Below are 57,671 nucleotides of genomic sequence, written 5' to 3'. Positions count from 1 at the left end.
CATCACATGTTAAAAATTAGTATTGAAATCAACGGGAAAGAACAAGAATTTGTACAAAATAAAAGGTTATACAAAGCAATAAGAAAAATTGCAGAAATGAGAGATAAAGTACAAGAAGCAGAAAAAGGGAAAATTGAAATGTCAAATGTTGAAGCGGTTGATGAAATGTATATGATTGTCGTGGAAATTTTCAATAATCAATTTACATTTGATGAATTAATAAGTGGTTCAGATTATGAAGAAGTAGTAAAAATTGTGGAAACTTTTGAAACAATGGGAAAGACGAAGACGCCAGCGAAACGACAAACAAAACAACCAAGCAAATAGTCGATGATATATACATGGTTTACCAAGATTTAATGAAAAATCATGGATATAAATATGAAGATGTTGAAAATCTTGATATAGACGGTTTTCTTAAAGTCTGGAACGCAAATAACACTAAAGGCAAAATTAAGAAAGCTAAATCTGGTGAATTATCTCCAGAACAAATGCTTGCAATGTTTTAAAAAGATTGTGAGGTGAGAAAATGGCTAATAATATAGCAAATTTAGGCGTACAGGTATCAATGGACTTAGACCCATTAAAACAGAGTACAGCTACGCTTAAAAGTATGCTAACAAGTAACAATAAAGCGTTAAAAAACCATGAACGAGCGTTTAAAGATAGTTCTATGGGCGCTAAAGATTTAGCTGATAGAGAAAAAGTATTAAGTAAGCAAATTGAAACATCATCACAGTATGTAGAAAAGAAGAAAAAAGAATTAGATAACCTAAAATCTTCAATTGGCGATGTGAATAATGCTACTGATAAACAGAAAAAACAATTACTTAATGCTAACAGCGCATTATCTACTGCTCAACATGAATTAAGTGGTTATCGTAACCAATTATCTAGTGTGCAAGCGAAACAAGCTAATATGTCACGTAGCACTACTGATTTACAGAGTGAATTGCGTGATTTACAGCTTGCTACTAAGATGACTGCATCTGAACAACGTAAATCTGGAGATGCAGCAGGTGCGTTAGAAACTGAATACAAAGGTTTAGGACGTCAAACACAACTTTATAACACGATCATAGCAAAAGAGAAAGACAAACTAGCAGAATTACGTAAAACTAAAGGTGATGATGCTAGGGAAACACAAAATCAAGAGCGTAACGTGTCTAAGTTGATGAAAGAACAAGGTAGCTTAATCACACAACAAGATAAAGTGGCTAACAGTCTTGAAGATATGAACAATAAATCTAAACAGACTGGTAAAGGCTTTAATGATATGTGGGCAGTGTTCAAAGGTTCATTCTTAGCACAAGGTGTTATGAGAATACTTGATAGCGTAATCGGTAAGTTTAAAGAGTTATTCAGTGGCGCTATTTTACGTGTAGACAAAATTGATAGTGCAACAAAAGCCTTAACTACGCTTACAGGTTCATCTGATGGTGCTGCTAAAGCTATGAAGGCAGTAGAACGTGTAATCGAAGGTACACCGATTGCAATGGACGCTATGACTAATAGTGTTAAAGGTTTAGTTGCGTCTGGTATGGAAATTAAAGACGTTGAAGGCGTTTTACGAGCAACGACTGATGCTGCATATGGTCTAGGTGATGGAGAACAGTCAATTGACCAAATAGTCGGTGCTTTTAAAGGTTTACAAGCAAGTGGTACAGCGTCTTTAGAAGATTTAAACAGATTAGTAGATGCCAACATACCAGCTATTAAAATACTAGCCAATCAGTACGGTGTGTCTGTTACGGATATGAAGAAACAAATATCTGACGGTCAAATCAAATCATCTGATGCTATAAGAAAATTAGTTGAAGGTATGGAAGAAGGAACTAAAGGAAGTGCAGGCGCTACACAGGCGTTAAAAGGACAAGCAAAGACAGCAGGAGACACGATACAAGGTTCATTTAACAATATGAACACTGCCATAATCAAAACTATGACGTCAGCGATAAACCCGTTTAAAGACGATATTATCAACATGTTTAAAGGTATGACTTCAAGTTTGAAATCGGCAGGAAAAGTTATAGAGCCATTTCTTGAAGGGTTAGCGAACAAAATTAAAACGTTAAACCCTAATATCAAGATAGGCGCTGCTATATTTGCTGGTTTAGGAGTTGCAGCTGGAGTTGCAGCAGTAGCAGTTGGTGCTTTAGCAGCAGCGTTTTCATTCTTAATGTCACCAGCAGCGTTAATAGCAGGTGCAGTTGCAGCAATAGGAACTGGTTTTGTAATAGCTTATACTAAATCGGAAACATTCCGAAATGTTGTTAATAATGTGTTTAAATCAGTTGCTGGTGCAGTACAGCCAGCTATTCAAGCGGTTAAAGGTTTCTTCCAACTATTTCAAGGTAATGGTCAAGATGGTGTTATTACATTATCAAAGATATTCCCTCCTAATCTAGTTGTCGGGATAACTAATACGGTAAATGTGATTAAACGTACAGTTATGCAAGTTTTCACAGCAGTCAGCACATTTGGTCAACAAATAGGCTCTTATTTGAGGACATTCTGGAATCAAAATGGTGCTATGATTATGCAAGCAGTAAGTAATATAGGTAAAGCAATTAGTTTCGTAATGACTAAGGTGATATGGCCAGTCATGAAGTTTATCTGGCCAGCAGTACGATATCTAATCGTTTCAACATGGTCAGCTATAAAAGGAACGATTTCAGGCGCACTAAAAGTGATAACTGGTGTCATTAAAGTTTTCGCTGCTTTATTCACTGGTAATTGGAAGGCAATGTGGTCAGGAATTAAACAAATCGCAAAAGGTGCAATGCAGTTTTTATTCAATGCTGCGCAATTATGGTTTGTTGGTAGAATATTTGGCGTAGGTAAATTATTTAGTAAATTGTTTGGTGGTAAATTACTTGCAATGTGGAAATCGATAAGTGGTTTCTTTACTAAATATGGCAGTAAGATTTGGAATACTACAAAACTTTTCTTTACTCGAATTTATAATTCAGTTAAAAGCATCTTCACTTCTACGAAAAACTTCATTTCTACAACATGGAATTTAATTGCTAAAATACTGGCTAATACAGTAGGAAGAATATTCAAAAATACGACTGCAAAATTCACTGCTTTATCCAATAAAGTGAAGTCTACAATCACTGGTTTGAAGAACGGTTTGATTGATAGGTTTACATCTATTAAGAAAAACATAACTAATTTAGTTGAAGGTGCAAGGTCGGCAGTTACAGGTAAATTTAAAGGTATGCACGACAAAGCAACAGAATGGATAGGTAAAATTAAGTCATTTATGTCTAAAGCAAAAGACGGTTTCAAAAAGACTGCGTTGTCTTTAGGTAAAGCAGCTGCTAATGGTGCTATTAACGGTTTGAACTTAATGATAGGTGGCATTAATAAGATTTCGAAGGCTATCACTGATAAAAACTTAATTAAAGAAATCAAACCATTACACACTGGTACAAATGGTCCAATTAGTTCGCCTACAACTGCAATTGTGAATGATAAAGGTGTGGGTAACGGTGCAGGTCCAAATGGTCATCAAGAATTAATTGCGAAGAAAGATGGATCACTACATGCGCCAGTTGGTAAAAATGTGTTAGTTGGACTTGAAAAAGGTGACTCTGTTATCAATGGTCGCCACACACAAGATTTAATGAAATCAGGTATCATACCTAAATTTAAAAAAGGTAAAAACTCTAAGAATGTATATGAACAATTAAAAAGTGGTGTAGGTACTGGAATTAAGAAAACTGGCGAAACTTTAGAAGATGGTTATCATTCAGCTAAAAAAGGTGTATCAGACGCCAAAGATTATGTGACTGAAAAAGGTGCAGAAGGTTTCGAGAAAGTAAAAGATGGTGCATCTTGGCTTGGCGATAAAATTGGTGATGTTTGGGACTACGTTAAAAACCCTAAGAAATTAGTAGATAAAATGTTGGGTGGCATCAGTTTCGGAGGTAAGAAAGCCAATGCGACTATGCGTTTAGCTGGTGGCGCATTTAAGAAATTAAAAAGTTCATTTGTTGATAAAGTTAAATCTATGTTCTCTGAAGCTGAAGGTGGAGACGGAGATGCTGGATGGTTACTTAAACATAAGATATTACAATACTTCGGCAGATATACTGGTGGCCTAATGTTCAACGGTGGACGTCACTACGGTATTGACTTTGCAATGCCAACTGGTACACCAATCAAAGCGTTGACGGATGGTAAGATATCGCAGGCTGGTTGGGTTACTGGTGGTGGTGGTAACCAAGTAACACTTGACGAACCAGGCGGTAAGTTCTTCCAATGGTACATGCACATGAGAAATGGTGGCGTGAAAGTTAAAAAGGGTCAAAAAGTTAAAGCTGGCGACTTACTAGGTTATTCAGGTAATACGGGTAACTCAACTACTCCTCACTTACACATTCAACGTATGAAAGGCAGAGTTGGTAACGATACTGCAATGAGTGATGTTTTAAGTTGGTTAAAAGGTTTAGGTAGTGGTGGAAACAAAGCAGCAAGCAAGTGGAAAACAGAGATATTAAAAGCTGCCAAACGTATGAAAGTAAATCTAACTGGCGGCGAGTTGAAAGGTATCATCGCTCAAATTCAACGTGAATCAAATGGTAACGCTGGCGTAACACAAGATCCACGTTTGAAAGATGGTAACTCGGGTGCTAATTTAGCAAAAGGTTTACTACAATATGTACCTTCTACATTTAAAGCATATGCAGTTAAAGGTCACAACAATATCAAGTCTGGTTACGACCAATTATTAGCTTTCTTCAATAATAGTAACTGGCGTAAAGACTTGCCTTATGGTAAATCAGGTTGGGGTCCAAGTGGTTCAAGAAGATTTGCAAAAGGAACTAACTTTGCACCAAGAGGCTTAGCGCAAGTATTCGAAAAAGGTGGCGAAATCATCAACTTTAGAGGTGGCGAACAAGTTATCCCTAATGATGTATCAATTTCAGCTATCAAATCTGTAATTCAAAGTGATATCTTCAATAAAACACAGTCAGCAGTTTATAACGCTATTTCTGAATACGCAGATGCTTTAAGAGAGAAAGAACAAGCGAAATATCAAGCTATGATGCAACAACAAGTTGATACGCAAACACTTCAAGAACAAAATAGTATTCTGAAAGAAATGTTATACACTATGCAAGATTTAGTGATGTCTAGTAGAAATAACGAGAAGTGGAACGCTCAAACTGCTAATAAGAGTAACGTAATGGACTGGGATAAAGTCGAAGGTATGACAAGTAAAAAGCAAGGTAGACGTATTCAAAATATGGGATACGGTAACGGGGGTGCATTTATCTAATGAAAAAATGGGTTAAAATGATAACCGAAAATGGTACAACTGATCTAACTGATATAGACGGTTTGATGTATCTCGATTTTAAAGAAGAAGATGTAGAAAGTAGAATCAACTTGCAAGAAGTTAGTGGTGTAGACGGTGGGCTATTAAGTCCTATATCGTTTGCACCTTTTAACTTAATATTACGTTTCGTTTATTCAGGTGTTGATGTTACTGACTACCATTTATTGAAGAAACAATTAAGGAGTATGCTATATAGTCGTACTCCTTTTTATATTGTTCATTCTGATATGCCTGGTATGAAGTATGCAGTTGTTACGGATAGTACAGCAGTAGAGGACTTATATGGTCGTAATGGTGAGTTTGAAATAACTTTTACAGTTTACAAAGGTTATTCCGAATCATTGTACGAGACAAACCAATATGACAAAACATCAGACAAATGGCAGTTCGGTAATGGGTTGCTTGTGAATGACGATATCAAGTATAAGCATAATACAACTAGCTTTAAGATATTTAATGGTTCTTCTGATACAATCGCACCTTTTCCACACAGACATAAGTTAATTATTAAACTTAATGTCAATGCGCCAAATGGCTTTAAACTACACAATCGAACGACTGGCGACATATTCGAATATAAGAAAGCTATTAAATCAAATCAACAACTCATCATCAATGGTGTTTATCCTACTATTAATGGTAAACGTGTAGGCATAGACACAAATCATGAATGGTTATCGTTAGCACCTGGATATAATGATATAGAAATAATCGGAACGGATATAACAGAGCCAACTGCTGAATTTATATTCCCGTTTATTTATAGGTAGGTGGTTAAATGGATAACTTAATAATTACCAATAGTGCTAACACAGTTTCTGAATTGTTGATTGATTATGATTTATTGTCACTCAAAATCGAACGTGAACGAAATGCGAGTCGTTCTATATCGTTCACTGCTTTTAAAACAAGTTTTGCACCAGATATATATGATTTAATACAAAACGAATCTATTTTAATATTTCGTGGTCAACAGTATGTGATTAAAACAACTGATCCAAAAAGTAATAACGTTACATTAACTAATGATGTTGTGGCACATCACATCATGTTTGAATTCCAAAATCATTTCATAGATAAAGATTTAGAGAACGAAGAAATGAATAACGACAGTGATGAAGAACTACCAACACCAACATGGACGCTAGAACAATATATGGACTTCGGTTTCAAAGGAAATAAACTAGGTTACTCTTATAAGATTGTTGGTAATTTTGACCAACGTATCGCAATTGATGAAGTTGGCGATAAAAACGGCATAGAATTTCTAGTCGAGGGCGCTGAACTATTTGGCTATATATTCGATGCTGATAACAAAACAATCTATATATATGATGACGAAAGTTATGAAAGGAAATCTGATGTCGAGTTGATTGGTGGTTATAACGTAGACGAGGCGTCCGTATCGGTTAATACACAAGAACAAAAAACAGTTATAAAAGGTTATGGTAAAAAGAAAACTAAGACTGAAACGAAAAACTATTCGCCATTTAAACCACCTAACTTAACGTACAATGGTACTTTCTTTAAAGAGGGTACTTGGTATACAGAAACGATAAACAACTCATATAATAAGCAATTTACGTGTAAATGGGGTAACGAAACACTTATGTGGACTATAAAAAAAGGTTCATTAGGTGGAATGGTTAAAGCGTACTTAGATAACGAAGAAATCGGTGTTTATAACACTTATAGTAAGACTGCAACGACAGAGCAAATTGTTGTCGCAAAAAACTTATCTAAAGGTACTCATTCGTTCAAAGTAGTTTTTGTTGGTCCTATTCAGAATGTAGATTACAAAAAGAAAAAGCCACGTATGTATGTGGGTACTGAAAAATCAACAACATTAAACTTAACAGCAGTGTTGAAAGGCGAAGACTTATACCATGTGAGCGATATTTATTATTCACCTTACTATGATAAGAACAACCCTAAACAAGCTGCAACAATCTATGATGATAACATTCTTGATAAAGAAGAATTACGCAAGAAACTTATTCAAGAATTGAACGACGAGCCAGTAGTCGAGTTATCTACAAACTATTTAGATACTGAACAAATCACTGAACGTGACCTCGTTTACTTTAAGCATACTGGCTTAGGTTTTGACACGATGTTGAAAGTCATCAAGATAACAGAATCACACCCATTATTAAACTTACCAGTTGAAGTAGATTTCAGTAATAAGAAAACAGACATTATCAAAATACAACAAACAATTAATAAGCGTATAAAAAACGTAGACAAACAAATCAAGTCGGGTACACTAGGTGGCTCGACTTTTGTTATGCCTAAAATAGCATCCGATTCATTTGGGAGTGTGTTAATCAATGAATGAACCAACAGACTTTAAATATCCATTAGATGAATACGGTGAACCGTATTTCGCTGGAAGTCATGTGGACGCAATAACAGGAATGCAAGATATAAAAGATAGACTTGATAAAGCGGAATCAGATATTAGTAATAATTCATCTAGCAGTAATACCGATATTCAAAATATTAATACGAGACTAGATACAGCCGAAGCAAACATTCAAACTAATAGTGAAAAGCAAGTGAACTTAGAAAACGCTTTAGAAGGTTATATGGGCACAACAGATTGGGTTTCATATGCTAATAGTGTAGCAAGTGGTGTAGATGCAGATGTGATGTATACCAGTAACAACGGTCTAAAATGTGCATTAAAAGAAGTAAGAATAGGTATAGAAGGTGTTACACCAGTTGTAAGGTATAAGACAATAGCTTATAACTTGAGAGGTTTTAAATTAGGGGAACAAGTAGCTCGATTACCTTCTGGTTTTATAAAAAACGCTCAATTATTCCCAGCGTTTGGTAGTGGTAGTATGAGTAGTTATCGTATAGAAATAATGCCTAACGGAAAGATGACGATACTTGGTGGCACAAACGACAAAACATTATCATCAAGCAGTTATTGGGTGTACGGACAACATACTTGGATAGAATAAAAAGGAGTGATTAATTTGAAATTTAATTTACCTATTGAAATAGGTCAAAAGTTTAGAAAAATGGTTATTGAAAACTTTAGATATATTGATTATAAATTTAATCAATATAGGGACATATTCAATAATCATAAAAGTGATAAACATGCACATGATGCTAAGAACATTGACTATAAACTAACTAACGTATCAGATCATTTAGACTATCAACGTAGTCGAATAGAACGATTAGTATTAGGACATAATGGTGATGGTATACAAGAGTTAACAGATAGCCATGTAGCAATTGATAGTACACCGTTCAACGTATTGTCGGAACGTTTGTATTATGACTTTAATAAGATTAATCAGACAATGGAAAGTAATTACAATACACTCAATAAAAAGATTGAACGTATCATTAATGTTAATGATTTCGGTGCTGACCCAACTGGTCAAGAAGATAGTACAGAGGCATTTAAAAAAGCGTTTGGTAATGGTGGACGTCACATTCACATGACAGAAGGAACTTATATTGTAAGTGGTTTGAAATTACCTAGTAACACAATTTTAAGTGGTGAAGGTAAAGAACAAACAATTATTAAACTATCAGATAACGCACCAGCAGAAAACATTGTTATTACAAACTTAGATATGAATGGTGTAGCAGAAAATATCGGTATTGAAGGTTTTTCAGTAGACGGTAATAGAAATAGACAGGGTGGTGCTTTAAAACCAGCAGGTGGTTCTCTTTCATCTAACGTAAGATTTGCAGGTGTAAAAAAAGGTTTTATCAAGAATATCAAATCATTTAACGCACTATTACATGGTATTGATGTCACGTATGCAAGCGATGAGTATTCATATGCTGGCGACGGTGTTAGAGTTCCTAGACATTTAGAATCAGAATACATTTGGATAGATAACTGTGAATCAACAGGGTTTGGTGATGACGGTATTACAACACATCACAGTAGATACTTATTCATAAGTAATTCATATGCACACCACCCATTTAATGGTGGAGGTAACAATAACGGTATTGAAATTGACGACGGTTCTCAATATGTTTATCTAGATAACAATATCACCGAAGAAAACTTTGGTGGACTTGAAATCAAAGGACATGAACCAACAAGTTCAGCATCTCATGTATTTGTTAATAATCATATTTCCATTAATGACAATAGATCATATAACATTAGACATATTGGACACCATAAAGCGAGTGATAAACAATCTAAAACAGCGTATGATGTTATGTTAAACAACTGTACAGCAGTGACACCATACAAAAATGAAGTATATCCAGGTTCAACGCCTCGTGCTATGGTTGTGTCAGCTTACAGAAACGTTCAGATTAATAACTTTACTGCGATTGGTGATGGTACATTCACAGCAGGTATGCCAGCAATCGCAATACAGTATCGAGCAGAAAACGTTACATTTAATGGTTTAAATATCAGAGGGTTTAAAAATGCAAGTGCTGATGTTCAAATATATGGTGGTGGCAATAGACCAAAGAAAATAACGATTAGCAATTTCAACATCATAGATTCATCTTCCAACATTGGTATAGCCAACGGTTCTAAAGTATATGACACAAAAATTATCGGTGGAAATATGCAAGGTCAAGGTACTGGTACTGCTATATTTAGTTATAACAATAACACTGAAATTATCGGAGTTATGGCAGAAAAGTATGCAAACCAAGCTGATTTGGCTGGTAAGTTGTATAAAATCATGCCTAGTGTTGCTAAAGGTGGCTTTAGTGGTGGCACAACTGGTGGTGGTGCAATTGCTCGACGTTCGGCAGTTATTGCAAGTACAGGTGGTTCATATGCACACAGTGACCGTTCATGGTTAGCTGGTGTTGGTGCAAACTCACACGCATATGGTTCACGTAGTGCAGTTATTAACTCGCTTGAATCTGAAACATTACCAGGTTCATATTGTCAAACGATTGTAAATAGTCGTGGTGTTAAATCACCTGGTAACTACCACTTCTTATTAGGTTATGGTGCAAATGGTGCTGATTATGCAAACACTTCAATTGACATGTTTACAATTAGCGGAAATATTAAAACAAAAGGATCAGTATCATCAGGGCAAAACTTCGGTGACTATGCCGAGTATTTTGAGTCACAATCAGGTCAAGCTATTCCGAACGGAACAATCGTTACTTTAGATGGTCGTTATGTAAGAAAAGCGCAAATTAACGATAAACCAATCGGTATTATTTCAGGTACAGCAGGCGTTATTTTAGGCGACCAAATGTTCCACCATAAAGACAAGTTCTTAAAAGATGAATTCGGTGTAACGCTCACAGAATGGCAAACGAAAGAATGGCAAGATGACGAGGGTAATTGGTATTCCGAAGAAGTAGAAATTCCTATCCCTAACCCAGATTATATTGAATTTGAGGATGAATATATTCCACGTTCAGAACGACCTGAGTGGAATGTTGTCGGTTTAGTTGGTCAAGTGTTCACAAGGTTTAAAGGTGAATTAAAACCTAATGACTATATCAAATCAGATAACGGTGTAGGTGTTCGTGATAATGTGAACGGTTATTACAGAGTGTTAGAAATCACAACACCATACGATAGCGAAAAAGGATATGGCGTAGCAGTCGTATTAATAAAATAAGGAGTGATGACATGGTAAACGGTATAGATAAAAAAGCCTTATTTAGATTAAAAGCAGAACCATATTTGAAACCAATCTCTGATTTAGGGGTTGGTTTTTATAATTTAGATGAAAACACTGCAAAAATTGAATTTCAATTATACAACACTAAAGGTCCACTATTAATCAGTGAAAATAACATTGATGCGTCCGCTTATTTCGAATCGGCAAATGGCAGTGCATCTGATGTTATTGATTTAGAAGTACTAGACGGGTTGAACGGTATTGTTGGCATCACACTTGATAAAGAGTTCTTACAAGCTAGTACCGATACAAAAGTAAAAGGTCAAGTATATATTGGTGTTAACAATGTAGATAATAACCCTAAAAATAATGAAGTTGCAGTATTTAGGGAATTTACTTTTGAAGTAGCAGACGCACTGATTAATAAAATCTCATCATTCACAAAAATTGAATATATAAGAATGTTCGATCAGTTAAAAGCTAGAATATTACAACGTGTGGAAGATATTGAACAAGCCATTGCTAATGGTGCTGATTATGTGGCAGAAATGAAAACTGTAAAAGAACAAGGTGTCAATCAAATCAATCAAACTGTAACAGAAGGCAAAGCATATATAGATAGTGTTATTGCTCAAGCACAAACAAATATTAATGATATTGCTACAAGTGCTATTGGTGATGTTAAAACTGCTAAAGATAATGCTATTTCAACGATGAACGATAAGGTAGAAGAAAGTGTAAGTAATGTAGAAAACGTTTCTAACGATGCAGTTGTACATGTTGATGGAAAACTAAATGAATTTAATCAAGCTATTATTGATAATGAGTTCGTTAAACCTGAAGAGTTAAATAACAAGTTGAATAGTTTAACGTGGCAAAAGTACAGATTAACACAAGACGATGGCAAACCAACGTTTTATACAGCTGTTGACCCTGTAACTTTACCACCTGGTCAATATCAAATTTCTTATATGAAGAATAACCCATTTAATAACAGCGGTTCAGCAATGTATAACGTTGAGATATTGCAAGGAATTGATAATACAAAACAGATATTTGCAGTTGTAAGTTACTCTGGACAAGTATTCATAAAGAATGTTCATAAAGGTACAGATTTGGGATGGAAAGAATTGACTAAAACTCAAACTGATACTGGTTGGATATCTTTCAACTTAATCAATGGTGGTAATTCTAATGTTCAATTTAAAAACGAAATAGACAATGGTTTTGATTGTGCATATAGAATCAGAACTAACGGTTCAGTTACAAGAAAAACCATACGATTAAATGGGGCAAATTTAGTTAACAATCAATTAATCGCTCAATTGCCACAAAATTTATTCAAAAATGTACACTCTTTTCCAATAAGGACACCAATAAAATCAAATTACGCAGGAGGATATATTACCGGTAAACCTAGTGGCGAAGTTTATTTCTTTGTCAATGGCGATGTGTCCGCATGGACCGAATCACACTACATTTACGGAGAATATTCTTGGACAGATTAGGAGGGAATTATATGTTTAAACAAGTATATCTTTTTGACGGTACACCTTACTTAGCATATTTAAACGATGAGGGCGAATACGTTTATCCAAACGATGAATACACAGATGTACCACCACCAGAGGGCATATATCAACCATTCTACTATGACGGTAATGAATGGATAGGTACTAGTAAAGAAGATTGGGAACGTAATCAATCTAAACCACCAATTGAGCCTAAAGTATTAGAGATGTTAGTGTCTCAGTTACAGTTACAAATGATGATTGGTAATAAGAAAACAAAAGAGTTAGAAGATAAATTGAAGATTACCGAAAAGACTTTAGCAGAAACAGTGATGAAAGTAACAGAACTAGAAAACGAATACGGAGGTAATGCCTAATGTTCCCACCATTTGAAAGTATAAAATATTTTTATGATATCAATTGTTATACAAATGAAGATATTAAAATTTATTACGATTACGGTTGTATAACTAAAGAACAGTATAAGGAAATCACTGGGGAAGATTTACCACAAGGCACTGATTAATTTCAGTGTCTTTTTTATATAAATAAATTACAGAGAGTGGGTGTCGTATGAATGAAAAGGAAGGTCTCAAAATAGAAGGTATCATCGCTAGTTTATGCTTATTTGGTTTTGGTCTTTTAACTGGAGAAAGAGGCATGTTCTGGATAGCAGAAAGCGATGCAGTTATTAAAGATTCCGACTTATATTTATCTTTACATCAAGTTATGCCATTGAGTATTTGGGGCATATTCTTCTTTTTAGGTGGTGTATGTTTGATTTTGGGTAGTGTATTTCTACCAACTATCAATCATTCTAAAAAAGCTGCGTTATTTATTATGATAGGTGGTTTAATATCATCTATTTTCTACTTTATTATGTCAACGGTTGGTGTGTATAATGCTTTAAATTGGTTATCATGGGTTCAATATCTAACATTTTGGGCTTTAACAGCTATTCTTACTTTTGTAGGAGGTAGTTACTTATGGCAGAAGAAGTAGATAAATATGTCTTACGTCATGAGTGGGAACATTCAAGAGGTAAAATACACCAACGTATAAATGAAGTAGATCAAAAACATGATGATAAATACCACAGTTTAGAAATTGCAATTGTAGCGATGACTGAAGTTAACAAGCAAATGGTCGAAGTTAATAAGGACGTTAAAACGGAACTCGTTAAGCTAAATACTACAATGTCTAAACAGAATGACGAGATAAAAGATATCAAGTATAAAACCGAAAAGAACACCGAAGATATCGAAGAAAACAAAGAAGAACTAAAAATATATAAAGAAGAAGTTAAGAAAAGGCAAAAGGACAATGTTACGCTTTTTAAATGGTTCATAGGACTATTAATGGGCGGTGGTGGTTTAGTACCATTCATCGGACTATTCTTTAAATAATAAGGAGGATAACAAATGAAAATCAATTGGAAAGTACGTATTAAACAAAAATCATTTTGGGTAGCCATTATATCGGCTATCCTTTTGTTTGCTCAACAAGTATCGGGAGCATTTGATTATGACATCACAGTATACACTGACCAAATAACTAATATTGTGAACAGTGTGTTAGGTGTTTTGGTGTTACTAGGTGTGGTGCAAGACTTCACAACGGCTGGCATATCAGATAGTGAGCAAGCTCAACAATATAACGAACCAAAGTAAAGTCGACTAATCAGTCGGCTTTTTTAATACAATAAAAGGAGTGTTATTAATGACTGCGAAATTAACACAAAAAGAGGCGGTAAAATACGCACTATCGATGGTAGGTAAGGGGTATGATTACGACAATGCTTATGGCTGGCAATGTTTCGATACTGCTAACTATTATTGGCATCAATTATTCGGACACGGGTTAAAAGGTAATGGTGCTGCTGATATACCTACACACAATGACTTTAAAGGCGAGGCTACCGTATATGAGAACACAAAGTCATTCTTAGCTAAACCAGGTGACTTGGTTATATTTAATCGAAATTATGGCGGTGGATATGGTCATGTATCTATCGTTGTAGACGCAACATTAGATCAACTTGATGTCGTTGAACAGAATTGGCTTGGCGGAGGTTTGAATAAAACAGAAGTTACAACACGTAGGAAACATAACTATGATTTCCCTATGTGGTTTATCCGTCCGAATTTCAAAGCTGAAGTTAAGAAAGCCACGACTACTAAAAAAGCTACTGTTAAAAAAGAAGTAGCTAAAAAAGAAAGCACTAAAAAAGGTAAAACACTCAAATACAATCGTGATGAAGTGACAGGTTACAAATTACCTAAGCGTGGCTATAAACCTAAGTTCGTAGTTATCCATAATGATGCTGGTAGTTTATCAGCTATGCAATATCATGATAGTTTAGTAAATGCACCATTAAGTCGATTGGAGAACGGTATAGCGCATAGTTACATTAGTGGCAATACAGTATGGCAAGCACTCCCAGAAGGGCGTACAGCATGGCATACAGCTAATCAGTATGGCAATACTAATGGTTATGGAATCGAAGTATGTCAGTCTATGTCAGCTAGTGATAAAGATTTCTTAGCAAGTGAACAATCAGCATTTCAAGAGGCAGCGAGAATGTTGAAAAAGTGGGGACTGCCAGTTGATAGAAATACAGTGAGATTACACAATGAATTTAGTGCAACACAGTGTCCACATAGATCAATGAAATTGCATGCTGGCTACACATCAACTCAACGAGCGCCACAATCAGTTGTGGATAAAACAAAAGATTACTTTATCAGTCAAATTAAAGCTTATTACGACGGTAAAATTCCTACAGGTACAAAAGTATCAACAAGTAAGAAAACGTCCAGTAACACGTCTAAAAACGTCTCTAGTGGTAAATGGCAAAAGAACCAATACGGGACTTGGTGGATGAAAGAATCAGCTACATTTACTTGTGGGGGTAGTCCTATATTAGCAAGAATTAATTCTCCATTCTTATCAGCACAGGAAGGTTACTGGTTCCAACCAGGTGGCTATGTTAATTATGATGAGGTATGCATTCAAGATGGTCATGTATGGATAGGTTATACATGGAAAGGTGTAAGATATTACTTACCAATCAGAACTGCAAAAGGTACGCCTCCGAACCATAGCGTTGGTCAATTATGGGGTACAATTAAATAAGTAAATATGTTGTAATATAATATGCTATTACTTGGTTACGATGAACTGTCGTACATTATTAAAACCCTACTTAGCGGAAACTAGGTAGGGTTATTTTTTACTTGTATTATATACCCTACCATGGTATAGTATATTTACTGGCATAGCAGATAAGCTACAGTGATGTAGTGAAAGGTTTAGTCTGACAAACGGCCGGGCAGAAATGTCTAACCTATGCAATTTCATAAATATCATATAATCACTTCGGTGGTTATTGGGTACTGAATTATCCTTCTGTGAGGGCAACTGCTAATAACGGACATGTGCTACGTGGTGCATGTAATAAGGACTTAATAATGAGGTATCGTTTTTTATGTGAAGGTATAACAGTCCGAAACTATCAATTAAGGGCATATACCATTAACTAAAAAGATATGATGACGATTATATTACTTTAGTTAGAATGGCTAGTACGATGATAAGGAACGTCATGACGGAGTGAAGCATTTTGTTATTCAAAAGATAACAAACCTTCTGGGGAAGCACTTCGTCGGTCAACACAAACAATTGTTGGGTAAATAATAAAGCATATTATTTAATAAAACAAAGCGAAAGCCTTCCCCCGTTGAATATGAAAGTGTCCTAATACTTCACACTTCGGTGAATGGAGTTTGGTATCATTTCGCAAAAGTGGTATCAATCTATTATCAAGTAAAGCAGATAAGGGAATTGCAAACCTTTATTTAATTGAAAGTGGTAGAGTAGTATTCAACGTAATGAGTGATTAGCAATACTAATCGGGCATGGATAGTACGTTAGGGATAACGTGGAAAAGAAAAGAACTGATAATGTTTCTAAAGCTATCCAAAGTAAAGGTATATTCTCAGCCTATACATAAAGAAGCCCACCAATTAAGGTGGGCTTTTTTTATGCTATAATTTAATTAGGCGGAAGAGGTTATATAGATATGAGGTTAACTGTTGCGACGGTTGCCTCTTTTTTATTTGTGCAAGTGTCAAGCACGTGTCAATTTAGTTATAAATAATGATGTTTAGTTACAAAGTTAAATGTTTATAAACGTGATACTTACAACGTTTTACTACTAGTTACATAATTAATAAAAGGCTATTATGAGAGTTCCGGGTAACCATGAGATGTTTAAAGATGCACCTGATGAATTTAAATTGCCCGAATCTTTTACAATGAACGCGAGCTTTAACTTATTAGGAAAGACATTTTTATGTAGTGACACTTGGCAAAATAAAGATATTAATAACGAAGGCGCTCAAGCATGTTTTCAGTTTAATTATAACGATGAGCAGGATAGAGAAGCTGTCATCGAATTGTTTAAGAAAGCAGAAGAAGCGGGTTGTAAAATTGATATGCCTTTAAACGAGGTAGAGTGGTCACCACTCTTTGGTTCATTCCAAGATCCATTTGGTGTAACTTGGATGGTAAATGCATATACAGAATAATATAAGAGGACGTTCAAAATTTTGAACGTCCTCTTTATTTGCGTGCATATTTGCCTTCGCTATTCGTATAGTCAGTATAATCTTTTATACGTTGATCATATTCTTCTTTAGTTATAATTTTATGTTTCAATAGTTCCTTAGCTTTCGTTGTATAATTTTCAATGTTAGATTGTTTCATAAATCATCATCCCTTCTGTAGCATACACAAGACCAATTAATCAATGAAATTTAACTCTAAGCACATCATTAACTTCAAAATAAAAGTAGAATTTATAACTAAAGTCTATAAACAAGAAAATTGGTTACATAAATTATAAGTCTTAATTGATATTAAATCTAGCCTAATTGATAAATATATTAATATTTTAGTCATTTCAACAACTAGAATTTAAAATATTTACAAAAAATACATGAAGGTCACGTATTCATCATAAAGTCAATACAGAACATTTGTACTTGTGCACAAAGTCAAGCATGTTCGCCCAAACCCCTTGGTATCAAAGGGATTGAGCGTCGAATGAAATGACTTCCGACACTTCTTCCGACAGTATTTTTGAAAAAGCATCTGAAACGTCACGTTTGGCACTATCTATAATATGGCCATAAGTAGACTCAATCATCTTAGGTGTATTACCTAAACGTTCAGCAACATAGAATATAGACTGATTACCTTTTAATAGTAATGTAGCATGAGAATGCCTAAAAGCATGTGCATGGATTTTTATATTTAAATCCTCAGACATCTGATTGAATGCTTGATAAATGATTGTTCTAGAAATAGGCTTTAATCCATAATTACCAACAAAAATTGCTGAATGGATATCGATAGGTGTATTGCGATAAAAAGACTTATTCTCGATGTATTTTTGATATTCTTTCAACATTTTTATCAATTCAGGATCTACGTGAATTGTTCTTTTTGAACGTTTTGTTTTTGTTTTTGTGAAATTGTCATGGTCATTTCTAGATTCTCTAATACTGATTGTATTATTTTTGAAATCAATATCTGTCCATCTCAAAGCTTGTAATTCACCGATTCTCATACCAGTATAGGTAAGTGTATAAACAATGGTTTTATAAACAGGCTCCATACTATCAGCATAATGTAATATGCATTTTAAGGTACTTTGATTATAAAAAATTGGTTGGGTATCTTCTTCTTTAAAATGCATTTTTCCTGATATTTTATTTCGTTTTAATTTTTCGTTATCGACCATGAAATCCAGTATGGCAATAAAAGTACAATAGATGTTATAAGTTGTCCTATAATTCACTCTATCTTGAAGCGGATTGATTAGACTAGTTTGTACCTCATATGGTGTTAATCTGGATAAATAGGTTTTACCTATTAAAGGGATAATGTGATTATTAATATAGTTTTTGTTATTTCTTAACGTTGAGTTTGCCCAGCTGGGGCTTTTAAACTCGAAATACATTTCAGCCGCCTGTTTAACAGTAATCTTGTCTGCTTCTATAACTGAATAATCTTGTTCTTCTATATCTGTTTTTAATAACAAAACTTCTCTATATGCAGCTTTTTCAGTTAAGAATCCACTTTTTTGTTTCTCTTTTCGTTTACCATCCAAATAGTATTTGAGCCTATAGCAATAACGTTTATCACCATTTGTGGTCTTATAACTATATACATTTTCATATTTTTTCGACTTAATATATTTCATTGAAACTACCTCCAGTTAAGTTTGGAGACTTGGGGAGGTTGTTAAGCCTTTGGGTATCACCCCCTTTCAACACCTAACATAGTTAGGTATTTTTGTTTTTGTCTTTCATCATTTTGTCATAATCAGATGCAACCATCTCTAACCATTTATTTGTTTCCTTTTTGTTTTTATGGCCAGGATTTATAATCTTTAGTTGATGACCATCATTAGTCAAAATGTAAATGTGTGTAACTGTGTAGTTTAATACTTTCATATTTTACCTCCTTACAAGAAAACCTCACTAATTGTGAGGTTTATCAGATAGAATTTCATAATAAATAATATAGTTATCGATTTGATAGTCTTTTATAAGTTTCTTTGAATAACCAATAGCTTTTTCTTTTTTGAGTAAATGATAAAATTCCAATTCTAACTCTGTTGGTTTTTCTTCTTTAATTACGTCTTTTTTCTTCGCTACTCTGATAGGCTTATCTTCAAATACAAAATAACCAGAATGAGTATTTTTTGTATTGTTGACACCAACATATATTGATAATAGTAAGTTATAACCGTAATATGCATCACTTTGGTATTCTTCTTCAAGTTCATCAATTAGGAAAACGTGTTTATTAGTGTATATTTTTTTAATCATTTATAATCACCATTTATATAATTTAATAATTCCTTTTCGTTAATTAGTTGGATTTGACACCCTTTAGCTATAAGTTCTCTTGCTTTTCTTTGCTTTGAAACTAAGCCGTTCTCATCCATATATTTTTCATCTTGAACACCTTCAACTAAAATATGTGTTCTAGGCGATACGGTGCTGCGGATGTTTGCACCAATTTTTCTAGTAAGAATCATTAATTCTGATTTCGAAATATTGAATTCTCCTGTAAAAACAATGTTTTTGTTTTTTAATAATAGATTTTCTTCATTATCTGGAGTGATTTTGTTAATGTCAGATAGTTTCATATCCGGCTTGGTGAAAGCGACTTTTGAAAGTGACCTTTGTATATTAGTTAAATTACTAAAGCGTATATACTGTTTTTTCATACTTTGAATTAGTTCTAAAACACTTGAAGTTTCTTGAAATTTAGCAAGTTTTATTAAAATAGTAGATAAACTGTGAACATCATATTTTGCTGAATGCAACTTTGTTTTATCTATGTTATATAAATCACATAAACTATCCATACTCACAGATATATTTCCATGAAAATACTTAAATAAATTTACACTATCAATGTAAATAAAATTTTGTTTCTCTAAATTACATGTTTCTATAGTTGAATTTAATACTGAAATATCAAAGTTTGCATTATGTGCTATTACAATTTGGGCACTTTCTATTAAAGAAATAATTTTTGGATATATATTTTCAAATGTGGGAGAATTTAAAATTACTTCTTTTGATATTTTATGTATTTTAGCATTAGATAAACTATATTTATTATTAGGTGGATTAATATAAGTCGAAAATTCTTCTGAGATTTTTAAATCTTTAATCAACGAAATTGCTATTTCACAAGGGCTATTTGTATATTCGTTCATAGTTTCAAAATCTAGAACAGCAATATCATACTTTTTCATTCTACATTGCTCCTTTAATCAATATTTATATGTTTAAACACCTGCAATGGTTCAAATCTTATAACATAACCATTGTGATAAGTGGATAAGCCAAACTTCGTTTTATAATGCTCAATTACCTTAACTATGTATTTTTCTGTCACTTCAAAGTAATTAGCCATTTCATATAAATTGTGACAACTATTTTTATAAGCTTTTATAACTCCGTCTAAAGAAACAACTTGTTCCATAGAATATCTTCGGGCATAGTTCTCAAATTTTCTATTATTAAAATTGCTTTGATCTGTAATATTTCCGGCAGTTAATTTGTAATGAGCGAGCTCTTCAGCTAAGACTTCATGTTTTCTTGCTGTAGATAGAGTTTTATCAACTAATATAACGCCATTGTCATATAACCCTTCGAAGTTGCCTTCCAATTCAAAAGTATCTCCTATAGGAAGATGGTCATTTTTAATTAGCAGTTCTTCGTATCGTCCCATCAAATCCCCCTTACATATTACGGTGAGCTTTTCTAACCATTTCAGCATATTCTCTAATCTTTGCTAATTCTTCTTCTGTAAAGTCTCCGTCTAAGTGTGCTGCTAGGTTATCTAATTCTTCTTTATTTTCGTCTGTCAAATAAGACTTAGGAACATTGAAGAAGTCCGCTAATTGTTGAATATGTTGAATTCTAGGATATTTTTCTTCTCTTAACCAATTTGAAATAGTAGATTGGCTTAATCCCAGCGATTCAGAAAGTTTACTTTGGGTAACGTTATTATCGTCCATTAGTTTCTTTAAATTTTGAGATAAAATTTGTCTAACACTTTTATGTGACATGTAATTTTCTCCTTTAATATTACTTTTTGTAATATTAATTTATCACATTAGGCAAAATTAAACAACACTTTTTATTACTTTTACTCACTTTTTATCACTTTTTTGCTTGACTATGAACTTAAAGTGATATAAAGTGATATTCAGGAAGGGAGGTAAAGAAAATGCCAGAACAATTATCGATACGTAATTGGCGACAAATACGTGAAATGACACAACAAGATGTTGCAGATGTATTAAAAGTGAGCGTAAAAACGGTTGGAGAGTGGGAAAAAAACGATTCGAATGTTAAAGAATTAGTTATATATGCTCTTGCTAAACTATATGAAATTGAAATTGACCAAATTAAGGTCTAATTTTTTTAATATCAATATCACTTTTTATCACTTATGAAAACGGAGGTAACAAATGAACGAATTAAAAACGAAATCAAAAATCAGCGAAATGTTCAATATTCAAGAAAAAGAAAATGGAGAAATCGCAATAAGCGCAAGAGAGTTATACAAAGCGTTAGGTGTCAAAAAACGTTTTAGCGCATGGGCAGATATTAATTTAAAACATTTTAAAGAAAACCGAGATTTTACAAGTGTACTTACAAGTACGGTTGTTAATAATGGTGCTGTTAGACAACTAGAAGATTACGCTTTAACTCTTGATGTAGCAAAGCATATAGCGATGATGTCAGGTACTGAAAGAGGTTTTGATTTTAGAGAGTATTTCATTCAAATTGAAAAGGCATGGAACAGTCCAGAAATGATCATGCAACGAGCTTTAAAAATAGCAAATAGCACAATTTTTCAATTAGAAACACAGATTGAAAAGGATAAACCAAAAGTATTATTTGCTGATGCAGTTGCAACAACAAAAACATCAATCCTAGTTGGAGAATTAGCAAAGATAATCAAACAGAATGGTGTAGAAATTGGACAACGCAGGTTATTTGAATGGTTACGTCAAAATGGATTCTTAATCAAACGAAAAGGCATTGATTATAACATGCCAACACAATATTCGATGGAGCGAGAATTGTTTGAAATCAAAGAAACATCAATCACACATTCAGATGGTCATGTATCGATTAGTAAGACACCAAAAGTAACTGGTAAAGGCCAACAATATTTTATCAATAAGTTCTTAGGTGAACAGGCGTAGTAGATAAAGGAGGAAACACAGTGAATGAATTAAAGCTTAATTTGGAAGAAAGTGCAGTAGAACGTAAGATTTATCAATTAATTCACGAATACGGATTATCATATGAGCAATTTAAAAAAGTATTTTTGTTGGTTGATAGACGTATAGTACATCACATTCAAAACACCGAGATATCAAAAGAAAAAAGACCTCTTGATTTAACAAGAGGTCATGAAGGTTAGTTATTTAGCTCTAGGTCAAGATTGGAATCAACATAGCCCAATACTGGATGTAGCTTTTCTTTAAATTGATCGAAGTTAATCAAAGTATGTTGATGTGAATGATTGTCTCGAACACAATCTAGCGCCTCTTCATAGACTTCTGTAAAAGCTTTTACAACTTGAGTAAATTCGTAACGATATAAGTCTTCCTTACTTCTAACATAAGATTCTAAAGTTACAAAGTAAGAATTAGCTTTTGATAAGTAATGAAGTGCCAATAATTCATTGTCATTATCAACAATTTGTTCAATGGCTTCCTTTGTATCGTAATATCCAGTAACCACTAACTTTCTTAAATATTCTTTTTCTTCTGAGAAATCAAATATGCTCATAGTAAACACCTCCCTTCACATAGGGATAACTAAATTATACCAAAAGAAAAATAAAAGAGGATGTGATCTTTCATGCCGAAAGGAGACTGGCTAGTTGATGCAGAAGAAATTAAAGAACGAATGTGCATTGGAGAGAAATTCTTTAGAAATCACATCGTGAAAGATAGTCGGATGAAAGCAATTGAGATTAAAAAAACAAACAGAAAATCCTGGTGGCCATCTGACAAAGCAAAAGATATATGTATACAAATAATGTACGAGTATGATGCTTAAACAAATTGGAGACTTGGGGAGCATACTCTAAAGGAGAAAAAAGTATGAATATAGCATGGAACATTATCAAGTACCCAGCACTAACATTAGCAATTGTAGTTGAGTTTTTTATTATTTCGTCATTTAGTACAACACCTATTGAGCATTCGTTTCTATTTTGGATAGTGACAGTTGCAGGATTTGAAATGGCTGATCAAATATTTTTAGAACAGGAGGAAATGTAAATGTCATATTTTAAAATAGGTTCACAAGTCTCAAAGACAGAATATCATTATGGTTTTAAATTTTTGCATAGATATGAAGTTATAAACGAAGAATTAATTTTAGTGAAGGTATTTAGTACTAATCATGATTTGGTATTTGCTGCAGAAGTACATGTTGAAGATACAGCTGAAGGTCTTTTTGAAGAAATGAATGACACGATTATAAGTTGGATTGACGACAACACGAGTGAAGTAGATGCCCTAATGGTTGAAATACTAAAAGGCAGCAATAAACCTTATGACTTTAAAATTAAGACTCGATATTAAAAAAGCCTAATCCAACGGCAATTGGAAAAGGCACAATTTCAAATAAAAATACACGTACAGAATAACACGGAGGAGGACATTAAGCAATGCAATTAAAATTAAACAAATTAGTAATGGAGAATTTTGCAGGCTTTAAAAATCAAACTTTTGAATTTAATGGCCAAGATGCAGATATTTATGGCCAAAATGGTACAGGTAAAACAACAACGGCTACAGCATTACAATGGTTGCTATTTGATAAAGGATTAGATGGTTCAACAAAATCATTTAACCCAGTACCAGAAAATGAAAAAGGCGAAGAACAGTATGAGTTAATCCCTACAGTTATAGCTGAATTTGAGATTGATGATGGATTACTAACACTTAAGAAGGAATCACACCCTAAGTATTCAACGAACCAGAAAACAAATCGTAAAGAATACAACCGAAGTAGAACGAAGTATCAATATATAAATGATGAAAAAGTAAAGGTTACTGATTTTAAAAACAGGGTTGCTGAGATTATAGATGAAGATGTGTTCAAGCTTATTACAAACCCTGGTGCTTTCAATCAATTAGATTGGAAAGTACGTCGTAATTTATTATTCGAAATTGCTGATGATATTTCAGATGAAGATGTTATTTCAAGTGATCCAGAACTAGAAGGATTAAAAGAGTTACTAACTGAACACGATATCGAAACTAAGAAGAAAATCATTGCAGATAAGATTAAGCAAATTAATCAACAAATTAAAGATATACCAACACGTATCAATGAAGCATCACATTCATTGGTTGAAGTAGAACAATTGAACGAATCTGATTACAAGCAGCTTGAAGAGAATATTCAATCATTAGTAAATAAGAGATATGAATTACAAAATGGAAGTGCTGAAATTGAATTACGCAATCGAGTGAAAGATAAACAATCAGAATTAGAACGAATCAAAAGAGACCTCTCATCTACTACTGAATCAAAAATTCATTCACTTATGAATGAGTTTAATGCAGAAGAAAGTACTATTTTGAATTACAAGTCAAAAATGAAGAATAATCAAACTCAGATTCAATATGAAGAAGGTAGAAGAAAAGAACTTTTATCAGAGCATAAAAGATTAAAGGCTGATTTAGAAAAGGCTAAAAATCACAAGTTTGAACATGTAGATGAAAAAGTTTGTTCATGTTGTGGCCAAGAGTTGCCAACCGAAAAAGTGGAAGATGCAAGAGAAAATGCACTCATGAAATTCAATAAAGAAAAATCGAATGAACTTGAAGTTATTACTGGTTCTATTGAGCGAGTTTTGGAAGACGGTAAAAAGATTAAACCAATCATTGATGCACTAAACGAAGAAAATAATAAACATCAAAAATTAATAGATTTAGCTACAGAGAAGTCTAAAAGAATTAAAAGTAAGATTGATAACCTGAAATCACAAATAACAGATGTAACGCAATCAAGCGAATACCAAGAAGTTCAAAGAGATATTGACGAACTCAATAAGAAACGTATGAACATTCAAGAAGAAGTAGATGATCGCCTTGATGAATTAGATTCACAGTTAAATGAATTAAATGCTGAAAAAGAACATTTAGATAAATTGAAGTCTATTGCTGCATCTAATAAGAACATCGAAAAACGTATTCAAGAATTAAGAAATAAAGAAGATGAGTTATTAGACGAGAAAGAAATTTATTCTGGCCAACTTTACAAATTGAATAAATTCACGATTACAAAAATCAATAAGTTAACAGATAACATCAATCGCAAGTTTAAATATGTGACCTTCAAATTGTTCTATACACAAGTAGACGGAGAAGTTAAAGAAACGTGTGAAACGACTGTAAATGGTATTGAATATCACAGGGGATTAAATAGCGCTAAAAAGCTTAATGCAGGATTAGACATCATTAATACATTGTGTGATCACTACAAAATTAATGCACCAATCTTTATAGATAATGCTGAATCAGTAATTGATATTTTACCAACAAAATCACAACAGATTAGATTAGTTGTTAGTAAAGAAGACGATTCATTAAGAATGGAGAAAAGCGTATGAAATATGAATTAGGTGATTATGTACGGATTAACAAACGTTGGAAGAAGACGAATAACCATCCATTTAAATCTGAAGTGGATGATGACGGTTATCAAGAAGTAATTGTTAGAAAGAAAATTGACTGTAATGCGTCTGGATTCATCGCTGGATTCAGATATGGATTAAAACAATTAGCCACTTTTGAACTTAATGAAAATGACTTTATTGACGAAATGGTTGAAATAGAATCAAGTTCAGTTGATGTATACCTGGTAGCAACAAGAATGAATTGCCTATATGAAGTAAGTAAAGAAGATATTCAAATAATTAAAGATGTGGAGGAATTAAGATGAGTGAAAAACAAATAAAACATCAACCTCCTATAAAAGTTGATGTTGTAAATTTAATAAAAGTTGTATGTCTAAAAGGAGACGGTAGTAAATTAGATCCCATTAGAAATGTTGAAAGATATTACAATTTTGAAGGCAGTTTATTGTTTGAATATGATGACTACGAAGTGAATTCGGTAGCATCTTCAACTGCTAGTTCATAAGAAATGAATAAAGTCATTTTATGTAGAAATTTTTTCATATCTTGAATGTCTCGATCGTCATGTTTTCTAACATAATGTGTTTCATCATTTCCGATCCAAGTTGCAGCTTTAGCTAATGATTTTAGTCGTGAGTCATCGATATCTTCAGAAATACATTTACCAAGTAGTTTTTTTGAAATCGTGTCTGCATTTAGATGCTTATGTTTAATTAGATAATCTTTTACTAAGAATTCCAAAGCTTTTCGGTAACCTATACCTGCTAAATGATTTAAACCTAATCCTTCAGCATGAGATGACTGTGAAATGATTTTTGAGAATTCACTACTAACACTATCTATTTCATATGGGTACTCAAAACTTGGTTTTGGAAGTGGATATTCTTCTTTGATTACAAGTTGATCAATTTGACGAAATCCATTAGCTAGACGAGTACTGTTTACACTGTATGTTGCAGAAAAATGCTTCTCACACTTTGGACACATAAGAATCAAAGAAAAAGGCAATGTTGAATCTGTTTGTAAAGAAGTTTTAGATTGAGCTTCAATTGTTGGTGAAATATTTGAATAGCACCAAGGGCATGAATTAGGTAAATCAATTTGTACTTTGTTATTTGTACTTTGATATTTATCAGAAATAGTGATGCGAATTTTACTCATATTTTATACCACACTTTCATAATTTATTAATTTAATTATACACAATAAAGGAGATTATATATATGACAAATAAAAACGAAGTATTAGTAAAAAATCAAAAAATGGGAGACAACGTCCTAGCTAGAGTTAAGAGTTTAGAAACACAGGGTGATCTAAAATTTCCTGAAAACTATTCTCCCGAAAATGCAATGAAATCAGCGATGCTAACTTTACAAGATTTAAAAGGTTCTAAGAAAGACGGTTATAAGCCAGCGCTTGAGTTTGCTAATCCAAATAGTATTGCTAATGCGTTAATGGATATGGTCGTACAAGGACTAAATCCAGCAAAGAATCAAGGTTACTTCATTATGTATGGAGATAAGGTTCAGTTCCAACGTTCATATTTAGGTACGATGGCTGTTACAAGACGAGTTACTGGTGCTAAAGAAATAAATGCTGAAGTTATCTTTGAAGGTGATGAAGTTAAATATAAAACAAAGAACGGTAAAATCGTCGATTTAGAACATTCTCAATCATTTGGAAACAGAGATAGTAAAAAAATCATTGGTGCATATGCAACAGTTGTATTTGAAGACGAAAGTAAAAACTATACAGAGATTATGAGCTTCGAAGAAATTGAAGAGGCATGGAAACAATCTCAAATGGTATATGATGGCAAGTTCAAGGAAGATGGAACGCATAGAAGATTCCCTCAAGAAATGGCCAAAAAGACTGTAATTAATAGAGCATGTAAGAAATTATTAAATAGTTCTGATGACAGTAGTCTATTATCGAGCGAAATTAAAAATAGAGACAACAGACAACGTAAAGAAATTTTAGATGCTGAAGAAGAAGCAAATGCCAATAAAGAATTATTAGAATTCGAAGAAGTACCACATAAAGAGGCAACAGATGTTACAGATTTTGAAGAAGTTGAAGAGATTAAAGAAGAACCTGCGCAAATAACAACAGAGGATGAAGAACCATTTTAATTGATGTTATAGCAACTGGTTCGAGTGGTAACTGCTATCGTATTTCAGATGGCAGAACCACACTTTTATTAGAAGCAGGAGTGAAGTTTGAAAAGGTGCAAAAAGCTCTTCAATACAGAACGAGAGACATTGCAGGTTGTCTCATCACTCATGAACATGGTGATCACGCTAAATATACAGATCAGTATTTAAAGAACGGAATTAATTGTTACATGACCAAGGGAACAAAGGAAGCAACGGAAATTCAAAGTCACAGACTGTATTCAGTAAAAGCTAAACAGGAAACAAGAATTGGGACATGGTCAATTTTACCTTTTGAAATAGAACATGATGCAGCTGAACCAGTTGGCTTTTTACTAAAAAGTACACAAGGTTACAAAGTCTTATATCTTACGGATACAAAATTTTGTAAGTACAGTTTTAAAGGTTTAACACACTTGATGTTAGAAGTGAATTATATCTATGAAAAAATGCAAGAGAATGTGCAAAAAGGCTTTGTTCATCAAGGATTGGCTAACAGGATAATGGATTCACATTTTAGCTTAGAATATGCATTAAAACTATTGAAGGTGAATGATTTAACACAGTTACAACAGATTCATCTAATACACCTTAGTAATACCAATTCTGATGCACAATTAATCAAACAGCAGGTACAAGAAGCGAGTGGTGTACCTGTCTATATTGGAGGTTTATAAATGGATAATAATGATTGTAAGTTTATTGGCCGAATAACAAAAGACTTAGAGATAAGAGAATCTACAAATGGGACAATGATTTTACCATTTGATATTGCCGTTCAAAGAAAATTTAAAAATAATCAAGATGAATATGAGAGTGACTTTATAAGTTGTATTGCCTTCAATAAAACTGCTGAATTTTTAACCAACTATGCAAAGAAAGGTTATTTAATAGGCGTTGAAGGTGAATTACAAAACAATAATTTTGAACGACAAGATGGCACGATGAATTACGGAATGCAATTAAAAGTAACCAAAGTTAATTCACAAATTCTATTTTTAAATAAAGATAAATCTACTAACAGTGCAAATCAAGAAGGTAGCACACAGCGTGGCCAAAATACAACAACTAACAATAATACTAGTCAAACTAGTAGCAATAATCCATTTACAAATGCTAATGGACCAATTGAAATAAACGATGATGATTTGCCATTTTAATTTAACCAGTTTTGAAAGTGAGGTGTGGAGTTATGGCTGGTTGGATTAGCTTGCATAGATCGATTGAGAATCATTGGTTGTACGAAGAAGAAAGAAAGTTTTCTAAGTTCGAAGCATGGATTGATTTACTTCTAATGGTTAATCATAAAGATAATAAAACAGTTATGGACGGTAAGTTAATCACTGTGAAAAGAGGTCAACGTATTACTTCACTCCGGAAACTAGGTGATAGATGGAAATGGTCATTAACTAAAGTTGATTCATTTTTAAGACTATTAGAAGAAGACAAAATGATAGTCGTAAAAAAAGACACCAAAAAAACGCTTGTAACCATTGTCAATTATGACGTTTACCAAAATGTGAATTTAGAAAAAAGACACAGAAAAGACAGTGAAAAGACAGAGAAAGAACACAGAAAAGACAGAGAAAAGACACAGAAAAAAACAAACAATAATGATAATAAGGAGAATAATGAAAATAATGATAATAAGGAGAATAAGAAGACGTCGAACGTCTACGACTTTTATCAAGAATCAGGATTCGGAATTATTAATCAATACACTGCACAAGATATCACTTACTATCTAGAAAGCTTTGAGAATGATTCAGATGAAATAGTGACAGCAGCATTAAAGTTAGCACTCGATAGAAATAAAGTGAACTGGGGATATGCTAAAGCTATTTTAAAAGATTGGTTAAAGTCTAATCTCAAATCAATAAGTGAAGTACGAGCATATGAACAACAAAAGTTGGCCAACTTCAAAAGTAGAAGTGGACAAAATAATAATCTCCAATCGAAAGAGAAAACACCTGAATGGTTATTAAGGCAAAAACAAAATAATCAAGATAATCACAATGAAGTAAATATAAATGCACCAGAATTTGAAGAAAAGAAAAAACAAATGGAAAAAGAAATAATGGAATGGAGTGAAGAATTTGGGCGTACTACTTAAAGGCAAAACTATAGGAGAAGTATTTGATTTACTACAAGAATTAAAATCAGTTAAAGCTGTTGCTGAAGAAATTGGTGTAACACCTGGAGCAGTTTATAGTTTTAGATCAGAACATCATAGAGCATTTAAAAAATTAAAAGATGAGTCGGAAGTTAAAGAAAATGAAAACAAAACAACTAATCCAGAATTAACTACAAAAATTATAGAACCAGAGAAGATAGTGAATAATCAACAAGATGATTCAACTAAAATAACTATTTCTAAAAAAGCCATTTTAGATGAGCAAAATAAATCACTTAATAAAAAAGTAAACAAGCTAACATCTGAAAAGAATCAATTGCATGGTCGGATTAATTTACTTGAAGATGAAATAAAAGTGATTAGTGATGAAAAGACGGAACTGAGAAATGAGTATGAAAAGCTGTCACGTGATTATCAGAAGATTAAAGAAGAAAAAGAGTCGTACAAGAAACAGTTAGATGAATTAGTTGAGGAATCTAATAATATTTTGGCAGAAGCCAAGAAATATCGTGAGGCAAACAAAGAATATCAAAATAAAATGGCGATGCTTAGCGAAAGAGACACAAGACAATCAGAAGTGAATATAGATCAAATACAAAAGGAACTAGCGTTTTATAAAGCACATGCGTTGTTATATTACCAGAAAGTAAATGAAGTATCATGACGGTTCATTCATTTACGATACTGTTCAAAAAAGACACAAAACATCTAGATAAACCAATGGCATCTCCTAGGCCGAGGTTTAGAAACGTTGGAAAGTTTATTCAAACATACATGCCAACTAACTACGTAAAACACAAACAATTTATAAAAGAACAAATGCCAGAACTAAATATCGATGATGCAATCAAGTTAACTTTACTGTTTGAATTTCCAATGAACAAGTCATGGTCAAAATCATTAATTAAAAGAATGATACATGCATTTAAAAAGAATAAACCTGACATCGATAATTTGGTTAAAACATTTATGGATGCAGCAAATGAAAAGATATGGACTGATGATGCATTAGTCGTTGAATTACATTGTGCTAAAAGATACGCAGAAGTACCAAAAATAAAAGTGAAAGTGGAGGAATTATGATGAGAAATATTCAATTTGCAGATGAATTAATTAAAAAGACTTTTGGAGAAAATGAACAAGATGGAGTAGTAAGAAAACAATTTAACGCTACTGATAAACATGTGACTTGGTCAATCGAGTTTTTCGCTTATGAAGCAACAATTGTGTGTACTGCAAGTAAAGCTGGAACTAAATTTAAAGTTTCTGGGGATAATGTTCCAAATGGTTTTATTACTCAACAATATCAAAGAGTTGAGTACATTAGACAAGAACTATTTAAAGATGAAGTAGAAAATCCAGATCAATTAACATTAGAAGATGTAGACAGTGAAGAAGAACAAGAGCAAACAGAAAATGAAACATTATTTGATGGCGGAGAAGAAAAAGTTGAAGAATTATCACAAGAAGAAATCGATTAATCAAAAGGGTGGCGAAAGTCACCCAGATATTTTAGATAAGGTAAAGGAAGTGTTGGGAAGATGATACCAAAGTTTAGAGCATGGGATAAAGTCAATAAAAAAATGATAGAAGACGTTGCTAGTATTCATTTTAAATCAGAAATGATAACAACAAGAAACTTGTGTTTTTATCCATTTAAGGATATTGAATTAATGCAATCAAGTGGATTAACAGACTATTACTACAGTGAATATTTTGAGGGGGATATTGCTCGAGATGTTACAAGCGAAGAAATCGGCGTTGTTGAATATGTAGATGGTGAATTTGTAATGAGGTTTGCCGGAGGAGATTCGGTGGATTTAAGCGACGTTAAAGATGAATTTGAAATCGTAGGTAATAAATTTGAAGATGGATATTTACTAGGGGAGGACTAACTTATGAAATCCTACAAGAAGAAACAAATCATTAAGCACGCGCTTATTCATTACATGAATAGAGAAGGTGCTACTAAATCAGATTTAAATACAGAAAATTTGGTATTGCGAGATATTGAAAGAGATATTGTATTGATGAAAGATGAATATGATATTCCGATGACAGATAGAGATAAACAAATTTGGGAGGAATTACAGCTATGAAACTTTACCTGTTCACATTAACACTTACTGCAATAGCATTATACACATTCATCAAACGATCATATAAGTATGCGAGTGTGCAAGATAGTATAGACGTCGAAAGTTACGCAAGTGATATGTCAGCACCAATCGATTATGAAGACACACAAGCATATAAGGACAACGAAGTATGGTTCACAGGAATGGGGAGATGTTGAATGAAACGAGAACCAGTATTCGTAAAACCAACATATAAGTACAAAGGAGAAGTTAAAGAACATCCTATTGAACGATTAGAATTTAAAGATGTACCAGAGAACGATATCGAAAGTTTAGGGATAAGTTTAAGACGAGTTGGTAAGAAATTAAGCGAAGTATTTAGTGGAGTTGATAAACGATGTTAATCGCAGCAATATTGTTTGTGGTTATAGTATTATCACTAATTATTATTGCGCTAATGGAGGGATAAGGAATGCCATCAGTAGAAGAACAAATGAATAAAATTCAATCTAAAGATGAATTGATTAAATGGTTGAGTAATGAATATTTTATTTTATCTAACAAAGCATATGGTGATAATTTCGAAGAAGTAATAGTTTATGAAATAAATATCATTAAGTCTAAAGCTGAATTATTAATGAGGGATAAGAGGTGATCATAGTGAAGTTCCTTTTAGATGTATTATTGTTTATAATTTCGTTAATGATTGGTTTTATTATTTTAAATGTTAATGACACATTACTATTTGCATTTGCTGCATTTGGTGCTTATAAAATGATAGACTCATTTGTTAGAAATTTAATTAGAGGTGAAGCTTGAATGGAAAACAATATTTGGTACGCATTATCTACAGGAGTTTTTTTATACACAGTTAAAGAAATAGTAAGGCTTGGTATAGATACCAGAATTAATGTAATTAATTTTAATTTAGAGAAACTCTACCCTATTTATTCAGATGCTTTTGGAAAAGTGAAGTTTATGATTGGGCATCATAGAACACCTTTTTCGCAGAAAGACACCTTTCAGAATATTTATGATGATGTATTAAATAATATAGACAAAAAACAAAGAAATTTATACATTAACAATGATAATTATAGAAAAGTAATGAATTTATATAGACATATAGAAAAAATGGAGAATGCAAAATATGAATTCAATAACTTTTTTAGTGCCAATCAAGTCTTTTTTGAATATGAATTTGTAGTCGAAACAATTGTAATGGTAAATGAATTTGAGAGTGACATTTCATATTTAAGGTCCATGGTTAATAATTATATGAATAATTATGAAAATTTAATATGGAGCAATATCATAACTGACGCATATAAACATAAGGTTACACAATATGAAATTTATCTTGATAAATTTGAAGAAGAGTTTAGAAAGAAATTCAAAATTAAAAGAGAAAGTAGAATCAAAAAGTTTAGAAGAAATATTAAAAATAGGTTTAAGAGGTGACAATAATGGAGCTTAATAAGTATCAAGAGATAGCGTTAAGAACACATAACACTGATTCTAATTTGGCTGAGTCATTAACTAATTATACTTTAGGCCTAGCAGGCGAATCAGGAGAAGTAGCTGACATAGTAAAGAAACATATATTCCATGGCCATGAGTTAAACAAAGACGAAATGGTTAAAGAACTCGGCGATGTTCTTTGGTACTTATCTTCACTCGCTAGTATGTGTGACGTAACACTTGATGAAGTGGCAGGTCATAATTTAAATAAATTATCTAATAGATATCCAGGTGGATTTAATCAAAAGCATAGTATTAATCGAATAGAGAACATTTCACCAGGAGATAAAGTTTTATTTAGTAATAACCAATATATTGTGGATGATGTAATTGGAAATACATTATTGATTAGTAACGATAATGATGATCAGCAAGTTAATGTATATGATGTAAAGAAACTGTAATTAGTTTCTTCTTAATAAAGGTGGTGAGATGTATTGTTCGAGTGGCTAGAGTTATACCAGAACTTGGATATGCAACAGCAGGCATTAGAGATAAAAAAAGATATATGCATTGAAGAAATGGAGAGGTGGCACTCAATAAGTTATGCACGAGCAGACTTAGGAAAGAAGCATGCCTTTCATTCTCGCTTACAACAAGTCAGCCGTATTGAGGAGGAGTTAGAGGAATTGAATGAGAGGATAAAAAAGTTAGAAAAACAGAAGGAAAGAGTATTAAGTTTGTTGGACCGTTTCCAAGGTATAGAACACAAGATACTTAGAAAGAAATATGTAGATGGTATGACATTACAAGAGATTGCATATGACTTAGGTTATAGTGAACAATACATTAGAAAGAAACATGCTGAGTGTATTAAGAGAATCAAGTTCATTAGTTAGTAGTCAACGTTGTCAACAATCATGCTACACAAACTATTGATTAATCGTGATATTGTAATAACATAGAAAAATTATACGAAGGACTGACACATTGTGTTGGTCCTTTTATTATGCAACGAAGGAGTGATTGGTATTGGTATCATGAGACGTTGTAATCATCCAACATGCAACAAACTTATATCACACAATCAAACATACTGTGATGATCATAAGCAATACACTAACAAAGCATACAATGATGCAAGGCAAAGGAATAATCCTGAATACTTAAATTTTTATAAACGTAAAGAATGGTTAGATAAAAGAGAAATAGTATTAATCAAGAATGATTATATTTGTGCATCTTGTGGTGCAGTAGCTGAAGTAATAGACCATATAATCCCAACAAAAGTAAATTGGTCGAAACGATTAGATGAAAAGAATCTACAGCCATTGTGCAATGAATGCCATAACAAAAAAACAAAAGAAGATTTAAAAAAGTACGGAATGTGAAAAAGATAAAAATAAAAATATGTAAAAAAATAAAAATAAAATACAAAAATTTTAAAAGTCCCCCACCAATTTTGACGGGGCATTGTCGAAATCTCTGCGGAACGGGGCAGACCTTTCTTTCGGACTTTTTCCCTTTTTTAAACCGATTTTACAAAGGAGGTGGTTTGGTTGGCTGGAAGAAGACGTGTTGCGACTGATGTCACAAAAAAGAACTTAACAAAAGATGAAATCAGACAACGTAAGCAAGAAGAAGAACTTTTAAATGTCTTTGAGGGAGTACCCGAACGGCCACCGACTTGGTTGAGCAAATTGGCCAAAAAAGAATATAAGCGTATTGTTCCCTTAATGAAAAATTTGCCAATAGCAAACCTAGATTTACAGATTATATGTCATTATTGCGAACAAGTTTCAAGCTATTTAGAACTAACTAAAGACATACAAGAAAATGGATATAATATATTCATCAAAAATGATGAAGGGGAAATTATTAACGTTAAAATTAATCCTTCAGTATCTAAAAGACTAGAAGTGGCGAGAGAAATGAGAGCAGCAGCTAGTATGATTGGTATAAGTTTAGACAGCAGAATTAAAATTGTCGCACCAAAGAAAAACGAAGTTGTAGAGGACCCAATGGATGACTTCTTTAACTGACAATAAATTGATTGATCCAGTTACTTTTTATGCAAAAAAAGTGCTAAAAGGCGACATTTTAGCATCTAGGATGGTCAAAAAAGCGTGCAAACGTCACTTAAATGATTTAAAACGTGATGATTTAGCCTATAATTGGCAACCCAACAAAGCACTACATGTTATCAATTTCATTGAAAAGCTACCAGATATTAAAACAGGTGAACGTCATCCTTTAGCATTATTTCAAAAGTTTATAGTTGGTAGTATTTATGGTTGGCAGAATGATGAAGGACATAGACGATTTAAACGTGCTTATATTAGTATGGCCAGAAAAAACGGTAAGTCTATAATCGTTGCCGGTATTAACCTTTATGAATTGCTTTTTGGGGAAAATCCTAAATTAGGTAGACAGATATATTGTACGGCCAATGCAAAAGACCAAGCTAAGGTCGTATGGGAAATGTGCATGAAACAATTGAATTCATTACGAGAAGAATCGGCCAAAGTATACAACATTACTAAAATTACTGAATCTAAAAACCTGTTGGCAAATAAACGTGACGGTTCAATCTTAAAACCATTATCAAAAGATACAAAAAAACTAGATGGTTTTGATCCATACATTGGTATTCTCGATGAATATCACGAAGCTAAAGATGATTCAATGTTTGAAGTCCTACGTTCTGGTATGATTCAACAAGTTAATCGTTTAATAGCAATTATTAGTACTGCTGGGTTTAATTTGAATGGGCCGATGTATAAAGAATATGTATATTGCAAAGGTTTGATGAACGGAAAGTTTGAAAATGATAACTATTTTGTATATTGTGCAGAAATGGATAGCGACGAAGAAATAGACGATGAAAAGAACTGGATTAAAGCAAATCCTTTATTAGAAGTGGAATCATTTTATGATGTTGCATTACAAACTATTAAAGATGATATGCAAGAACAAATTGATAAAGGTGAAACACACAAAATTAAAACAAAGAACTTTAATATTTGGCAATCCAATAGTGAATCATCACTAGTTAATATAAAAGATTGGGAAAAAATAAGCGTTGATAGTGCACCTGATATTAAAAATCGGGATGTATATATTGGCGTCGATTTATCAAGATTAAACGATTTAACAGGTATAGGTTTTATTTATCCTATAGATAAAAAGTATTATGTTGATTCTCACGTTTTTGTTGGTACTAGAGGTGGCATAGAAGCAAAAATAAAACGCGACAAAATAGATTATTTGGAAATGGTCAACAGTGGCACTGCGACTTTAACACGTTCTGTTTATGGGATTATAGATTATGAACAAGTGATTGAATACTTAATAAATTATGTTGTCGAAAATAATTTGAATGTTTTAGGTCTTTGTTACGATCCTTGGCACTCAGAAACGTTTTTGACTGCTATAGAAAATCGGAAAGATATTAAATGGCCATTGATAGAAGTAGGACAATCATTCAAAGTAATGTCTCAACCTATTAAAGACTTCCAACTTGATGTAATTCAAGAAAAGATAATACATGCTAACAACCCAGCGTTGGATGTAGGGGTTAATAATGCAGTTCTTATTTTCGACAAAGAAGGTAACTGCAAAGTTGATAAATCTATGTATAGGGAAAAGATAGATAGTATTGTCTCAGTTCTTATTGCATGGACAGAAGCGAGAATGCATGAGTTCCAAGAAAATTGGGATGAAATTTATGCAAGTGATGAATTTGGATTTTAGGAGGTGCATCGATGAATTTAAGTAAAATTAAAGACTTCTTTTTGTTAATGGTTGCCAATTTAACAGGCATCCTTTTTTTATTAGGTTTAACCTTGGTTAATATTGCTATGTATTTAAGGTTTAATGAAACAATTGGACTTGTAGTGACAGGCTTAACATTAATTTTAATTGCATTGATTATTGACCATGAATCTAGACCAGAAAGGAGGTAAGATGATTGGGGATTTTTATTGGTAATAGAAATAGATCAATTGATATGGAACAAATAGATATAGTAAAAGCAACAAAGATATTTCCAGGAATTGAAGATGCTCCAGTACTAAATGAATATGACGGGGTAGATGCTATAAAAAATACAGACATTTTTACTGCTGTAAGTATGTTAGCAGGCGACTTAGCAAGAATGGATATTCAAATATGGAAGCAAGGTGTTCATGAAGAAAATAATTATTTGGAAAAGTTGATTAATGTACGACCAAATGACTATTACAATGGATATCTTTTCAAATTTATTGTTTTTGCTAATGCTATGTTAACAGGCCATGGATATTTCAGAATCATTAGGGATACAAAGTTTAATCCTAAAAAATTGGTATTCATGAAAACGTCAAAAGTAAATTTAAAAGTAGATGATAATGATACGCTCTACTTTGAATATAAACCAAATCATAAGGATGTTATAAAGTTAGATTACTATGATGTTGTTGATATTAAATTTCATTCATTAGATGGGTTTAAAGGTATCTCACTTTTAGAGTCCTTATTAAAGACTTTAGAAACAGATCATTACGGTAGACAATTTCTAGGTAATTTCTTAAAGAATGGTACACATGCAGGTGGAATTTTAAAAATGAAAGGTGTACTTGATAATAAAGCAGCAAGAGATAGAGCCAGAAAATCATTTCATGAACAATATAGCGGGACAAAACAAGCCGGAAAAGTCGTTGTTATGGATGAGTCGATGTCGTTCGATCAGTTAGAAGTCGATACAGAAATACTAAAGCTTATACGTGACAATAAATCATCAACACGAGAAATTGCAGGAGTTTTTGGAATCCCACTTCATAAGTTCGGTATTGAACCAACAAATATTAGTATTACAGATGCAAATTTAGAATACTTATCAACATTAGCACCATATATGAAAGCTAGTTGTTCAGCCTTAGAATTTTACTTTAATTCAGATTTAGATGATTTGGTCAAACGTTTTAGGTTTGATACTTCTGATTTGAGAGTAGTTGACTCAGAAACGCAGGCAAAAATAGATAAAATAGATCTTGAAGATGGCGTCAAGAACCTCGATGAAGTAAGAAAGACAAGGGGTTTGCCACCTATAGAAGGTGGATTTGGAGCAAAGCATAGAGTTGATTTGAATCATGTGAATATCGAAAAAGTTGATGAGTATCAAATGAATAAAACAATTGATAAGAAGCATAAAACTAATTTCGAAGGGGGGTGAGAAAGATGAAGGATGAAGAAAAAAGAACGATGAACAACATTGAAGTGCGAGCTAAACAAGATAATGAGAAGATGATTATTGGGGGCTATGCACTTAAATTCGATACCTGGTCTGAAGATTTAGGTGGTTTCAAAGAAACTATTTCTTCTAGTGCATTAAATAATACTAATCTAAATGATGTAAGATGTTTAGTTGATCATGAACCGAGTCAAATACTTGGTAGAAGTTCTTCTGGAACATTAAAGTTAGATATCGACGATATTGGTTTGAAGTTTGAATGTACATTACCAAATACTACATTAGCAAGAGATATATATGAAAATATTAAACTTGGTAATGTTAACCAATGCTCATTTGGATTTATGTTAGAAGATGACGGTGATGAGTGGATATTTGATGATGAGATACGTTCATATAAGCGTACTTTAACAAAATTTAAAGAATTAACTGATGTATCTGTCGTTACTTATCCAGCATATAGAGATACAGATGTAGCGCCAGCTTTAAGAAGTATTAAAAAAATGAATTTTAATTTCGAACAAGAAAAATTAAAAACTGAACTTGAATTATTATAAATCGGTGAAGGTTAACACCGTAAAAAATAGATCCAAAAGCTTGCTAAATATAGTGAAGCTTGTTTTTTATGCAATCAAAAATAAAATGAGGAGGTTCATTTATGAACAAGAAACAATTACTAGAAGCAATAAAAAAATTGAAGTCTCAACGTGATGAAAAGAGGAAAGAAGCATTAAAGTATGTAGAGTCTGACTTAAAAAAAGCAAAAGAACTTCGTGATGAAGTGAAGTCGTTTGATAAAAAAATAGCTGAGAAAGAAGAAGAATTAGCTATTATTGAAGATTTAGAAAATAAAAACTCTGACGAAGAATCTTCAAATAATGAGGAATCTAGTGATAAAAGTGCAGACGGTGGTGAAAAATCATCAGAAAATGATGAGAAATCAAGTGAACATCGTTCTATTAAACGCAATAATCCCAAAGCAACTAAGGATAAAGAAATTAGAAAACAAAAGGAATCTGAAGCGGTAATTAATTTCCGTAATTACCTTCTTACTCAAAATACACGTTCGGTAAAAACAACAGATGAAGGTGTTTTAGTACCTGAAGAAATTTCAAATAAAATAGAAGATTTTACAGATGAATTAGAAGCATTAGATAAGTTAGTAGATGTTAGAAACGTTAAAACACCAATTGGAAAATTCCCAGTCAGAACTGATGAAACGAAGAAAGCGGGATTACCTACTGTTCAAGAATTAGAAGAATCTCCTGAGTTAGGTTTAAGAAAGTTAGGAGAACAAAAATATGAAATCAATACTCACCGTGGACTTTTAAAAGTGTCTTGGGAAGCACTTGATGACGGCGTAGAAGTTGAAAATATTATTGTTGAAGAATTAGCTGAAGAAATTACCGCAACAAAAAACGTTAAAATTTTAGAAGCCTTAAAAGGGTTAACTCCTAAGTCAGTTACAACTATTGGGGAAGTTAAAACAATACTAAACGTTGAGTTGAAAAAACGTTATGCTAAAGAATTTGTTGTTTCATCTGATGTATATGATCAATTAGACCAAATGAAAGATAAAAATGGACGTTATTTATTACAAGAATCTATTACTTCAGCAACAGGATATAAAATGTTTGGTAAAGATATTAGAGTGCTTGATAAAGAAGTGATTGGTGAAAATACTATGTTTATTGGATCATTAAAAGATGCAGTAGTTTTATTCTTAAGAAAGCAATTATTAGTGAATTATGAAATTTGGAATCAATACGGAAAAGTATTCTCTCCAATTTTAAGATTAGATGCTCGATTAAAAAATGACAAAGCTGTTATCAAAGTAGACTTTAATGTTGATGGAGATAATCCACATGGTAATAGTGCAGCAGATGTTATTCCAGAGGCTTAATATTAAGCCTCTAATTTTAATAATTAGGAGTGGTTTAAATGGTTAAATTTAAAGCATTAGTAAAGTATAAAGATTTGGAAATGGATAAAGTAGTAGAAGTTGATGATGAATTAGAAATGACGGTAAAACGTGCAAATGAAATTAATAAAAAATTAAAAGAGCATGGGAAAGTACTTGAACGAGTTGAAGAATCGAAATAATGAGGTGATTTGAATGAAAATTACTGATCAAGATTTTGACTTGTTAAGAAAACATTGTAAGGTTGATCATCATTCTGAAGATGATTTGTTAAAAGCTTATTATGAATGGGCTTTTGATGATATAGCAAGTGCAGTTACTGATGATTATAAAAATCATATAGATTGGTTTGCTAATCAAACATTATTTAAAAGGGCGGTATTTCCTTTAGCTGCTTATTATTTTGAAAATAGAATTGCATATATTGAACGTAGTTTGAGTTATGCGCCTCATATGGTGTTAAGTACAGTGCATAAATTACGTGACATGTATGTGGTTGATATGGAGTTAGATAAAGATGAAAATAAGCATTAGGGATTTAAACGAAAGGGTTACTTTTAACGAAGATATCAGTAAATCAATCAATGGTTTACCTCAACGGCCAAAACGACGTGAATTATATAGTTGTTATGCGTGTATTCAAGATGCTAAAGAATCTGATACTCAAACTAGTATTAATAACAATAGTAAATTCATAAAAACGATTATTATACGTGACCCAAGAGGCGACTATAAACCTAGTAATAAGCACTATATTATACACGATGGTGTAAGTTACGATGTTAAGTATTATAAGCCTGATTATCGCGATAAGTCTTTCTTAAGAATATATTGTGAGGTGGTAATCTAATGGGTGCTAAAATCGAGAAAAACACAATGGAATCTGGATTAAGAAAGAAAATCCAAGAATTCCCTAGAATTCAAAACCGTGTTCTAAAAGCAGGGGCGTCGTCATTGATTCCAATTTTGGTAAAAAATACACCTAAAAGTGATAGAAGTAAGCATGCGAAAGAGCATGTAGCGATGTCTAATATTAGAACAGACAAAGGCACGTATGAAAAGTATGTGACGATTGGTTATGAAAAAGGTTATAGTCACAGGATGCACACCACTGAATTCGGAACTATGTACCAACGCCCACAATTATTTATCACTAAAAGTGAAAAAGAAGGAAGAAGTATTGTTAATAAGGCAATGGTAACAGCTATGAGAAGAGGCATGAGAAAATGAAAAACATTACAGATGAACTTTATCAACTAATTGTTAATAATGGAGATATTACAGTAAGTGATAATATTTTTAAATATGTTGTTCCACAAAATTTTCATGAAACAACTAATAAGCCCATCGTTAGGATTACACCTTTGCCATATACACCTCAAGATTATGCAGATGATCAGCAACTTTCAAGAGAATATGATTACCAGATTGATATTTGGTGGTCAGAGGATGAACCATTTGAACAAGCGGAAATGCTTGTTTTTTTATTGGAAAAAATGAATTTTCAAGCTTATTATCGTGAGCCTTTATATGAAGTAGAGACTTTTACATTTAGAGAGATTATTCGAGCTAAAGCAACGATAATTACATTAAAAACATAGGAGGCATTACAATGTTAAAAAACTTAAAAGAATCTGAAAGACTATTGAAATTAAATTTACAACACTTTGCAAGCACAGGTGTATCAGGTATCGCAATTGGGGTTTCAAACTTCTATTCGGCACCAATTGAGCAAGATGATGATAAAGGTATTAAATATGGCCCGGGTATGCGTACACGATTCCTTCAAGAAATTGAAGTTGATAGACCACAAGAATCAGAAGACGCATACGGCGATCATATTGTAGCAGCTACTGCTGTATCTAATGGTAAATTAGAGGTAAAAACGACATTTGTTACTGTTCCATCTGACCAAAAAGCATTCTTATCAGGTGCTAAAAAAGGTAAAGGTGGTTACAAATATAGTGCTGCGGATATTCCACCTGACGTAGGTGTAGTATTTGAACGTCGTAATCATGATGGTTCAAGCGAGTGGGTAGGATTATTCAAAGGTAAATTCACACGACCAGGAATTAAAGGACAAACAAAGCAAGATAAAGTCGAGTTCCAAAATGACGAAGTTGAAGGTAGCTTCATTGATCGCATTTTTGATGAAGCATCACATGTAACTGGATATGATGCAAAAGGTAAAACTGAAGGTCGCGATTATGTATTTATGGAAACATTCGGTAAAACGTATGAAGAGTTTATGAAAACTGTTGGAGAACCACAAGTAGAAGAAGCGAAGAACGCAATTGAAGCGTCTGGAGATGTATCAGAAGGAAGTACTGAGGAAGAAGGAAATACTGAAGGGGAAGGAATTCCTGAAGCATAAAAATAGGGGACGAAAGTCCTCTATTTATTTTTATTTTGGCCAAATTAAAAATTAGAAAGTAGGAAATCAAATGAAACGTACATCAATTGAATTAATTACAGGATTTACAAAAGCAGGGAAACCACAATATAAAAAGTATTTAGCAAAACCAATCCTTACATTGTTTGAAACAATTCAAGGCTCTAAATTATCTATGAAAATGCAAAAAGTATTTAAGGAGCCAGACTTCGATGAACTAACAGAGGAACAATACGAAGGATTATCTGAAACAGAGAAACGAGAATACGATAAGTTACGAGAAGAATATACAGAACAAGTAATGTCGCAAATGGACGTTCTAGATGAAGTGTTTGAATTCATAACTGAAGCATTTGATGAACAATTTACAACAGTTGAGTTACAAAAAGGTTTACCTAGTGGTCAAGAAGGTTTTGAATATTTAGGTTCTATATTGCGAAATATAACAAGTGGCGGAGAACCAAGTGAAACAAAAAAGTTTTTGAACGAGCAGAAGAAATAAATCCTGAAGATTTGACTGTTGAGGGTGCATATAAAAATTATATGAAACTTGCAAAGACGTTAATAGATGAAGGCATGGATCCTCAAAAAGTTGCTAATATGCCTATCCATTTCTTCTTAGAAGTAGTCGAATCACGTATTGAGACAAAACAAAAAGCTACAAGTTTTAAAGACATATTCTAGTCACTCAAAATGAGTGACTTTTTTATTTGCAATTTTTTAAAGAAAGGAGGAATTTTATGCCAAGTCCTATCGGGAATATGGTCATACGAGTTGATTTAGATGGTTCTGGATTTAATAAGGGCGCGACTGGATTACAGAGGCAGTTAAGAATGGTTAGTAAAGAAATGTCAGCTAATTTATCTAAATTCAGTCGTTACGATAACAGCTTAGAAAAATCAAAAGTAAAAGTTGATGGATTATCTAAGCGACAAAGGGTACAAAAAGAGCTCGTAAAAGAATTAAAGCAAAATTACGATAAATTAAGCGCAGAAACAGGAGAAAACAGTGCAAAAACACAAGATGCAGCATCTAAATATAATGAAGCAGCAGCTAAATTAAATCAATATGATCGCGAACTAGAAGATGCTACAAAGCACATGAAGGACCTACAGGCTCACCAAAATGCATTAAATACAACTTTGGGCAAGTTAGGGCATAGTTTTTCAAAGATTGGCCCACACCTTAAAAATGTAGGAGATGGAATGAAAAATGTCGGTCGTTCCATGGGAATGTATGTTACTGCACCAATTGTAGCAGGATTTGGTGCAGCAGTTAAAGCATCGATTGATTATGAGAGTGCTTTTGCAGGCGTTAGAAAAACTGTTAACGGCAGTGAAAAAGATTATAAAAAATTATCTAATGGCATTATCAACATGTCTAAAAATCTTCCTGTTGCAGCAACAGATATCGCAGAAGTTGGAGAAATGGCTGGTCAACTAGGTATTAAGAAAAGTAACATATTAGACTTTTCTAAAACAATTATTGATTTGGGTGAGTCAACAAACTTAACAAGAGAACAAGCTGCAACAGAATTTGCTAGGTTTGCCAATATCGTTGATATGCCACAAAAGTCATTCAGTAGATTAGGTTCAAGTATTGTTGCTTTAGGTAACAATATGGCTACAACTGAATCTGAAATCATGAGCATGTCTATGAGAATAGCTGCTCAAGGTAAACTAGTCGGGATGACTGAATCAGATATAACTGGTCTTGCTGCTACAATGTCTTCTTTAGGAATTGAAGCTGAAGCAGGTGGTACTGCTATGACAACTGTGCTTAAGAAGATTGATAAAGCAGTTGGTGCAGGCGGCAAAGAATTAAAAGCATTTGCTGATGCTAGTGGAGTTTCCTCAGCTGAGTTCAAGAAACAATGGGAGAAAGATCCGGTAAAAGCATTAGATACATTTATTGGTGGATTGGCCAAATCTAAAAAAGAAGGAGCCAATCTTTCTGAGATGTTAGCTGATTTAGGTATCAAAGGTATTAGAGAATCAGATACCATTTTAAGAATGGCCAATAACCATAAATTATTAGGAAAAGCAGTAAAAATTTCCGGCAAAGGTTGGAAAGAAAATAAAGCACTATCAAACGAAGCCAATCAAAGATACAAAACAATGGCATCTCAATTAAAAATATTGAAAAACAATGTCGTTGCTTTTGGTATTTCGCTAGGCGATGCTATCGCGCCAATCGTTGTAAAGTTAGCTAAGGGATTAACAGGCGTTCTAAAAAGTATGTCTAACATGTCAAATGGTATGAAGATAACAATAGCTGTTGTTGGTTCGTTAGTTGCTGCAATTGGACCGGTGGTGTTTATATTTGGTTCGTTTATTAGTGTCGTTGGTAGTGCGATGACAACATTAGGACCTCTATTAATTGGTATTTCAAAAGCAGGAGGACTAATGGCGTTTTTATCTGGGAAAGTCGCTACAGCAGTTAGACTATTTCCTGCTTTAGGAACAGCGATAAGTTTCGCAGGCGGTCCATTATTGTGGATTGTTGGTGGATTAACTGCTTTAGGTATTGGATTTACAATTGCTTATAAAAAATCTGAGACTTTCAGAAATATTGTCAATAAAGCCGTCTCAGGTGTTATGAACACATTTAAAGCAGCTAAGATTGCACTGCAAGGATTTTTCCAGTTATTCAAAGGCAATGGCCAAGATGGTGTCATTACCCTATCTAAGATATTTCCACCTAATGTAGTAGTTGGAATTACAAACTTTGCAGATAAAATTAAGCGTACCTTTATGCAAGTAGTAAATGCGATAAAAGGATTTGCTAATCAAGTTGGTAGTCAATTATCCACTTTTTGGAGTCAAAATGGTGCCCAAATTACAGAGGCAGTCCAAAATATAGCGAATGTTATATCGACTGTTTTCAAGTTTATTTGGAGTAACATAATACGTCCAATCATGACATTGATATGGAATCTCATGAAATTCATTTGGCCAGCTATTAAATGGCTAATAAAATCAGTTTGGGAAAATATCAAAGGCGTTATTAGTGGTGCTTTAAATGTCATCATGGGTACGATTAAAATATTTTCAGGTTTATTTACTGGCGATTTCAGAAAAATGTGGGAAGGTATTAAACAAATTTTTAAAGGTGCACTTCAATTAATCTGGAACGGCGTACAACTTATGCTCGTCGGTAAGATTTTAGGTGCTGGTAAAGTTTTTGTTCAACTGTTTAAAGGTGTAATCAGTGGTGGTTGGAAATTTATAGTTAATGTTTTCAGAAATGCATTAGGAACTATATACCGTGTAGTAACAGGTAGTTTTACGAAAACTTATAACTTCACCAAAACAATATTTTCTCTTATGAGAACAGCTGTAAATAAAATATTAGAATCTATGAGAAATGGAATTAAAAGAATAGTCCAATCTATATATACAAATATTAAAAATGCCTTCACAAGATCATATAATTCTTCTAAAAATATTTTTGGAAAACTTAAAGATTTCGCCGTTAATTTGTGGAGAAAATTACGCGACTCTGTATCTAATCAAGCAAATAGAATATATATAAATGTAAAAAATAGTTTTACAAGATTGTATGACAAATCGGCTAACTTATTCAGAAGGTTACGTAAATTTTTATCTGATTTATGGGACTCAATTAGAAGAAGAACAGTGGATAAAGCAGTTGCATTATACAGAGGAGTAAAAAGCCAATTCGAAAGATTATTCTCTAATAGTAAAACTATCAATCAGAGAATCAGAAGTTTTATGAGTAGTATATGGCAAGGTATAAGAAGCAAAACTACTGGTATAGCAACTAATATTAAAAATTCTGTTTTAAAAAGTTTTACTGTAATGAGAGATAGATTAAAAGGAATTATTGGTAAAATAAAAGGCCATATTGGTGGAATGGTCAAAGGTGTAAAAAGTGGTTTAAACAAATTAATTGATGGTGTCAATGCAGTAGCGACTAAAATCGGTATGGATAAATTCAAACACATTAAACTATCAACAGGTACTGTTCGACATAACCATGCTCTATCTGATAGCAAAGGAAGATTAAAACAGACAACTAGAGCAATTGTAGGTGATAAAGGACCAGGTAATGGACCAGGTGGATATAGGCATGAAATGATTGAGTATCCGAATGGACGCCTAGCAATGACACCTAAAACAGATACAGAGGTTATTTTGCCAAAAGGCTCAAAAGTTCATAACGGAACAGCAACTTATAATTATTTGAATACGCCACAGTTTAGCAGGGGTACATTACCAAGGTTTAGTCTAGGTAGTTGGCTTGATGACAAGAAAAAAGATGTAGGTAAATATGCTGGTAAGAAAATGGCTCAAGCAAATAATGCAGGTAAGCAAATTATTAATGGTACCAAAGACACTGCTAAAGCTTTGAAAAAAGGATTTGATAAAGCTATAGGTGATGTCTGGGACTTTGCATCCAATCCAGGAAAACTAGTAGATAAGGTCATGTCTCATTTTGGTGTAGATTTCGGTAGTCTACCTGAATTACCAAGAAAAATGATGGCAGGAATGTATAAAAAACTAAAAGAAGGCGTAAAAGATTTATTTGGCGGATGGCTTGAAGATAGTGGTGGTGGAGATGGTAGTTCATTCACGAAGTACGCTATTACAACACCATATAGTCCTAATAAAGCGGTAGCTGGATATGGATTTAACGGTGGACGTCATTATGGAATTGATTATGCAACACCAGTCGGTACAACACTGACAGCGCCAACTAGCGGTACTATTTCAAAATTAAGTAACTACGGTGGTGGTACAGTTGCTAAATTATTAAGTGGTAAGTTCACACAGTTCTTTATGCACTTAAAAGATATATTCAAGACAGGTAAGGTTAAACAAGGCGAAAAATTCGCACACACAGGTAACAGTGGTCATTGGACTACAGGACCTCACTTACATTATCAAGTAGAGAAAGGTCATTCAGCAGATATTACTAACAGAAATACAGTGGATCCTGCTAAATTCTTATCTGGAAAAAGTGGAGGTAAACAAGCACCTTCACAATGGCGTTCTACTATTCAAAGAGCAGCTAAAAGAATGAAAGTAAATCCAACCGCTGCTCAAATTAACGGTATTATTGCTCAGATTGAACGTGAATCTGGTGGGGATGCAGGCATTACCCAGGGTAATATCGGTGACATTAATAACATTCTAGGAACACCTGCCAAAGGTCTACTCCAATATGTACCTAGTACATTTAAAGCTTACGCTGTAAAAGGCCATGGTAATATTTGGTCTGGATATGATCAATTATTAGCGTTCTTTAATAACTCAAATTGGAAAAACGATATACAGTATGGTCGTTCAGGTTGGGGACCAAGAGGACATAGAAGGTTTGCTACTGGTGGCAAGGTATGGAACGGACTATATCATTTAGGTGAAGAAGGTTATCCAGAATGGATAGTTCCAACAGACCCAAGCAGAAGTAATGATGCCTGGAAAATACTAGCTTTAGCTGCAAAAGATTTAGAAAAAACATCACCTAGAAACAAACGGCCGAACAATCTTCCTAATCCTTTAAATCAATCAGGAACAGGAAATTCTAGCCTCGAACAAAAATTTGATGCATTAATAGGACTAGTGGCTAAATTAGTAGAAAGTAATAATGATATAGCAAATAAAGATTATGAGCCTGTAATAGATAAATATAGTTTGGAGAATGAAGTGTTTAAGTTGATTGATAAATATGAAAGAACAAAGCAAAGACGTAGCAGATATAATCCTGCAACGTAACAGGAGGTGTATAAATGCTTGATACAATTATTGTGAACAAGAAAAAACTTGATTGGTTGGTTGTAGAGAGAGGGTTTAATATACCCTCTTTTAATTTTATAACTGAACGAGAAAAAGTTAATGGTAGGGCAGGAAGCGTAAGAAAATCTAGAAATATTGAAGAATTAGAATTTGAGTTACCACTAATCGTGAGAAACGATTATTTATCGCCCGGAGGCAAGAAAAGTCATGATGAAATATTAAAGAAACTAGTCGATTTTTTTAAATATGATGAAGCGGTTGAATTAAGATTTAAATCACAATCTTGGTTTTGGAAAGCTTATTTTGATGGACCAATAGAATTACCTAAAAATCCAAGAGAATTTATTAAATTCACAATCAAAGTAGTACTTTTAGATCCATTCAAATATTCAACTAATGAATATGAAAACACAGCTATATCAGATGAAGTGGTCATAGTTAATAAAGGAACTGCTGATACACCTGTGACTATCGAGGCAAGAGCGCTTAAAAATGCGTCGTATTACATGATAACTAAAAATGATGAGGATTATTTTAAAGTTGGAGTAGACGATGTGAATGAGGTTGCTAAAGATTATTCACCTAACATATTAAGTGACGAATTTAGAACCACAACTGGTTGGACGAAAACTACAAGTGGCAATATACCCGACACACTTTTCGGAGGTATTGTTGGTGGAACATACAAAATAGAAAAAAACGGAGAAGGGTTCGAAGTATCAACTTTTCCTTCTGGAAGTGGATGGATTGGCTCGCAATATAAAAAAGCTTTCTCTAGACAAGCACAAGATTTCAAAGTGACTGTAAAAGCAATTATTTATCAATCAAACAGAGGCGCAGGTAAAGTAGCTTATCATTTGTATGACACAGATAACAGAATACTTGCATCACTAGGTTATATAAATACATCACCTGGTAATCCAAACGGTAAATTTGTGATTACCTTATTTAATCAGAGTGGCGGTGAATCAAAAGTACTTGAAGCAAGAAATGTGCCATTTGTTAACAAAATGAAAACTTTAATTATTTATATGAGCATTGAAAGAGTTGGCCAATTAATAAAATTAAAGACTTGGTTATTTGATCATAATAAAGACCCTAACAGAATAAAACCACTTCAAATTGTAAATAAGAGCGTAACGGATTCGGGTAATTTTTATCAACGTCCTGTATCGTCAATTGGTGTTTATCAAGCTAAGAGTACAACTATAAATAACTACATGAAAATGCATGCATTAGGCGCTTATGTGTCAGAAAAGTTACCAAAAAAGACTGGTGTAAAAGAACTGTTTATCAAACAAGGTGATTTAATTCAAATAGATACTGACTCTAAAGTCGTAATGTTGAATGAAGAACCTATTCTTGATAAAAAAACATTTGGTAGCGATTATTTTAATGTTGATAGTGGCAAATCTGAATTAATCATTTTCCCACAAGGGGTATTTGATACAACTGTAAAATGGCATGACAGATTTTTATAAGAAGAGAGAGGAGGTATGTAGATGATTCATGTTATGAACTTTGATGGGGAAATAATTGATTTTATTTCAAGAAGTGATAATGCTTTAGTAAAAGCCCAGCATGTAAGAGATATAATAACCAGAGTAGAAACATTTGATTTTACTATACTTTCATCTCGCACTGAAAAAATGCAAGAAAAGAACAGAATTATCATTCAAGATAAGAACGGTCACTATCGTGAGTTTATTATTGAACGTATATCATCCGATATAGACGGATATACTGAAATTGAGACAGCCGCATCATATTTAAATGATATTTCTAAAGCTAAACCATATGGACCCGGTAAATTAGAAAAGATGACTACAGCACAAGCTTTGTCAGATGTGTTAAAAGACACTGGATGGAAAGTGTCTGACGATACAGAATACGGAGGAATAAGAACAACATCGTGGACTTCATATCAAACTAGATATGAAGTTCTTTTACAATTATGTACTACTTTTAACATGGTATTAGACTTTCATATCGATATAGGTGAGACTACTGTAAAAAATAGATATGTAACGTTAAAAAAGGCGAATCCGATATTTAATGGTAAGGAAATCACTTATGGTAAAGATTTAATAGGTTTAAATAGAAATGTTGATTTTTCAGAAATTAAAACAGCATTATTATGTATTGGTCCTGAAAAGGATGATGGTTCTAGGTTAGAACTAGTTGTAAAAGATGATATGGCTCAATCTTTATATGGATTACCTGGTCGATATAATTGGGGGATATATGAACCTGAATCAGACGACCAAGATATGACTGAAAGTCGATTGCGCACACTCGGTACTACAGAATTAAATAAAAGAAAATCCGAAGTTATTAGTTATGAAGTCACATCGATTGATATTGAAAAAGAGTTCGAGCATGAAGTAATTAATCTAGGTGATTTAGTACGAATTAAAAATACAGATTTCACACCTCCATTATATGTAGAGGCAGAAGTGACATCAGAAGATTATGATTTGATCAGCAGAGACGTTACTTATAGTTTCGGAGAATATGTTGAATATAAAGAAGCAGATCTTCGAAATGAATTTATAAAGAAATTAAACGATATCCGTGAGAAATTGAACAATAATATAAGTAACTCAAATATGATTATTACTAACAGAATAGAAGAAGAGATAGAAAGATTACAAAAGAGCATTCATCGAGGTTCGACGCCACCTATAAATCCAGAAGAAGGAGATTTTTGGTACGATACAACGAATCCTAAAGTTGCAGTATTGCGTGAGTTTGTGGACGGAGAATGGCGCAATGCATCGGCTCATGATGTTGAACAAATTGGTGGAATGACAAAAGAATCTATTATTTTCAATGAAATAAATGGTACATTCATTTCTCTATCTGTACAACATGCTAACTTAACTAATGAAGTATACGAGACATTAAATAGTGAATACTTAGTTGATGAAGATATTAGAATATTGTTAAGCGATGAATTGGACGGTTTAAATAACATATTTGAAAGTATCAGCTCTTCAGTTAATAGTATGACATCTGAAACAGCAACGATAGGCAAATTGATGGATACACAATCTTTGATAGTTCAGTATCGCGAAAAAATATATACTCTTAATAACGCATTGCTAAATGCAAGAAAGGCAATTGAAGAACGTTTTAAATTACTACAATCACAATACACAGAACAAAAATACAACGAGGCAATGCAAAAAGTTGCAGATGTTATTGGGGGTACTTATAACGAAGAAACAGGACAATTAATTGCAGATATACCTAATAAAGAAATGCTTGAAGAAATGCGTGTGACAATCGAAAGTGCAATGGATGAAATGTCACAAGCCAATGAAGCGAAGTTACAGGAATTACAGAATGGTATTACTCAAACAAATCAACGTATAACCAACACAAACGAAGAATTAAGTGCTGGTATTTCTTCAGTTACCAGAAAAATTGAAGGTCTTAAAACAGATGGAAATAACTTAATTAGGTCATTTTTAAGTGACAGTCCAATGTTCGATAGAACAAGAGGCGCAATTTTTGAAAGTGAAACTAAAGCTATACTAAACAATGGTAAGAGATTAGATATTATGTTTTACGATGATTTTGAGAATGAGCTATTGCCTAACACAGATTACACTTTAAAAGTTGAAGAAAGTTCAAACGATATAGAAATGGGTGTGTTTTACAACAAAGGTGGAAATATTGTTGTGGGTTACGCTAACGTCAGAGAAATACAATTTAACACGAAAGACAAGAAAAATATTCTAATTGTTATTAGATCAAAAGCATCTAATCAATTTGTAAATAAAATTTCGTTATATAGAGGTTTAGTTGATTTAAGTTGGACACCTTCAAGTGATGATGTTGAGGAACAGATGAAAGAAATAAAAACATCAATAAAAGAGCAAAGTGCTGACATAAATATACTGAAAGACGGCATCAAATTAAAAGCAGATAGTAGCGAAGTAACGAAAATATACAATGAATATCTAGCACCAATTCAACATCAAGTAAATCAAAATAAAGCAGCGTTAGATATATGGCCAGATCAGATTAACTCGAAAGTATCTCGTGAAGAATATGTTACAAATTTCATGAACGTTGTAGAGATGTTGAATACCGCAAATTCAGAACGAACTCAACTAAGCAATCAGATTAAAGATAGAGTGACATTAAAAGATTATAAAGCAACGGAAGAAAAGCTAGAAACAATGGAAACTTCTATCGAACAAAATGGTCAGGAAATCAATTTAAAAGCAAGTAGTGAAGAACTAAACAAAAGCAATAAAACAATGTCACGTTTATTAGCTGATCTAACCATTAATACAACTACAGGATTATCTTTAGTTTTTGATGAAAACGGGACTATACAAAGTCATACAGTCGGTCCAAATGGAGTTAAAATTGATACTACCAAATTTGTAATTAATGATGGTGACGTAATTGTTCAAAATGGTAGAACTACAATTAAAGATGCTTATATTGATAAATTATTTAGTAAACAAGCCACAATAAATTATTTGAAAGCAATGGATGTTGATTTAAATAGAGCAACTGTTAGTGGTTCTCGTAATGGTGAATCAACAGTTTTAAGTGGTGGAAAAATTCGGTCGACTGGTTCGTTCGCACGAACATTTCCTCAAGGTAGTGTTACTTATGAGGCATTTACAGAATCATGGAATGGTGTTTACCGGTCTGGGTTGATATCGAAGCAGTTTGGGAATCGGAAATTAACTGATATTGAACGCTGGCTTGCTTTAACAGATAAAGGTATAACAACTCAAAGAGAAATTCATAGTCTGTCGCCTGACAAAAATGGCGCACGTTTTATAGATTTCTTTTCTGATGAAAGCTATAACAGTGACGTATACGGTCAAGGTATGCACATTTATTCAGGACAACAACTAACTATTGAATCTGAATATGGTTTGTATCTAAATGCTAACAAACGTTTTTATATTAGGACTGTTGACAGCGGGTTAGAAATAAATAGAGACGGTCAAAATCTAGTATTAAAAAGAACATCACCGTACACATCAGAAATCGGTTCTGGTGGTAGTTATATGGCGATTCAATCGTCTGACGGTGTAGAACAAGGTCATGTTGGTATCTTATCGAACAACCGTAATTTAAGTTTGTCATCTAGTTATGGAGAGGTTTTACTTAAAGGAAGCAAAGTTTTTGCGTTAGATAGTAACGGGAATAATCGAGTGCCTATGTATGCCCAATATTTTAGTGGCGAGAAAGTAATTGGTAACATTGAAGCTGCAGATACAAATATATACGCGATGTGCCATAGTGAATTAAGGGTGGTTAGTAAGGCAGGTTACAATGGTGGAGACATAACATATAAAAATATTCGTTTCAATTCATGGAACGCAATGTCTCATGAAAAATATAAATATGATATTGAAGAATGGAAGTACAACGTTTTAGATATTTATAAGAATGAACTTAAACTACATTCATATAAAGTCAACTCAGAAGCAGGCACTGAATATAATCGAATTCACCACGGAATTATCTTAAGAGAAAATAGTAAATTAGATACATTCCCAGTCGAATGGCGTAATTTAGATGGTTTTGATGGTAATGAAGTTATATGGTGGAATACAAAGGCAATTCAAGAACTTGCATTTGAAAACGAAGAACTGAAGAAACAAATTACAGATATGCAAGTGAAAATTGATGCAATATTGGAGATGATAAAATGATGAAAAAACTAGAAGAATTAACTAAGGAAGAACTTATCAAAGAAGTTCAGTACTTAAATGAATTAATACAAACCATGGTAAATAAAAACGCGCGACTTACATTAGAGGTTGCGAATTATGAAACACAAGAAAGAATGGCCGAACATAATAATCAAACGTCTAACAAATAAGTTAGGCGTTTTTTTATAAAATTAAAAAAGGAGTGTTTTAAATGGAACAATTCAAAGAATTTTATTTAGTTGAAGTAAATAAGAATGGTGAAGAAAGTGCATTAATGCAGAATTATTCAAACAGCTTTGTTAGAGGTGCTAATCCTAATACAGCATATAAATTTAAGGATGAGGCACAAGTCCAACAAGTATGTAAGATGCAAAACATGTTAGCTAGCATATTTCAAAATGGGACAAAAACTTATTATGTTGAACAAGATATAACACGAAACAAAAAACAAGAAGATGGACAAGAATACGTTGAGGATAAAGAAAAAACAGAAGAAACAGAATAATTTATAAGACACTTACCTTTTGGTAGGTGTCTTGTTATTTGTGAAAGTAGGTGCTTTAATGATGGGCAGAAAAGGATTAAACTTTTTTCATTTTTACGCAATCGCGTGGAATTTCGCTTTTGGAATATGTTGTATTGTTCGAGGTAGTTATTGGATTCTTTTTGCTGAGAAAGCACAATACGAAAGTGAACTCTACACAGCTATGCATAAGGTGATGCCTTTAACGATTTGGGGCATTCCATTTGTACTTGCTGGAATATTAATTATTCTTGCAGGAATCAAACTACCATATCATCAAACAAGTATTAGTTTTTATAGATTGACTGCATGGGGATATGCAATAGCATGTCCCTTTTATTATATTTTCTCAACGGCTGGTTTTGACAGTGGCTTAAATTTAGTCACACCAATTATGAATCTTTCCTTTTCTATCTTTGGCGGTGCAACTGCACTATTAGCTTACAAAAACGTTTCTGAAATGAAGTAAGAAAAGAGTAAGTAATGAACTATCTAACAACTGAGAAATATTATGAAGACGAACTACGCCGTGAGAAAGATAAAGGTAAATTACATGCAAGAATAAACGAAGTAGAAGATAAACACGATCAGAACTTTAATGCTTTGAATTTAACAATACGAACATTTATAGAAGGACAAAAACCAATTAATGAAAATATGAAAGGTATTCGTGATGATTTAAAAGAGGTTAATAACGTATTAATAGATTACGTAAAGAAAACAGACAGTATTGAAACTGAATTAAAACGAGTCCAAGAAAGCCAACAAGCAGGTGTTGTAGATAGAAACAAGTTTCTCATAACAATAATTACAGCTGGACTTGGGGCAGGTGGATTTGTGCCAGTTTTAATACAAGTCTTATTTAAATAAGGAGGCAATAGCATGAAAATTAACTGGAAAGTTCGTATTAAACAAAAATCATTCTGGATAGCCATTATATCGGCTATCCTTTTATTTGCTCAGCAAGTGTCGGGTGCATTCGATTATGACATCACAGTGTATACAGACCAAATAACGAATATCGTGAACAGTGTGTTAGGTGTGCTGGTGCTACTAGGTGTAGTGCAAGACCCTACAACAAAAGGGATAAATGACTCAACGCAAGCACAACAGTATAACGAACCAAAGTAATGTCGGCTAAATAGTCGGCTTTTAATTCTGCCTTGGTTATGACAGTGCAGTTATAACCAAGAAAAACTAAAACTTAAGGAGAGATTTATAATGAAAGATATTTTTTCAAAACACATTCAAGGTAGTAGATTAACAGGTAAAAAAGCTAGTATAGCTGGTATTGTCATTCACAATGATTATGGTTCAATGACACCTAATCAGTATTTACCGTGGTTATACACGAGAGAACAAAACGGAACGCATGTTAATGGATGGGCTTCAGTTTACGTAAACAAAGATGAGACGCTTTGGTATCACCCAACAGATTATGTAGAATGGCATTGTGGTAATAACTGGGCTAATAGTAATCTGATCGGATTCGAAGTTTGTCAATCACACCCAGCAGCAGGTTTAACAGATGCCCAATTCAAATTAAATGAAGAGGCAACATTTAAAGTAGCAGCAGCTGTCATGAAGTCTTATGGTTTGCCAGTCAATCGCACGACAGTTAATCTTCATAGACAGTATTTTGGCACATCTTGTCCTCATCGTTCTTGGGATATGCATGTAGGAAAAAACGCACCAGATACGTTAGCTAATCGTAATAAGTTAAAAGATTACTTTATTTCTCGTATTAAACATTATTACAACGGTGACACAACAACTAAACCACCTAAAACAACTTGGAAATGGTCTGGTAAAGCGACAGCTAAGAAAGGTGTATCTCCAATCGCAGCTAAAAAGAAACCAGGTTTAAACGAACCGGCATTAGCACCACCAAATAACATCTTAGCTGGTCAATATATTAACTTCTTCTCGGTTACTAAAAAGGATAAATATTGGTGGGCAGAGTTTGAATATCCAACTAACCCTAAAGCTGGACGATTCTATTGTGCATTGGGGCCTATTACACACAAAGATGAGAAGTTAGAAAAAGAAACCAAATTATGGTTTGACTTGAAGATTACAAGTAAAAAGTAGTATTATATGTTTACCCTATTTAGTTTAACCGCTAGGTAGTTCATACACGCAAACCCCACTTCTTATTTGTAGAGTGGGGTTATTTTTTTATTATTTAATTTGTTTTGCAAGATAATTAATCGGGTATTTGTATCTTGTATCTATTATTAATACAAGATTAATTGAAGGGAATAAGTTTTATGAAAGAAATTAACTATCAAGATTTAAGCGATGATTTATTGTATGTTTCTATATTGTTAAATGAAAAATTAAATGGAGACTTCAACAATGATGTAGAAATAGCGATATTAGAAGAATGTATTACTAAATTAAAAAGTACTACCATACAAAGTCCTGATTTTAAAACAGAAGTGTGATTAAGTATGTTAAGATAACTTTAGACATATTAAACACAACTATACGGCGAGCCTGCTCATATAATTGAGTAGGTTATTATTTTGACTAGATTATCCATAGTGATATAATTAAATTAGTTTAAACCTATTATCTCCGTTTTAGTTTTAAACTCA

The 57,671-nt window shown here is 33.0% G+C and carries 74 protein-coding genes; 65 read left to right on the top strand and 9 right to left on the bottom strand.

What is annotated here, in order from left to right:
* Nucleotides 1–6 precede the first annotated feature (6 nt).
* The 15 genes from gpG (LQ677_RS12505) to LQ677_RS12435 all read left to right on the top strand — a co-directional run bounded on the left by gpG (LQ677_RS12505) (nt 7) and on the right by LQ677_RS12435 (nt 17,047).
* A complete protein-coding gene (gene gpG / locus LQ677_RS12505) occupies nt 7–327 on the top strand; it encodes a phage tail assembly chaperone G (RefSeq protein ID WP_239748952.1) in 321 nt (106 codons plus the stop codon).
* Between the two features lie 14 nt (nt 328–341).
* A complete protein-coding gene (locus LQ677_RS12500) occupies nt 342–509 on the top strand; it encodes a hypothetical protein (protein ID WP_158259001.1) in 168 nt (55 codons plus the stop codon).
* A 20-nt stretch (nt 510–529) separates the two neighbouring features.
* Entirely contained in the window at nt 530–5,290 is a 4,761-nt protein-coding gene (locus tag LQ677_RS12495) for a peptidoglycan DD-metalloendopeptidase family protein (RefSeq protein WP_239748951.1), read from the top strand.
* Nucleotides 5,290–6,120 carry a phage tail domain-containing protein gene (locus LQ677_RS12490; RefSeq protein ID WP_239748950.1) on the top strand — a complete coding sequence of 277 codons (831 nt, stop codon included), beginning with the start codon at nt 5,290–5,292 and terminating at the stop codon, nt 6,118–6,120. The genes LQ677_RS12495 and LQ677_RS12490 overlap by 1 nt, the downstream gene beginning before the upstream one ends.
* An 8-nt stretch (nt 6,121–6,128) precedes the next feature.
* Entirely contained in the window at nt 6,129–7,688 is a 1,560-nt protein-coding gene (locus LQ677_RS12485) for a phage tail protein (RefSeq protein ID WP_239748949.1), read from the top strand.
* Nucleotides 7,681–8,319 carry a hypothetical protein gene (locus LQ677_RS12480; protein WP_239739730.1) on the top strand — a complete coding sequence of 213 codons (639 nt, stop codon included), beginning with the start codon at nt 7,681–7,683 and terminating at the stop codon, nt 8,317–8,319. Before LQ677_RS12485 ends, LQ677_RS12480 begins: the two co-directional genes overlap by 8 nt.
* Nucleotides 8,320–8,379: 60 nt before the next feature.
* Nucleotides 8,380–10,944: a peptidase G2 autoproteolytic cleavage domain-containing protein gene (locus LQ677_RS12475; RefSeq protein WP_374199847.1), complete on the top strand. Its 2,565-nt coding sequence runs from the start codon at nt 8,380–8,382 to the stop codon at nt 10,942–10,944.
* Nucleotides 10,945–10,955: 11 nt separating this feature from the next.
* A complete protein-coding gene (locus LQ677_RS12470) occupies nt 10,956–12,455 on the top strand; it encodes a hypothetical protein (RefSeq protein WP_239748947.1) in 1,500 nt (499 codons plus the stop codon).
* A gap of 11 nt (nt 12,456–12,466) precedes the next feature.
* Nucleotides 12,467–12,835, top strand: coding sequence for a hypothetical protein (locus tag LQ677_RS12465; protein WP_126476780.1), 369 nt, complete (start codon nt 12,467–12,469; stop codon nt 12,833–12,835).
* On the top strand, nt 12,835–12,984 hold the full coding sequence (locus tag LQ677_RS12460; protein ID WP_126476778.1) for an XkdX family protein: 150 nt from the start codon (nt 12,835–12,837) through the stop codon (nt 12,982–12,984). The genes LQ677_RS12465 and LQ677_RS12460 overlap by 1 nt, the downstream gene beginning before the upstream one ends.
* Before the next feature lie 47 nt (nt 12,985–13,031).
* A complete protein-coding gene (locus LQ677_RS12455) occupies nt 13,032–13,460 on the top strand; it encodes a hypothetical protein (RefSeq protein ID WP_191835941.1) in 429 nt (142 codons plus the stop codon).
* On the top strand, nt 13,445–13,864 hold the full coding sequence (locus LQ677_RS12450) for a hypothetical protein (protein WP_210136138.1): 420 nt from the start codon (nt 13,445–13,447) through the stop codon (nt 13,862–13,864). The genes LQ677_RS12455 and LQ677_RS12450 overlap by 16 nt, the downstream gene beginning before the upstream one ends.
* A 15-nt stretch (nt 13,865–13,879) precedes the next feature.
* Nucleotides 13,880–14,128 carry a phage holin gene (locus tag LQ677_RS12445; RefSeq protein ID WP_126476772.1) on the top strand — a complete coding sequence of 83 codons (249 nt, stop codon included), beginning with the start codon at nt 13,880–13,882 and terminating at the stop codon, nt 14,126–14,128.
* Nucleotides 14,129–14,177: 49 nt separating this feature from the next.
* Nucleotides 14,178–15,593 (top strand): SH3 domain-containing protein, encoded by a 1,416-nt coding sequence (locus LQ677_RS12440; protein WP_239748946.1) that lies wholly within the window; start codon nt 14,178–14,180, stop codon nt 15,591–15,593.
* A gap of 1,109 nt (nt 15,594–16,702) precedes the next feature.
* A complete protein-coding gene (locus tag LQ677_RS12435; RefSeq protein ID WP_239748945.1) occupies nt 16,703–17,047 on the top strand; it encodes a VOC family protein in 345 nt (114 codons plus the stop codon).
* A gap of 34 nt (nt 17,048–17,081) precedes the next feature.
* Here LQ677_RS12435 and LQ677_RS12430 read toward each other — a convergent pair whose 3' ends face one another.
* The 7 genes from LQ677_RS12430 to LQ677_RS12400 form a co-directional block, all read right to left on the bottom strand.
* Nucleotides 17,082–17,225, bottom strand: a complete 144-nt coding sequence (locus LQ677_RS12430; protein ID WP_164961626.1) for a hypothetical protein — start codon at nt 17,223–17,225, stop codon at nt 17,082–17,084.
* A 319-nt stretch (nt 17,226–17,544) separates the two neighbouring features.
* The gene (locus tag LQ677_RS12425) at nt 17,545–18,726 is read right to left on the bottom strand and encodes a tyrosine-type recombinase/integrase (RefSeq protein WP_239705733.1); all 1,182 of its coding nucleotides are present in this window, start codon (nt 18,724–18,726) and stop codon (nt 17,545–17,547) included.
* An 82-nt stretch (nt 18,727–18,808) separates the two neighbouring features.
* Nucleotides 18,809–18,979: a hypothetical protein gene (locus LQ677_RS12420; protein ID WP_239748944.1), complete on the bottom strand. Its 171-nt coding sequence runs from the start codon at nt 18,977–18,979 to the stop codon at nt 18,809–18,811.
* A 27-nt stretch (nt 18,980–19,006) separates the two neighbouring features.
* Complete coding sequence (locus tag LQ677_RS12415; protein WP_239748943.1) at nt 19,007–19,357, bottom strand: hypothetical protein; 351 nt, start codon at nt 19,355–19,357, stop codon at nt 19,007–19,009.
* A complete protein-coding gene (locus LQ677_RS12410; RefSeq protein ID WP_239748942.1) occupies nt 19,354–20,298 on the bottom strand; it encodes an exonuclease domain-containing protein in 945 nt (314 codons plus the stop codon). The genes LQ677_RS12415 and LQ677_RS12410 overlap by 4 nt, the downstream gene beginning before the upstream one ends.
* A 14-nt stretch (nt 20,299–20,312) precedes the next feature.
* Nucleotides 20,313–20,777: an ImmA/IrrE family metallo-endopeptidase gene (locus tag LQ677_RS12405; protein ID WP_239748941.1), complete on the bottom strand. Its 465-nt coding sequence runs from the start codon at nt 20,775–20,777 to the stop codon at nt 20,313–20,315.
* Between the two features lie 10 nt (nt 20,778–20,787).
* Entirely contained in the window at nt 20,788–21,117 is a 330-nt protein-coding gene (locus LQ677_RS12400; protein WP_239748940.1) for a helix-turn-helix domain-containing protein, read from the bottom strand.
* A gap of 161 nt (nt 21,118–21,278) precedes the next feature.
* On the opposite strand from LQ677_RS12400, the gene LQ677_RS12395 reads away from it, so the two are divergent.
* From LQ677_RS12395 to LQ677_RS12385, 3 genes are read left to right on the top strand one after another with little or no spacing between them, the layout of a single operon-like run.
* Nucleotides 21,279–21,470 carry a helix-turn-helix transcriptional regulator gene (locus LQ677_RS12395; RefSeq protein WP_239748938.1) on the top strand — a complete coding sequence of 64 codons (192 nt, stop codon included), beginning with the start codon at nt 21,279–21,281 and terminating at the stop codon, nt 21,468–21,470.
* Between the two features lie 52 nt (nt 21,471–21,522).
* The gene (locus tag LQ677_RS12390) at nt 21,523–22,266 is read left to right on the top strand and encodes a phage antirepressor KilAC domain-containing protein (protein ID WP_239748937.1); all 744 of its coding nucleotides are present in this window, start codon (nt 21,523–21,525) and stop codon (nt 22,264–22,266) included.
* 20 nt (nt 22,267–22,286) lie between these two features.
* Entirely contained in the window at nt 22,287–22,487 is a 201-nt protein-coding gene (locus LQ677_RS12385) for a hypothetical protein (protein ID WP_239705741.1), read from the top strand.
* Here LQ677_RS12385 and LQ677_RS12380 read toward each other — a convergent pair.
* Entirely contained in the window at nt 22,484–22,858 is a 375-nt protein-coding gene (locus tag LQ677_RS12380; RefSeq protein ID WP_239748935.1) for a hypothetical protein, read from the bottom strand. The two genes, LQ677_RS12385 and LQ677_RS12380, sit on opposite strands and share 4 nt — an antisense overlap.
* A gap of 72 nt (nt 22,859–22,930) precedes the next feature.
* On the opposite strand from LQ677_RS12380, the gene LQ677_RS12375 reads away from it, so the two are divergent.
* The 6 genes from LQ677_RS12375 (at nt 22,931) to LQ677_RS12350 (ending at nt 26,232) form a co-directional block, all read left to right on the top strand.
* Complete coding sequence (locus LQ677_RS12375; protein ID WP_070369236.1) at nt 22,931–23,131, top strand: hypothetical protein; 201 nt, start codon at nt 22,931–22,933, stop codon at nt 23,129–23,131.
* A 44-nt stretch (nt 23,132–23,175) separates the two neighbouring features.
* Nucleotides 23,176–23,355, top strand: coding sequence for a hypothetical protein (locus LQ677_RS12370; protein ID WP_218697272.1), 180 nt, complete (start codon nt 23,176–23,178; stop codon nt 23,353–23,355).
* A complete protein-coding gene (locus tag LQ677_RS12365; RefSeq protein WP_239748934.1) occupies nt 23,356–23,661 on the top strand; it encodes a hypothetical protein in 306 nt (101 codons plus the stop codon). It begins immediately after the preceding gene.
* A gap of 86 nt (nt 23,662–23,747) precedes the next feature.
* Nucleotides 23,748–25,700 carry an AAA family ATPase gene (locus LQ677_RS12360; protein ID WP_239748933.1) on the top strand — a complete coding sequence of 651 codons (1,953 nt, stop codon included), beginning with the start codon at nt 23,748–23,750 and terminating at the stop codon, nt 25,698–25,700.
* Entirely contained in the window at nt 25,697–26,032 is a 336-nt protein-coding gene (locus tag LQ677_RS12355; RefSeq protein ID WP_239748932.1) for a hypothetical protein, read from the top strand. Before LQ677_RS12360 ends, LQ677_RS12355 begins: the two co-directional genes overlap by 4 nt.
* Nucleotides 26,029–26,232: a hypothetical protein gene (locus LQ677_RS12350; RefSeq protein WP_206543150.1), complete on the top strand. Its 204-nt coding sequence runs from the start codon at nt 26,029–26,031 to the stop codon at nt 26,230–26,232. Before LQ677_RS12355 ends, LQ677_RS12350 begins: the two co-directional genes overlap by 4 nt.
* On the opposite strand, the gene LQ677_RS12345 is transcribed toward LQ677_RS12350, so the two are convergent.
* Complete coding sequence (locus tag LQ677_RS12345) at nt 26,190–26,888, bottom strand: DUF4145 domain-containing protein (RefSeq protein WP_228097487.1); 699 nt, start codon at nt 26,886–26,888, stop codon at nt 26,190–26,192. The genes LQ677_RS12350 and LQ677_RS12345 overlap by 43 nt on opposite strands.
* Before the next feature lie 62 nt (nt 26,889–26,950).
* On the opposite strand from LQ677_RS12345, the gene LQ677_RS12340 reads away from it, so the two are divergent.
* The 41 genes from LQ677_RS12340 (at nt 26,951) to LQ677_RS12140 (ending at nt 57,518) form a co-directional block, all read left to right on the top strand.
* Entirely contained in the window at nt 26,951–27,859 is a 909-nt protein-coding gene (locus LQ677_RS12340) for a recombinase RecT (protein ID WP_239748931.1), read from the top strand.
* Nucleotides 27,860–27,954: 95 nt separating this feature from the next.
* The gene (locus tag LQ677_RS12335; protein ID WP_239748930.1) at nt 27,955–28,557 is read left to right on the top strand and encodes an MBL fold metallo-hydrolase; all 603 of its coding nucleotides are present in this window, start codon (nt 27,955–27,957) and stop codon (nt 28,555–28,557) included.
* A complete protein-coding gene (locus LQ677_RS12330; RefSeq protein WP_239748929.1) occupies nt 28,558–29,040 on the top strand; it encodes a single-stranded DNA-binding protein in 483 nt (160 codons plus the stop codon).
* A 32-nt stretch (nt 29,041–29,072) separates the two neighbouring features.
* The gene (locus LQ677_RS12325) at nt 29,073–29,993 is read left to right on the top strand and encodes a DnaD domain-containing protein (protein WP_239748928.1); all 921 of its coding nucleotides are present in this window, start codon (nt 29,073–29,075) and stop codon (nt 29,991–29,993) included.
* Nucleotides 29,977–30,678, top strand: a complete 702-nt coding sequence (locus tag LQ677_RS12320) for a hypothetical protein (protein ID WP_239748927.1) — start codon at nt 29,977–29,979, stop codon at nt 30,676–30,678. The genes LQ677_RS12325 and LQ677_RS12320 overlap by 17 nt, the downstream gene beginning before the upstream one ends.
* The gene (locus tag LQ677_RS12315) at nt 30,675–31,097 is read left to right on the top strand and encodes a RusA family crossover junction endodeoxyribonuclease (RefSeq protein WP_239748925.1); all 423 of its coding nucleotides are present in this window, start codon (nt 30,675–30,677) and stop codon (nt 31,095–31,097) included. The genes LQ677_RS12320 and LQ677_RS12315 overlap by 4 nt, the downstream gene beginning before the upstream one ends.
* A complete protein-coding gene (locus LQ677_RS12310) occupies nt 31,097–31,495 on the top strand; it encodes a hypothetical protein (RefSeq protein WP_239748924.1) in 399 nt (132 codons plus the stop codon). Before LQ677_RS12315 ends, LQ677_RS12310 begins: the two co-directional genes overlap by 1 nt.
* A gap of 60 nt (nt 31,496–31,555) precedes the next feature.
* Nucleotides 31,556–31,909 (top strand): YopX family protein, encoded by a 354-nt coding sequence (locus LQ677_RS12305; RefSeq protein ID WP_239748923.1) that lies wholly within the window; start codon nt 31,556–31,558, stop codon nt 31,907–31,909.
* A 3-nt stretch (nt 31,910–31,912) separates the two neighbouring features.
* Nucleotides 31,913–32,113 carry a hypothetical protein gene (locus LQ677_RS12300; protein WP_239748922.1) on the top strand — a complete coding sequence of 67 codons (201 nt, stop codon included), beginning with the start codon at nt 31,913–31,915 and terminating at the stop codon, nt 32,111–32,113.
* Nucleotides 32,110–32,310 (top strand): hypothetical protein, encoded by a 201-nt coding sequence (locus LQ677_RS12295; RefSeq protein ID WP_239748921.1) that lies wholly within the window; start codon nt 32,110–32,112, stop codon nt 32,308–32,310. Before LQ677_RS12300 ends, LQ677_RS12295 begins: the two co-directional genes overlap by 4 nt.
* Entirely contained in the window at nt 32,311–32,496 is a 186-nt protein-coding gene (locus tag LQ677_RS12290; protein WP_239748920.1) for a hypothetical protein, read from the top strand.
* A gap of 68 nt (nt 32,497–32,564) precedes the next feature.
* Nucleotides 32,565–32,747: a hypothetical protein gene (locus LQ677_RS12285; protein WP_239748919.1), complete on the top strand. Its 183-nt coding sequence runs from the start codon at nt 32,565–32,567 to the stop codon at nt 32,745–32,747.
* A 5-nt stretch (nt 32,748–32,752) separates the two neighbouring features.
* Entirely contained in the window at nt 32,753–32,911 is a 159-nt protein-coding gene (locus LQ677_RS12280; protein ID WP_239705762.1) for a hypothetical protein, read from the top strand.
* On the top strand, nt 32,912–33,553 hold the full coding sequence (locus LQ677_RS12275) for a hypothetical protein (protein ID WP_239705763.1): 642 nt from the start codon (nt 32,912–32,914) through the stop codon (nt 33,551–33,553).
* A gap of 5 nt (nt 33,554–33,558) precedes the next feature.
* Nucleotides 33,559–34,017, top strand: a complete 459-nt coding sequence (locus tag LQ677_RS12270) for a nucleoside triphosphate pyrophosphohydrolase family protein (RefSeq protein WP_239705764.1) — start codon at nt 33,559–33,561, stop codon at nt 34,015–34,017.
* Between the two features lie 225 nt (nt 34,018–34,242).
* The gene (locus tag LQ677_RS12265; protein WP_239748918.1) at nt 34,243–34,452 is read left to right on the top strand and encodes a sigma factor-like helix-turn-helix DNA-binding protein; all 210 of its coding nucleotides are present in this window, start codon (nt 34,243–34,245) and stop codon (nt 34,450–34,452) included.
* 132 nt (nt 34,453–34,584) lie between these two features.
* Nucleotides 34,585–34,944, top strand: coding sequence for an HNH endonuclease (locus tag LQ677_RS12260; protein ID WP_239748999.1), 360 nt, complete (start codon nt 34,585–34,587; stop codon nt 34,942–34,944).
* Nucleotides 34,945–35,112: 168 nt separating this feature from the next.
* Nucleotides 35,113–35,595 carry a phage terminase small subunit P27 family gene (locus LQ677_RS12255; protein ID WP_239705765.1) on the top strand — a complete coding sequence of 161 codons (483 nt, stop codon included), beginning with the start codon at nt 35,113–35,115 and terminating at the stop codon, nt 35,593–35,595.
* Complete coding sequence (locus tag LQ677_RS12250; RefSeq protein WP_239705766.1) at nt 35,579–37,306, top strand: terminase large subunit; 1,728 nt, start codon at nt 35,579–35,581, stop codon at nt 37,304–37,306. The genes LQ677_RS12255 and LQ677_RS12250 overlap by 17 nt, the downstream gene beginning before the upstream one ends.
* A gap of 11 nt (nt 37,307–37,317) precedes the next feature.
* Nucleotides 37,318–37,518: a hypothetical protein gene (locus LQ677_RS12245; RefSeq protein WP_239705767.1), complete on the top strand. Its 201-nt coding sequence runs from the start codon at nt 37,318–37,320 to the stop codon at nt 37,516–37,518.
* 5 nt (nt 37,519–37,523) lie between these two features.
* A complete protein-coding gene (locus LQ677_RS12240; protein WP_239748917.1) occupies nt 37,524–38,765 on the top strand; it encodes a phage portal protein in 1,242 nt (413 codons plus the stop codon).
* A 5-nt stretch (nt 38,766–38,770) separates the two neighbouring features.
* Entirely contained in the window at nt 38,771–39,340 is a 570-nt protein-coding gene (locus tag LQ677_RS12235; RefSeq protein WP_239705769.1) for an HK97 family phage prohead protease, read from the top strand.
* Between the two features lie 101 nt (nt 39,341–39,441).
* The gene (locus LQ677_RS12230; protein ID WP_239705770.1) at nt 39,442–40,686 is read left to right on the top strand and encodes a phage major capsid protein; all 1,245 of its coding nucleotides are present in this window, start codon (nt 39,442–39,444) and stop codon (nt 40,684–40,686) included.
* Nucleotides 40,687–40,724: 38 nt separating this feature from the next.
* A complete protein-coding gene (locus LQ677_RS12225; protein WP_239705771.1) occupies nt 40,725–40,886 on the top strand; it encodes a hypothetical protein in 162 nt (53 codons plus the stop codon).
* A 13-nt stretch (nt 40,887–40,899) separates the two neighbouring features.
* Nucleotides 40,900–41,238 carry a head-tail connector protein gene (locus LQ677_RS12220; RefSeq protein ID WP_239705772.1) on the top strand — a complete coding sequence of 113 codons (339 nt, stop codon included), beginning with the start codon at nt 40,900–40,902 and terminating at the stop codon, nt 41,236–41,238.
* Entirely contained in the window at nt 41,222–41,554 is a 333-nt protein-coding gene (locus tag LQ677_RS12215) for a phage head completion protein (protein WP_239705773.1), read from the top strand. Before LQ677_RS12220 ends, LQ677_RS12215 begins: the two co-directional genes overlap by 17 nt.
* Nucleotides 41,554–41,934, top strand: a complete 381-nt coding sequence (locus tag LQ677_RS12210; RefSeq protein WP_239705774.1) for an HK97-gp10 family putative phage morphogenesis protein — start codon at nt 41,554–41,556, stop codon at nt 41,932–41,934. Before LQ677_RS12215 ends, LQ677_RS12210 begins: the two co-directional genes overlap by 1 nt.
* Nucleotides 41,931–42,305, top strand: a complete 375-nt coding sequence (locus tag LQ677_RS12205; protein ID WP_239705775.1) for a DUF806 family protein — start codon at nt 41,931–41,933, stop codon at nt 42,303–42,305. Before LQ677_RS12210 ends, LQ677_RS12205 begins: the two co-directional genes overlap by 4 nt.
* Nucleotides 42,306–42,316: 11 nt before the next feature.
* Nucleotides 42,317–43,078 (top strand): major tail protein, encoded by a 762-nt coding sequence (locus LQ677_RS12200; RefSeq protein WP_374199845.1) that lies wholly within the window; start codon nt 42,317–42,319, stop codon nt 43,076–43,078.
* Between the two features lie 70 nt (nt 43,079–43,148).
* Complete coding sequence (gpG, locus tag LQ677_RS12195; protein WP_239705776.1) at nt 43,149–43,598, top strand: phage tail assembly chaperone G; 450 nt, start codon at nt 43,149–43,151, stop codon at nt 43,596–43,598.
* Between the two features lie 11 nt (nt 43,599–43,609).
* Entirely contained in the window at nt 43,610–43,780 is a 171-nt protein-coding gene (locus LQ677_RS12190; protein WP_239748916.1) for a hypothetical protein, read from the top strand.
* A 56-nt stretch (nt 43,781–43,836) separates the two neighbouring features.
* Nucleotides 43,837–48,834, top strand: coding sequence for a phage tail tape measure protein (locus LQ677_RS12185; protein WP_239748915.1), 4,998 nt, complete (start codon nt 43,837–43,839; stop codon nt 48,832–48,834).
* A gap of 14 nt (nt 48,835–48,848) precedes the next feature.
* Nucleotides 48,849–50,336, top strand: a complete 1,488-nt coding sequence (locus LQ677_RS12180; protein WP_239733701.1) for a phage distal tail protein — start codon at nt 48,849–48,851, stop codon at nt 50,334–50,336.
* 21 nt (nt 50,337–50,357) lie between these two features.
* The gene (locus tag LQ677_RS12175; RefSeq protein ID WP_239705780.1) at nt 50,358–54,548 is read left to right on the top strand and encodes a phage tail spike protein; all 4,191 of its coding nucleotides are present in this window, start codon (nt 50,358–50,360) and stop codon (nt 54,546–54,548) included.
* Entirely contained in the window at nt 54,545–54,718 is a 174-nt protein-coding gene (locus LQ677_RS12170) for a hypothetical protein (RefSeq protein WP_239705781.1), read from the top strand. The genes LQ677_RS12175 and LQ677_RS12170 overlap by 4 nt, the downstream gene beginning before the upstream one ends.
* Before the next feature lie 41 nt (nt 54,719–54,759).
* A complete protein-coding gene (locus tag LQ677_RS12165) occupies nt 54,760–55,053 on the top strand; it encodes a hypothetical protein (protein ID WP_191836046.1) in 294 nt (97 codons plus the stop codon).
* Nucleotides 55,054–55,072: 19 nt separating this feature from the next.
* Complete coding sequence (locus LQ677_RS12160; RefSeq protein ID WP_239748913.1) at nt 55,073–55,540, top strand: hypothetical protein; 468 nt, start codon at nt 55,073–55,075, stop codon at nt 55,538–55,540.
* A 14-nt stretch (nt 55,541–55,554) separates the two neighbouring features.
* The gene (locus tag LQ677_RS12155; protein ID WP_239705783.1) at nt 55,555–55,941 is read left to right on the top strand and encodes a hypothetical protein; all 387 of its coding nucleotides are present in this window, start codon (nt 55,555–55,557) and stop codon (nt 55,939–55,941) included.
* Between the two features lie 12 nt (nt 55,942–55,953).
* Entirely contained in the window at nt 55,954–56,202 is a 249-nt protein-coding gene (locus tag LQ677_RS12150; protein WP_239705784.1) for a phage holin, read from the top strand.
* A 90-nt stretch (nt 56,203–56,292) separates the two neighbouring features.
* Entirely contained in the window at nt 56,293–57,162 is an 870-nt protein-coding gene (locus tag LQ677_RS12145; protein ID WP_239705785.1) for a peptidoglycan recognition protein family protein, read from the top strand.
* A 179-nt stretch (nt 57,163–57,341) separates the two neighbouring features.
* Nucleotides 57,342–57,518: a hypothetical protein gene (locus LQ677_RS12140; protein ID WP_155403652.1), complete on the top strand. Its 177-nt coding sequence runs from the start codon at nt 57,342–57,344 to the stop codon at nt 57,516–57,518.
* Nucleotides 57,519–57,671 lie beyond the last annotated feature (153 nt).

It is taken from the genome of Mammaliicoccus sp. Q-M61 (assembly GCF_022386055.1).
GTDB lineage: Bacteria > Bacillota > Bacilli > Staphylococcales > Staphylococcaceae > Mammaliicoccus > Mammaliicoccus sciuri_A.
This window is presented reverse-complemented; position numbering and strand designations above follow the sequence as displayed.

Coding starts and splice junctions, on each gene's coding strand:
- LQ677_RS12185 (WP_239748915.1), top strand. CDS start 43,837: ATGCCAAGTCCTATCGGGAATATGGTCATACGAGTTGATTTAGATGGT.
- LQ677_RS12270 (WP_239705764.1), top strand. CDS start 33,559: ATGGAGCTTAATAAGTATCAAGAGATAGCGTTAAGAACACATAACACT.
- LQ677_RS12450 (WP_210136138.1), top strand. CDS start 13,445: ATGGCAGAAGAAGTAGATAAATATGTCTTACGTCATGAGTGGGAACAT.
- LQ677_RS12460 (WP_126476778.1), top strand. CDS start 12,835: ATGTTCCCACCATTTGAAAGTATAAAATATTTTTATGATATCAATTGT.
- LQ677_RS12500 (WP_158259001.1), top strand. CDS start 342: ATGGTTTACCAAGATTTAATGAAAAATCATGGATATAAATATGAAGAT.
- LQ677_RS12390 (WP_239748937.1), top strand. CDS start 21,523: ATGAACGAATTAAAAACGAAATCAAAAATCAGCGAAATGTTCAATATT.
- LQ677_RS12440 (WP_239748946.1), top strand. CDS start 14,178: ATGACTGCGAAATTAACACAAAAAGAGGCGGTAAAATACGCACTATCG.
- LQ677_RS12245 (WP_239705767.1), top strand. CDS start 37,318: ATGAATTTAAGTAAAATTAAAGACTTCTTTTTGTTAATGGTTGCCAAT.
- LQ677_RS12350 (WP_206543150.1), top strand. CDS start 26,029: ATGAGTGAAAAACAAATAAAACATCAACCTCCTATAAAAGTTGATGTT.
- LQ677_RS12205 (WP_239705775.1), top strand. CDS start 41,931: ATGAAAAACATTACAGATGAACTTTATCAACTAATTGTTAATAATGGA.
- LQ677_RS12345 (WP_228097487.1), bottom strand. CDS start 26,888: ATGAGTAAAATTCGCATCACTATTTCTGATAAATATCAAAGTACAAAT.
- LQ677_RS12145 (WP_239705785.1), top strand. CDS start 56,293: ATGAAAGATATTTTTTCAAAACACATTCAAGGTAGTAGATTAACAGGT.
- LQ677_RS12400 (WP_239748940.1), bottom strand. CDS start 21,117: ATGTCACATAAAAGTGTTAGACAAATTTTATCTCAAAATTTAAAGAAA.
- LQ677_RS12485 (WP_239748949.1), top strand. CDS start 6,129: ATGGATAACTTAATAATTACCAATAGTGCTAACACAGTTTCTGAATTG.
- LQ677_RS12150 (WP_239705784.1), top strand. CDS start 55,954: ATGAAAATTAACTGGAAAGTTCGTATTAAACAAAAATCATTCTGGATA.
- LQ677_RS12210 (WP_239705774.1), top strand. CDS start 41,554: ATGGGTGCTAAAATCGAGAAAAACACAATGGAATCTGGATTAAGAAAG.
- LQ677_RS12415 (WP_239748943.1), bottom strand. CDS start 19,357: ATGATTAAAAAAATATACACTAATAAACACGTTTTCCTAATTGATGAA.
- LQ677_RS12425 (WP_239705733.1), bottom strand. CDS start 18,726: ATGAAATATATTAAGTCGAAAAAATATGAAAATGTATATAGTTATAAG.
- LQ677_RS12295 (WP_239748921.1), top strand. CDS start 32,110: ATGAAACTTTACCTGTTCACATTAACACTTACTGCAATAGCATTATAC.
- LQ677_RS12220 (WP_239705772.1), top strand. CDS start 40,900: ATGAAAATTACTGATCAAGATTTTGACTTGTTAAGAAAACATTGTAAG.
- LQ677_RS12215 (WP_239705773.1), top strand. CDS start 41,222: ATGAAAATAAGCATTAGGGATTTAAACGAAAGGGTTACTTTTAACGAA.
- LQ677_RS12370 (WP_218697272.1), top strand. CDS start 23,176: ATGAATATAGCATGGAACATTATCAAGTACCCAGCACTAACATTAGCA.
- LQ677_RS12430 (WP_164961626.1), bottom strand. CDS start 17,225: ATGAAACAATCTAACATTGAAAATTATACAACGAAAGCTAAGGAACTA.
- LQ677_RS12380 (WP_239748935.1), bottom strand. CDS start 22,858: ATGAGCATATTTGATTTCTCAGAAGAAAAAGAATATTTAAGAAAGTTA.
- LQ677_RS12455 (WP_191835941.1), top strand. CDS start 13,032: ATGAATGAAAAGGAAGGTCTCAAAATAGAAGGTATCATCGCTAGTTTA.
- LQ677_RS12365 (WP_239748934.1), top strand. CDS start 23,356: ATGTCATATTTTAAAATAGGTTCACAAGTCTCAAAGACAGAATATCAT.
- LQ677_RS12175 (WP_239705780.1), top strand. CDS start 50,358: ATGATTCATGTTATGAACTTTGATGGGGAAATAATTGATTTTATTTCA.
- LQ677_RS12155 (WP_239705783.1), top strand. CDS start 55,555: ATGAACTATCTAACAACTGAGAAATATTATGAAGACGAACTACGCCGT.
- gpG (WP_239748952.1), top strand. CDS start 7: ATGTTAAAAATTAGTATTGAAATCAACGGGAAAGAACAAGAATTTGTA.
- LQ677_RS12170 (WP_239705781.1), top strand. CDS start 54,545: ATGATGAAAAAACTAGAAGAATTAACTAAGGAAGAACTTATCAAAGAA.
- LQ677_RS12355 (WP_239748932.1), top strand. CDS start 25,697: ATGAAATATGAATTAGGTGATTATGTACGGATTAACAAACGTTGGAAG.
- LQ677_RS12360 (WP_239748933.1), top strand. CDS start 23,748: ATGCAATTAAAATTAAACAAATTAGTAATGGAGAATTTTGCAGGCTTT.
- LQ677_RS12395 (WP_239748938.1), top strand. CDS start 21,279: ATGCCAGAACAATTATCGATACGTAATTGGCGACAAATACGTGAAATG.
- LQ677_RS12405 (WP_239748941.1), bottom strand. CDS start 20,777: ATGGGACGATACGAAGAACTGCTAATTAAAAATGACCATCTTCCTATA.
- LQ677_RS12420 (WP_239748944.1), bottom strand. CDS start 18,979: ATGAAAGTATTAAACTACACAGTTACACACATTTACATTTTGACTAAT.
- LQ677_RS12375 (WP_070369236.1), top strand. CDS start 22,931: ATGCCGAAAGGAGACTGGCTAGTTGATGCAGAAGAAATTAAAGAACGA.
- LQ677_RS12490 (WP_239748950.1), top strand. CDS start 5,290: ATGAAAAAATGGGTTAAAATGATAACCGAAAATGGTACAACTGATCTA.
- LQ677_RS12140 (WP_155403652.1), top strand. CDS start 57,342: ATGAAAGAAATTAACTATCAAGATTTAAGCGATGATTTATTGTATGTT.
- LQ677_RS12330 (WP_239748929.1), top strand. CDS start 28,558: ATGGATAATAATGATTGTAAGTTTATTGGCCGAATAACAAAAGACTTA.
- LQ677_RS12285 (WP_239748919.1), top strand. CDS start 32,565: ATGCCATCAGTAGAAGAACAAATGAATAAAATTCAATCTAAAGATGAA.
- LQ677_RS12165 (WP_191836046.1), top strand. CDS start 54,760: ATGGAACAATTCAAAGAATTTTATTTAGTTGAAGTAAATAAGAATGGT.
- LQ677_RS12290 (WP_239748920.1), top strand. CDS start 32,311: ATGAAACGAGAACCAGTATTCGTAAAACCAACATATAAGTACAAAGGA.
- LQ677_RS12305 (WP_239748923.1), top strand. CDS start 31,556: ATGATACCAAAGTTTAGAGCATGGGATAAAGTCAATAAAAAAATGATA.
- LQ677_RS12315 (WP_239748925.1), top strand. CDS start 30,675: ATGACGGTTCATTCATTTACGATACTGTTCAAAAAAGACACAAAACAT.
- LQ677_RS12325 (WP_239748928.1), top strand. CDS start 29,073: ATGGCTGGTTGGATTAGCTTGCATAGATCGATTGAGAATCATTGGTTG.
- LQ677_RS12230 (WP_239705770.1), top strand. CDS start 39,442: ATGAACAAGAAACAATTACTAGAAGCAATAAAAAAATTGAAGTCTCAA.
- LQ677_RS12180 (WP_239733701.1), top strand. CDS start 48,849: ATGCTTGATACAATTATTGTGAACAAGAAAAAACTTGATTGGTTGGTT.
- LQ677_RS12465 (WP_126476780.1), top strand. CDS start 12,467: ATGTTTAAACAAGTATATCTTTTTGACGGTACACCTTACTTAGCATAT.
- LQ677_RS12475 (WP_374199847.1), top strand. CDS start 8,380: ATGGTTATTGAAAACTTTAGATATATTGATTATAAATTTAATCAATAT.
- LQ677_RS12435 (WP_239748945.1), top strand. CDS start 16,703: ATGAGAGTTCCGGGTAACCATGAGATGTTTAAAGATGCACCTGATGAA.
- LQ677_RS12235 (WP_239705769.1), top strand. CDS start 38,771: ATGAAGGATGAAGAAAAAAGAACGATGAACAACATTGAAGTGCGAGCT.
- LQ677_RS12480 (WP_239739730.1), top strand. CDS start 7,681: ATGAATGAACCAACAGACTTTAAATATCCATTAGATGAATACGGTGAA.
- LQ677_RS12200 (WP_374199845.1), top strand. CDS start 42,317: ATGTTAAAAAACTTAAAAGAATCTGAAAGACTATTGAAATTAAATTTA.
- LQ677_RS12225 (WP_239705771.1), top strand. CDS start 40,725: ATGGTTAAATTTAAAGCATTAGTAAAGTATAAAGATTTGGAAATGGAT.
- gpG (WP_239705776.1), top strand. CDS start 43,149: ATGAAACGTACATCAATTGAATTAATTACAGGATTTACAAAAGCAGGG.
- LQ677_RS12250 (WP_239705766.1), top strand. CDS start 35,579: ATGACTTCTTTAACTGACAATAAATTGATTGATCCAGTTACTTTTTAT.
- LQ677_RS12495 (WP_239748951.1), top strand. CDS start 530: ATGGCTAATAATATAGCAAATTTAGGCGTACAGGTATCAATGGACTTA.
- LQ677_RS12300 (WP_239748922.1), top strand. CDS start 31,913: ATGAAATCCTACAAGAAGAAACAAATCATTAAGCACGCGCTTATTCAT.
- LQ677_RS12410 (WP_239748942.1), bottom strand. CDS start 20,298: ATGAAAAAGTATGATATTGCTGTTCTAGATTTTGAAACTATGAACGAA.
- LQ677_RS12470 (WP_239748947.1), top strand. CDS start 10,956: ATGGTAAACGGTATAGATAAAAAAGCCTTATTTAGATTAAAAGCAGAA.
- LQ677_RS12445 (WP_126476772.1), top strand. CDS start 13,880: ATGAAAATCAATTGGAAAGTACGTATTAAACAAAAATCATTTTGGGTA.
- LQ677_RS12340 (WP_239748931.1), top strand. CDS start 26,951: ATGACAAATAAAAACGAAGTATTAGTAAAAAATCAAAAAATGGGAGAC.
- LQ677_RS12275 (WP_239705763.1), top strand. CDS start 32,912: ATGGAAAACAATATTTGGTACGCATTATCTACAGGAGTTTTTTTATAC.
- LQ677_RS12310 (WP_239748924.1), top strand. CDS start 31,097: ATGAGAAATATTCAATTTGCAGATGAATTAATTAAAAAGACTTTTGGA.